The organism is Coprococcus sp. TF11-13, assembly GCF_003481085.1.
GTDB lineage: Bacteria > Bacillota > Clostridia > Lachnospirales > Lachnospiraceae > Coprococcus > Coprococcus aceti.
In genome coordinates this window covers 346029-403699 of sequence record NZ_QUKK01000001.1, presented here as the reverse complement: position 1 = coordinate 403699, position 57671 = coordinate 346029, and the positions used below count along the sequence as shown (strand labels likewise).

Here is a 57671-nt window from a genome sequence, read left to right as displayed (position 1 = left end):
GTCTTTTTTCTATTTGTGCAGAGTTCTTTTGAATAAAATTACCTGCAATATCAATCACATCCTGCGAATTGCGATATGTTCTTACTATTTTTAACATCTTCGCATATCCCATTTTTTCAGCAAACTTTGTAAATAAAGTAATATCCGATCCGCTGAATGCATAAATAGACTGCCAATCATCACCAACTGCTATAATTTTTGCATCTGTCACTTCAGAAAGTGCTTTTGTCAGATCAAATCTTTGTCTGGAAATATCCTGGTATTCATCAACTATGACGTACTTAAAATCAAGCTTTTTCTTCATTTCCTTGACTTCACGGAGCAGTCTTGCTGACTCATTGATCATGTCTTCAAAATCTACCGCATTGTTTTCCTTAAGCCATCTGTCATACTCCAAATAACAGTCATGGCAAATATCAAGGAACAATCTGCTTCTCACATTCTGAGTGGAGTGATACATCCTGTTAAAGTCATCAGCATTGTATCCATTTACTTTGAAATTAGATATGAATCTACATATTAAATTGACAAGTTTTCTGGTATAACGATTTTCTTCTCCAGCAACAAGCATCTCCATAACTTCTTTATTGGATCTTGGCTTTAGCTCAAAACCTTTTTTCTCCAATTCTTCTTTCAAATGTGAGATCAATGTTCTTCTATCGTTATATGCTGAAAATGTGTAAATGAGCGATGTTCCATGCTTTTTATGCAACAATATTTTATCGTTTACAGCCTTTTTATATCTCTCTATTTCATATTTGCTATATCTATCGTTTTCACCATTTTCTGTTATACCAAAATGTTCTATGTAAGTCATTTTATTTCCCTGATATATAACAAAATCCGGAGTATAAGGCTTGCGTGAAAACTCTATTTGATACTGATATGGTGGTTCATATTCATAATCCAGGTTATTAAGATACAAGAAATTAGCTATCTCAACTTCCTGATGAGAACGTAATATTTCATTCTGAATCGTCACAGATTTTTTCGTTCTTGCATCAATAACCTCTCTTTTAAAATCTTCCAGATCACTACGCATAGTAGAGTAGTTTGCTTTTGCTATATTATTAAAGAAACCATTCAGGTCGTCACCTTCATAGGGAGCATCAAAATAAGATGCAAAAAACATTATAAGCTTGTTCACCACACTCTCATTCTGCATGATTGATCCTCTAAAATAATCCCTGATAACAAAATATAATTTAGAGCTATCTACAATATTTAGTTTTTCATCCGGGGAATTCTTGTGAATGATCGCATTTCCAGTTGAATGAAATGTTGCAATTGGACATGGTACTCCCAAAGCATCTTGAATTTTTTCCTTAAGCTCATTTACCGCCTTATTAGTAAACGAAACAACAAGTATCTGTGATGGATCAATCCCTTTCTTATCCACAAGATACTTGACTTTAGCAGCTACCGTAGTTGTTTTTCCTGCCCCGGCACCTGCAATTACCAGACAATAATCCTCATCTGTTAAAATCACCTTTCTCTGGTCTTCATCAAGAACCACTTCAGGATCAACAGATTTAAGAATATTATCCAAATAATCCTTTTCCTCCTGCATAGCCCATGAAATATATTCTTCATTATGCTTATCAAAAGTATCATCTATATTGTTATAAATATGAATCGCCTTGCTGATATCATCGGCATCAACGTCATTCACACTACAGAAATTATAAAGCATGCCACTCTGAGCAAGAACATCGAAAAAATTAATAGTCTCATTGTATTGCTTTATAAGAGGCAAATAGTCACTCTTTGCAATATATCTCTTTTCAGCAAGCATTTTATCAATACACGCATAAAACTGCATTATCTTAACACAGTTCTCGTTACGGCTTCTATCAATACTCGGAACAGAACTTGTTTTCTCAGTATTCACTTTTACCCTTTTACGTCCAAGTATCCTATCTAACAATCCCATTAATTGATTTCCTCGTTTTTATCAGACAAAGCCTAAGCCTCTTTCTCATCTTTCTCACTATACTTCCAGTTACCAAATCCGCAATTCATCGCAGAATTATATACTGGCTTAATAATCGATTTCAATTCTCCTGCAAACTCAATAGGAGTCAGTCCTTCTCGATATAATCGATAACGAATATCATCACTATTTATATGATATTTGACACATTTATCAAATTCCTCATGCACCTTGTCATACTTCCAGATAAGTTTATATGATTTTTCATATTCCTGCTTTACAAGTTCTTTGAAATAATCCCAATCCGGCAATTTGTTACTCTTTGCGCTATTGATTTCCTTTGTTGTCGGAATCAGATTCCACATTTCATCATGCGCTACATATGCCCATGGTACAAAGTGATCGATTGAAATATTATCTTCCGTTAAACTCTTTCCTCCATATATTTCATCTACTGATTCAAGTGTCAATATTAATTTCCAGTATTTTTTCACCCTTTCAAGTTCTCTCTTCTGTGGTGGCTTTATTTTATCCACTATTCCTGGAACGTTTGGGTTTCGCCGCTGAAGATACTGAATCATTTTATATTCAAGCCAACCGCGGATAATTTCCTGGTTCTTCTGAATATAATTAGCCCAATCTTCCTGAACCCTTATTACTGTGGTCAGACCTTTTAATTCAGAGAAATAATAGATTAACCGTTTTTCCTGATTTATTCTTGAAATCAACTCATTTTCTCCAACATTCCAGTCATTACCATTCATATTACGCATAAACGGTGATTGCAAACGGTATGGTACATTATACGTCAACGTCCTTTTTTTACTGATTATCTCCTTGTCATCAGTGTTCCTTAGAAAATCAATGATTGCTGATTTCTCCTCTTTAGACTTTAACTCCGGATTCTTCATCTTGATCAAATACACAAGATTTTCAAGAGTATCCTTTGGCCCGAGATTCAGGTTATACTCTATAACCATATACCACGCATCCGCTATCATCTCATCTACTAACTCTTCATATGTAAGTTCGCACTTTCCCTCAATAACCTTTGCAACAATTGCCTTAAACCAGAAGAACTTGTAGCACTCACTTGTATTGTCAAACAACCGTCCAAGATATTCTATATTCAGTTCTTCGGAATATGGTAGTTTCATCTGATTCCTCCGTTTTTCCCCTAACTAATGTATATTTAATGTGTCTTGTATTGCAAATGGTTGCTTACCATACTTTTATTCCCTATAAGAAGCTAATTCTACATTGTCATCAACAACCATTTTCGTTTTTCGTAACTGTTCAAATCTTGCTAAGGCTTCTTGCCTTTCATCATTTGAATTATCATCTATACAAATTTCCCTCATATTCTGTCGTTTTCCATTCATTAGGCTCGCTTTTAGTAGCTTTGGTCTTACTTTTGTTCTATCGGTCTCTCCGACCTCTATAATCATTTTTACCATTATTAAATGTATATCTTCATATTCTATATTTGAATCACATTGACTAACGTAAGGTATATATCCACACTACCAAGACAAGCTATTTTTTCGCTGTTATAATTTATTTTTGCTAGCCAATATGCTATTGGCTAGAATATATTGAACAGTTGCTGGTCAGCAACTGCAAATGAAGTATATCCATTTTGGGCTACTCATAGTAGCAATGGAACTTAATATTATTGCCACTAATACACTCTGAAAGAAAGTAATTCTATTGTCGTTATAAATAATCTAGAATAAATCTGTGAAAGTCACCACATTATCCAAGATGATCTTGTCTCTGCCATTATTTTCTGCTCACGTACCATAAGTCGTGTCAAACGTTGAGAGTTCTGTTGAAATCCCACATCATAAACATAAGCGACACCAAGCATAGGTATCCGATAAATGATTACTACCAGTCATTAATCGAACACTTTATGTACGATATACGAAAAAAGTGTTCGATAGTGTTCAACAAAGTGTTCATTAGTATTCAATAAAGTGTTCGATAACCATTAGTATCGTCACTGAATTACATATTTAGTTGCCGGTCCTTTTCCAACCTTTTTAATCAAATCTTTTGCAATCATCTTATCAAGCAATTTTCTTGCACCAGTCTTCGACTTATAACCGCCAATATCCGCAGCTTCTTGAGAAGAAATGCTTCCATTACGTCTGATATACTCAAGTATTTTCTCTTCTTTCGTCACTGCAGTTGCTTCTGCTTGATTTATGTTTTCTTTTCTTATATCAGCAGCCCTCGGAATATATACAACCTGTCCAACCTCTAGCGTTAATGTTACCCTGTCATTACGCTCTGAAAAATCAAATTCCGGCTTTTTCCAGTTTTGCTCTGCCCATGCAGTCATTATCTTATCGATACCACTTCCGGCGCGCTCACCGACATTAACGAATCCAAACATCTTTAAAATATTAGGGTTTCGAGGATCGCTATTGCCTCCGGCATAAAACTCCTCTTTTGTTACCCTGATAGTACCAGGATTTGAAATGCTAAGTTCTTTACCCTTTTTAACAACAAGAATTCCTCTTCTGCCATAATAATTTGCATGTGACAACGCATTTGCCAGTGCTTCTTCCAAAGCATCATGAACATCAACTCTGTCCACTCGATACCCATCTCTTCTATTTGCAAATGGAACCGCTACCTCATCATCTATTCTGGTACGCACCTTGCAGAAGAAATCGTATATATTTCCACTCCAGTCACCTTCGTTAGAGTGTGTCCGAAACAGCCAACGAACGGCTTTATCATTGCATTCTTCACGATAGTCCAAGAAATAATTTGGAAAAATTTCAGTAATATGATAAGCCTCTCCAAAGAATAATAGTCCAGCTATCGTTGGAGACAATGTACCCTTCTTATTCTTCGCTACGGCTCTTAATTTCATAAGGAACTCATCATTTTCAAGAGCATTCCATGGATGCCCACTATGAAGCTGTTCAAAAACAATTCTATACCCCTTTATCGTATCCTGGTTGAGCACATCCAATCCAAACTCGTCCAGTACTTCCACATCACCAGATACATCTCTCTGATCTGCGAACATTGCACGGACTGCTTCTTCTGTACAAAGGAAATCGCCCTCGTAGTCTCTTTTATAAGTACCTCTCATCGGATCTGTTCCAATATAAACAGGTTTATCATGTCTGTCTGCTGCAGGAATATCAATTCTAAGTACCTTTTTATCTTCCACCTCGACTACCTGTACATGATGATTCAGTAAAATGTTCTTAGATATCTTATTTCTATCATTTAAAGTGCTCCAGAAATCTTTCTGATATTTAACAATCTGTTTCTCTGTCAATCCTTCAATAGTAAAGGAATCTCTGTGCTCCCTAATTCCAAGCAAAATAGTTCCACCATCGGTATTTGCAAAAGAAGAATATGTCTCCCATATGCTCTCAGGAAGCCCACCGATTGCTAGCTTACATTCTCTCTCATGATCTTCGCCAAGGTTCAATTTATTTAATATTTCCTGTTTCATCTAAATAAGACCTCCTGAACTTTTCTTCCCTGTAAGAAGCTAATTCTGCTTCATCATCAACAACCGATCCTTTTTTTCGCAATTGTTCAAGTCTTGTTAAAGCTTCCTGCCTTTCATCATTAGAATTATCCATACATCTTCCCCTCATATTATGTCGTTTTTCATTCATTAGTCTCATTGGTCATTATATCATATCAACTAATAAAAATGAATTATGGAACAAGTGACAAGCAGAAAAAACACAGCACCATATAGATAACTACCCCTCATCTACATAGTGCTGTGTTTTAATTTTATATTTAATATCTTCCCTGCCTATCGCCGTTTAAAAAAACACCATCTGCATTTTGAAAAAACACCAATTAATCGCCACAAAGTCATAAAATTACAAAAAATCACATCATATTACATACATTTATGTCTTTATTGATATGTAACGCATTCGGCTTAAAACCTCAGTTTTTATGCGGTCTCAGCGGCTGTTAATCCCACTTATACGGCGTGAGCTGATAAACATAGTAGTTCAACCAATTCGCATACAAAGTATTCGCGTGGCATCTCCACTTCTTCACTGGTTTCTTTTCCGGGTCGTTGTCTGGGTAATAGTTCACCGGGATCTGTGGATTAAGTCCCTTGCCGAGGTCTCTGTGGTACTCCTGGTCAAGGGTCAGCACGTCGTACTCAGGGTGTCCTGTGACAAATATGTTCTTACCGCCGTCACCGATTATGAGGTACGGGCCAGCCACGTCTGACTCGGCTACGATCTCAAGGTGCTCATTGTTTACAATGTCCTCCTTGGATACGCCCGTGTATCTTGAATGTGGCACGTAAAATACATCGTCAAAGCCACGGACAAGCGGTGTTCTCTTGTGGAAGGTGTGATGTTCGTATATGCCGGACAGCTTCTGCGGAAGATCGAACTTCTGCACACCGTATCTGTAGTAGAGTCCCGCCTGGGCGCCCCAACAGATGTGCATGGTCGATGTGACATTTGTCTCGGACCAATCCATGATCTCGCGGAGTTCATCCCAGTAGTCAACATTCTCAAATTCCATCTTTTCAACAGGTGCTCCGGTTATGATGAAACCGTCCCATTTGCGGTTCTTTACGCTGTCAAAATCCTCGTAGAATCTGTCAAGGTGTCCCTTTGTCACGTTCTTGGACTCGTAGGACATGGTTCTAAGAAGCGTGATGTTCACCTGAAGTGGGGTGTTTGACAAGCTTCGCATGAGCTGCAGCTCTGTGTCCTCCTTCAGCGGCATGAGGTTGAGTATCAGAATGTCAAGGGGTCTTATGTCCTGGCTGTGTGCCCTTCCTGTTCCCATGACAAATATGTTCTCGTCCTCCAATGTTTTCTTAACCGGCAGATCATCATCTATTCTTATCGGCATCTCTATTCATTCCTTTCCATTTACTGCTTATCCAAGCAAACATGCAGCAGCACACACCAAGTAATCTACCGCAGTTACCCTACTGTCCAATCAATTCTAAGAAATCCTCCTCAGATATGATAGGCACATCAAGACTTTTCGCCTTCTTGTTCTTGGATGATGTAGAATTCACATCGTTATTTATAAGATATGAGGTCTTGGCAGATACAGAACCTGTAACCTGACCTCCTCTGCTCTCTATCAGTTCCTTGAGCTGATTTCTGTTGTCAAAATGGGTGAGCGAACCGGTTATGACGAACACCTTGCCCGCCAGATCCTGCTCCGTATCAGAAACCTCATCCACAAACGTAAGCTCAGCCATCAACCTATCTATGATAGCACAATTCTTCTCATTTTCAAAGTATCTGACTATATCCTCTGCTATAACCTGACCGATTCCGTCTATCTCAACGTATGCTGACACATCTGCCTTCTCCATGGCATCCATATCATTTGCAAAATGCTTTGCCATGAGCTTGGCTGTCGCCTCTCCGACATTTGCAATGCCGAGACCATTGACAAGACGCCACATGTTCGTCTGTCTGGATGCGTCCACCGCAGCCACAAGCTTGTTGTACGACTTCTCGCCAAATCCCTCAAGTTCAACTATATGTTCTCTGTGAGCCGCAAGCTTATACAGATCAGGAAGCTCCTCGAGGATCTTCTCATCTATGAACTTCTCTATGGTCGCCTCTGAGAGTCCGTCTATATTCAACGCATTTCTGGACACGTAGTGTGAAAATGACTTGAGTTTCTTCGCAGGGCAGAACTGGTTTGTGCAGTACAGAGTCTCAACTCCTGACGCTGCACCGCCTTCCTCCCTCACTATCTCAGTCTCTCCTCCGCATGCAGGACACGCAGCCGGTATGATCACGTTACCGCTCATGGTTAGATTCCTTGCAATCTGCGGAATGATCATATTCGCCTTGTACACTGCAATCTCATCACCTTCGCCAAGCGCCAATGACTTAAGTATGCTGACGTTGTGTATGCTGGCACGGCTTACTGTTGTTCCCTCGAGCTCCACCGGGTCAAATACAGCGACCGGGTTGATGAGTCCAGTTCTTGATGGACTCCACTCCACATAGCGTAGATGGGTGATTGCCTCCTCATCCGCCCATTTGAACGCCATGGCATTTCGCGGGAACTTGGCTGTGGTTCCCAGGCTCCTTCCGTATGCCAAATCATCCAGCATGAGTACCAGACCATCCGATGGGAAGTCATTCTCCGTTATCTTCTCTGAAAATTCCCTCACCTTATCAGGAAGCGCCGCCGAGTCTGTCAGGTAGTGTTCTACCACGGTAAATCCCTGCTGCTCCAACCAGTCAAGCTGATATTTGAATGAATTGTGGAAGTCCACATCCTCACCGTCCACTAAATTAAAAGCGAAGAAATGTACATTTCTCTCTTTTGTTATCTTGTTATCGAGCTGTCTCACTGAGCCGCTGCACAGATTTCGCGGGTTCTTGTACTTAGATTCCGCATCCGTTATCTTCTCATTTATCGCATTGAAATCCGAGTATTTGATGACCGCCTCGCCTCTGATCGTCAGCTTGCCCTTGTACGGGATGTGATGAGGTACATTTGCAAATACCTTCGCATTGTTCGTGATGACCTCGCCTATCTCACCATTTCCACGGGTAACCGCTTTTATCATCTCTCCGTTCTCATATGTGAGAACAACTGTGAGTCCGTCCATCTTCCAGGATATTACGCCCTTCTGACCGCCAAGCCATGACACAAGAGCACCTACATCCTTTGTCTTGTCAAGAGAAAGCATTGGATGCTCGTGAGCCTCCTTCGGCAGCTCACTGACGACCTCATATCCTACCTTGACCGTCGGGCTGTTGCTCATGACCATCCCGGTCTCTTTCTCCAGGGCACTCAGCTCATCGTACAGAGCATCATATTCCAGATTGCTCATGATCTCTGTATCTTCCATATAATATTTCTTTGCAGCATCGTTGAGCTGCTTTACAAGTTCTTTAATTCTGGCTATCTTGCCATTATCGTTATTGCCACTAATGTCATTATTTTCTTTAATATTTTCACTGGTATTTCTACTAATATCTTCCATACACACCCCACAAAAAATCCTATATACACTCTCTACTACATCCCCACTATCCGTCTCAGCTCTGCCTCTTCCTCGCGGCTGAGCTCCCTTAACTCTCCAGGTCTCATATTGCCAAGCTTCACGTTGCAGACCCTGACTCTCTTCAGGTTCACTACCCTGTAGCCCAATGCATCACACATTCGTCTGATCTGCCTGTTGAGCCCCTGTGTCAGCACTATCATGAATGACCTGTCATCTATCTTTCGCACCTTACATTTCTTTGTCACTGTATCAAGTATAGGCACTCCTTCCGACATCTTCCTGATGAAGTCCTCTGTTATCTCACGGTTCACCCGCACTCTGTATTCCTTCTCATGGTTGTTCACCGACTTCTGGATGGCATTTGACAGGTCACCATCATTTGTCAGAAGGAGTAGACCCTGGGAGTCCTTGTCCAGCCTTCCCACGTACTGAAGTCTGATCGGATAATCTATGTGATCAAATATATTGTCTGGATCAGCCTTACTCGCTGTACAGGTAAGTCCTATCGGCTTATTATATGCCAGGATCACTGTCCTATCCTTCTGCTGAACCTTCCTGCCCATGAATGTCACCACATCCCCGGGCATGACCTTCTGACCCATGACTGCAGTCTCTCCGTTGATCGTAACCTTTCCATTCTCTATATGTGTATCCGCAGCGCGCCTTGAGCACACGCCCGCCTCGCTGAGATATTTGTTAAGTCTTATTCCATCCGCCATAATCTTTCCTCTATTATTATTTTCCTATATTGTTAATACATATCTCACATTCTAATTTCTGGCCAGCATACACCATGTATCAGCCAGACCAAGGCCAGTAAATTCTAACCAATATGCAGAACCATCATACCATTTATTTTTCATTTTGTGAACCATTCATCACACCATGTATAACCCACAGCAAAGATTCAGTTAAATTAATTTTGTAAAAGTCCTTGATTTTTTTTATCAATTAATGTATATTTAAGCAAACGCAAAGGTGTGTTTCTTCGGAAACGCACCTTTTTTTATTTTAGGAAAAGGAAGTGCATATTATGGATAACATCGACAGAAAAATCATTCATCTTTTACAGGGCAACGCCAGAACCCCACTCAAGTATCTGGCCAGCAAAGTCTTCCTTTCTTCGCCGGCAGTTTCAGCAAGAATAGAGAGACTTGAGAAAGCAGGAATACTGACCGGATATCACGCAAGCATCAACCATGAGGCTCTCGGATATCACATCACAGCATTTATACACATGGCTCTTGATCCAAAACAGAAGCCAACCTTCTATCCATTTGTTGAAGCATGTCCAAATGTACTGGAATGCAACTGTGTGACCGGTGCGCACTCCATGCTCATGAAGGTCTGCTTTCCTAATACCATGGATCTCGACTCATTTATCGGACAGCTCCAGAGATTTGGCAGCACAGAGACACAGATAGTATTCTCCACACCGGTTCCTACCAGAGGGGTTTTGATCGACACAGATACTGTAGACTCTTCAGAGGCTATGTAACAAAGTAGCTGTTCAGCAGAAAACGCAGGCATAAAGCCTGCGTTTTCTTTAATTATACATATTCTGGAACTTTCTAAATGTCTCATCCGTTCTAAGCAGATAATCATTGTTTTCTTTTACATGTTCATATATCGCCTGTATATCACCAGATGAGTTGATGGTGTTGATATACGAGCTCTCCTTGTCAGACAAAGCCGAATTGTTGATCTTGTAGCTTCCATCTGACTGTTTCGTCACATATAACGACCTTATATCGAGCGGTTCCGAGTTGACATCCTTTATCATCAGATTGGATAATTCGTACACGATATACGAATCTGCGGTATATCCGTTGGCTATATAACAGGTGGTCTTGTTGTACGCCGTTATATACTCCGCTGCTATCTCAATGCTCTTCATGTCGTCAAATTCCGACGGATCTGTGACCAGTCTCTGAAGTGTCGTCTGATCTGCCTTTGTTCTCGCCAAAAGATAATTGTTCACTAGCTGATTTATCTCATCAATCGTACACAGCCTGTAATTTGCTCCGTCTGGTATCTCCAGTCTCACCGTGTTATCTCTTCCGGTTATGTTCTCTGTGAACAGCTTATCGTTTATAAAAAATACATACACATAGACTCCGACAAGTATCAGAAATACCGCCCACAGCAAGGCAAGAACACCACCAGAGATCCCGCCATGTCTGGATCTTCTTCGGCCTTTCCGCGTCTTTGCCTTCTCTTCGGCAAAATAATCGTCATCGCCATACAGCTCTTCATCATCGAACATATCTCCGGTATCCGGTGCATCATCCATATCCTCAGGATCTTCTATGACATAATCCTCATACGGCCTTTTCTGTCTCGTCGGGGTCTCCTCAACCTCTGAAGCTCCGCCGGGCTCTGAGTTATCAGCCAGCTCCAAATCTTCACCGTCATCTAAGTCATCATCTGTCTCTGAATCTCCACCGATCTCTGATTTCCCATCCAACTCCGGCTCTTCATTTTCTATATTCTGTTCTTCCGCTTCCAAATTCTTTTTCTTCTTCATCACTGCATATCATCCTTTTACGAAATAAATATCAGAGTATAAAAAAGCGTACCAGGGCGGAGTCGAACCGCCCGTCATGGCTCCGGAGGCCATTGCCGTATCCGATTGGCTACTGGTACACAGTTGGTATGATACTACAAAAAACTCACTTTGGCAAATAAAAAAACGTCCCCGCACTTATATGCGGGAACGCTTTGAATTCTCTTGTGTCACTAAATAATTACATAGTTACCGAAACGAATTTTACTATGAATAAGAGTGCAATAATTGTCACTACGATATCCTGCTTCTTATACTTGCCTGTGAACAGTGTGATAAGAACATATGTGATAGCGCCAAGACCGATACCATTTGAAATAGAGTATGTCAGCGGCATCATAAGGAATGTCACGAATGCAGGAACTGCTGAACGCATATCCTCCATATCAACCTTTGCAAAGTTCTTAGCCATAAGTACACCTACGAAGATAAGTGCTGGTGCTGTTGCACATGATGGAATGATGTTGGCAACAGGGCTGAGGAACAGACATACTGCAAAGCAGAGTGCTGTAACCAAACTTGTAAGACCTGTTCTACCACCTGCAGCGATACCTGAAGCTGACTCTACAAATGTTGTACATGTTGATGTACCGAGAAGAGCTCCTGATACAGTACCTATAGAGTCACACATCATACACTCGTCAAGTTTCATTGGGTCACCCTTCTCGTCAAGCATATTAGCCTGGGAAGCTGCACCATAGAGAGTTCCGATGGTATCAAACATATCTACCAGACAGAAGCTGACAACAAGCATGATTGCTGAGAACACACCGCCGATATACTCAGCAGAGAATGCATCCTTCCATGCCTGTCCCTGGAACACTCCGAGGAATCCGACTGAACCGAAATCCTTGAATGACTGTCCGATCGATGAGAAATCAAAGTTAGGTGCCTGAAGCATCATAACATAATATAATACTGTAGATACAAGGATACCTATGATAATGTTACCCTTTACATTAAGCTTTGCAAGGATCGCAATTATTATAAATCCTACAAATGCTACTATAGGAGGTGCGATCTGTGCAATAGCCTCCTTTGTGCTGCCAGCGCTTGTGATCACACCGTGGAAATCAAAGAACTGAACAAATGTATATGGGTTGTCCTGGATAAGTGTTGCATTCTTCAGTCCGATAAGAGCTATGAACAGACCAATACCTGCCGGAATTGACTTCTTAAGGCACTCAGGCATTGCAACTGCAATGTACTTTCTGAGTCCTGTCACTGAAAGGATCAGGAATACGAGACCTGATATCAATACTATTACCAGACCTGCCTGATAACCTCTGATAACACTCACACCTGCAAATGCTGCACCAGCTACAAAGATAGTACAGAAGAATGAGTTAAGTCCCATTCCGCAGGCCTGTGCAAATGGCATGTCCGCGAGGAACGCCATGAGAAGTGTTCCCACTATTGCAACAAGAATAGATGCGATGAATACAGCATTCCATACTGTTCCAAGCTCACCAGCCATGTCTGGAACTGCCCCTGCCAGCCAGCCATTGCTGCCTTCTCCTGCAACCTGATTTGGATTGACCAGAACGATGTATGCCATGGCGAAGAATGTTGTAAGTCCTGCCATGATCTCGGTCTTGATTGTAGACCCACGCTCTGAGATTTTGAAGAATTTGTCCATGATTACTCTCCTTTTCTCGTTTTAGTATAATATAAACAAATACTTGTCCATTCTATATCACTTAATGATACTTTTTCAACTACTTTTAAATAATTTCTTAATGTTCCTTACAAAAATTAAATAACATATAAACAAATAATAAAATAGTCCGGCCGGGTATTCCCCAATCGGACTATCGTATATATGTATTACTCTGTACTATTTTACTTTTTTGACAACAAGACCTCTCACTACTTTATATCTTGAACCTGATATCTTAACTATACCGGTAACTTCTGTGGCGATCTTGCCCTTCTTCACATAGTAGTTCTTGTGATTCTTAGGACTCTTTACTATTCCCGTCTTGCCTGACTGGAATACACCCTTGTAGATATAGCATTTAGCACCTGTTGTGGTACTCTTGAAGAAGCCTGTATAACCTGACTGGATTATACCTTTCTTTACATAGTAATACTTCTTATTCTTAGTGCTTCTGACAAGTGCTGTCTTGCTCTCTGCAAATTTGCCCTTTATTATGAGACACTGCTGTCCCTTTGAATTTCTGTAGAAACCTGTGTAAGCTGTATAAATCTTGCCATTCTTTACAAGATATGTTTTTCCCGTCTTAGGGCTCTTTACAAGTCCCTTGTATCCTGTCTTTACCACGCCATTTACAACATAGTAGTTGACTCCGGCACTCTTGACAAATCCTGTGTAATTCTCCTGAACCACGCCCTTCTTATAGAAGTAGGTCTTTCCATTCTCCTTCACAAGACCATTCTTGCTTGTATCAATAGAAGGAGTTGGGTCTGGTGTTGGATCTGGATCAGGTGTTGGTATTGGATCTGGTGTTGGATCCGGGTCCGGTGTCGGATCTGGGTCTGGTGTTGGATCTGGGTCCGGTGTTGGATCTGGATCCGGTGTTGGATCTGGATTTGGATCTGGTGTCGGTGTGATATCCGCATCCTTGTAGAGATATGCGTCATCCCATGTTCCCCATGCCTTACCTGATGCGGTTGCTCTCATTCCGACAACAACCTCTGTTGTCTCTTCCACTGTAAATCTAATCTCAGGATGCTGCCATATCTTCCATCCCTGTGGAACTGCTGAAGCTGATGCAAGCTCTGTGTCTCCTGCCTTTGCATATACCTCGTATACATCATTGTCTCCATTTGCACCGCCCTGGATATATGCGCTGAACACATACTTGCCCGGCTCAAGTGTGATGGTCTGATACATGTCATATGTGAAATCTGAAGCATTGTAGTAATGTGCACAGTATGCTCCGTTTCTGTAGTCTTCCTTTGTCTTTATTGCAAGTCCCTTGCTGGTATCTGCGATCGTCCAGCCCTCATTTCCTGACTCAAATCCAGGATTTACAAGAATGTTCTCCTTTAATATTGTTACATTGCACTGAACCTCGACAGTCTCATCATTTACTGTCACAATTCCCTTTACAGTACATGTTCCTGCACCGTAGTTCTTTACCTTCTCAAGTGCTCCATCCTCCCAAGTGATGTCTGCGCTCTCTGAATTGCCATCATTGTAAGCTACTGTTGCTGCAGTCGGCAGAGCTACATTTGCAATATCTGTTATCTCGATCTCAACATCATCAACTGTTATTGAGACTACCTCTCTCTTTGTCTTTGTTCCTGTATGAACATAGGCAAATGTCTTGAGCGACTCAAGTGGGTGTCCTGTGAAGTCAAACAGTGCCTGGTTGTCAACTGCTGAACCGCCGTACCACTTGCCGGCGTCTGCTGCGTCGTACTCTCCTGCGTATGATGAAGCCCAGCCTGAACCGTACTTCTCCCATGCCTCCTTGTTGGCTGCAAGGACGTCTGCTGCATTCTCTGCAGATGAATCATACACATTTACAGGAAGCCATGCAGGCTCCCAGTAGAATACACCGATTCCTGATGAACCTGTATTCTTTACAGCCTTGATAACTGAGCTGATCTCATTTGCCTGTCCCTGAACTGATATGTCGTAGGTTGTTGAGTCATTTACGCCCTTTCTCACGGTGTTGTCATGTCCATCTCCGTCATCCAGTGTGTATGCCCATGATGTCTCTGCTACCATTACCAGCTTGCCGTATGTGTCAGCCACATTCTTGAGAACTGATGTGAGGTTGTCAAGTGTGCCATGCCATACAGGATAGTATGATGATGCAAATACATCGTAGTCTACATTGTATGTATTAAGTCTCTTTGCAAAATTTGCGTAATTGCCACTTCTCTCAGGATTGGTGAAATGGATGGCAACAAGGATATTCTTGTCAATGGCTCTCACCGCCTCGCTTCCGGCACTGAAGATCTTTGCCATGTTTTCCCAGTTCTTTGATGTCTCACCGCATATTCCGTTGGTCGTCTCATTTCCGATCTGAACCATACCCACATCAACGCCAGCATCGAGCAGAGTCTTAAGGCTCTCCGATGTGTATGACTTAACTGCAGCTACCTTCTCGTCAAGAGTAAAGTCAGCCCAAGCCTTTGGCACCTGCTGCTTACCTGGATCAGCCCAGAAATCTGAATAATGGAAATCCACAAGAAGCTTTATTCCGGCTGCTGTTGCATACTGTCCGATCTTCTTGGCTGTCTCCAAATCATTGTTACCGCCGCCGTAACCGTTTTTGTCTGCATCATATGGATCATTCCATACACGGACACGCACATAATTTATTCCACATGAAGCAAGGAACTTGAAGTATCCGATATCGTCAAGCTCATTGCCATCGAAGTCATAATACTTAACTCCACTGTTCTTCAGTGACACATAGGATGATACGTCTACACCCTCGATAAATGACTGCTTCTCTCCGTTCAGATCTGTGTATGTGAGATCACTCACGCGGTCCACATATATTCCAGCCTCCACAGGCTCAACTACATCTTCCTCGTCTGTAAGCTTGCAGAGCTTTACATTGTCTATCTTGCCCCAATATCCCTTGGCAAGACTGCCCTTGAATGAAATGCTGACATCAGTTGTATCCTCAAGAACGAACTCTTCTGTCTCATTTGTCGCCCATGCATCCCATCCGGTCGTGGCTCCGACAGCCTGTGACTTATCAGCGACAGATACTGTGAGCCCTGTATCCTGGGCATCGCCCTCGACATCATACTCCAGCTTGTATGTTCCTGCAGGAACAGCCTCTACAGTCTGTGTGATGCTGACATCAGCCGCATCAGAAGCCCAGATATTCAGATAATATGTGGAGTTTACATTACTTCCACCATTTTTTACAACAAGCTCAGCTCCCGATTCACTCTCTATAGTCCAGTTACTGCTGTCACCTGTTTCAAAATCGCCATTTGCAACCTTGAGTGTGTCCACCCAGCTCTCCGCAGCCTTCGCTGTTATCAGTGAAGCTCCAGATCCAAAGATCTGCCCTACCATAAGCGCTCCTGCAAGAACTGCACAACCAATCTGTTTTACAATTCTCTTTCTTCTCATATATGCCCTCCTAATAAGTATTATTACGCAGACGCATCCCAATGCGCTCCGCGCGGCGTCTGCATTATCACAAGGATTCCTCCTTGCAATAATAATGTTGATCAACAGTTGCGCAACCGTTTGTCCTCATGCTGATATATTAACATATTTGAGTTCTGGTTACCATGTCGCTTGTAGACAATGTTTTTGGGAATTATTTGTGTATTTTGTATATGTCAAAGCGCAACTTAAGCGCAATTTGTGTGCAATTTTGTGCGCAACAGGATAATATTATGTTATGTATTTTCAAATATGCACAATAAATCCCAACGCTTACACAAAGAAAACGCCCTGTCCATGATATGTTATGTAAACTTCATATCATGAACAGAGCGTTTTAACGTATACACACTGTATTATTCTATAATGTAACCTGGAATGTGATGTATCCATCCCCGTCACATCTTGCTGTTATCCTGCCCTTGTGAGACTCAACTATCGATTTGGCGAGAGAAAGTCCTATTCCCGAACCTCCGGTCTCCGAATTTCTTGAGCTGTCAGGTCTATAGAATCTCTCAAACAATATATCCTGAGAGCCCTCTTCCATGCCATCTGTGAGGTTTTTGAGAACAAACTTCACCTTTCTGCCATCACGCTTCAAGGATATACTTATATCCGCTGATTCAACAGCATACTTCATGGCGTTATCCACCAGTATGCTTATGAGCTGCCTGATGGAATTCTCATCTCCGACATACTTTATTCCATCTTCGATATCCGCGCTGATCTTCTTGCCTCGAACCTCTGACAGAGACGAGAAATGATCTATCACCTCATACGCCACATCAGACAGATCAAACTTTGCCTTCTCCTTCGGTTCAGGATTCTCATCCAGTCTGGAGAGAGCCACCATCTGATTTGTGAGCGCTGTCAGTCTCTTGACCTGATCCCTGGTGTTCTTCGTCCATTCACTCTCACCGTTCACCATCTCTATAACCTTGGTATTTGCATCTATGATGGTTAGGGGTGTCTTGATCTCATGGCTTGCATCGGTGATAAACCGCTTCTGCTTGGCATAACTCTCAGCCACCGGCTTGAATATCTTCTTTGACCAGAACAGCACCAGCATGAACACCGCAAGGAATCCCAGAAGTGACACTCCTACACTGTATACCAATGTATTTCTGAACGACTCCAGCTCCTGACGGCAGTCGACAAATATTATCCTGGTTCCATCCTCACAGTCCGCTACCCTGTATCTGTATATATCCGTAAATCCACTGTCTGAACCGTCCCCAAGTATCTTCAAAGCATACGACTCGGCTTCCGATTCATCAACAGCAGCTATATTGTCAAGGCTGTAGGACTCAACAGCCCCATATCTTCTCCATCATAAGCTCTGCTGATATTATCGCATTCTGATTTGCCATCAGCAGTTCCATGATCTGATATTCCTTGTTCTGCAGCTTTACGCTTCCACCAGATGAACTGAGCTCATAATTCAGGCTGTTTAACGTGCAGTCGCCATACTTCATCTCCGTGCTGACCGCCTCACTCTTTCTTCTGGTTATCGCACGTATCCTTGCCAGGAGTTCCTTTGTCTCAAATGGCTTTGCAAGATAATCGTCCGCCCCCAGATCAAGGCCGTTGATCTTGTCATCAGTCTCAGCCTTGGCCGTGAGGACTATGATCGGAATCCTCGTTGCAGCCTCACCCGGCAGCATTCTTATCCTCTCTGCAGCCTCCACACCGTCAGGCATAAGGTCGACCAGAAGCCCGGATGCCGATTCTATGTGTCCCTGCTCGTTACTCAGCTCGTTTGCGATCATCTGAACCGCAATTATATAGATTATATTTTATACAGTGCCGGATTTCAGCAGAAACAGACAATAAAAAAGCCCCACGGCCAGCTCAAAAGCCAACCGCAAGGCAATTATTCATTTATTCAGATACGGGATATGATTAAACGTTCATCTGCTTAGCAACCTCGGCTGCGAAGTCCTCGTTCTTCTTCTCCATTCCCTCTCCAACCTCGAAACGAACGAAGCTGGCGATCTTGAGATCCTTGTTAACTGACTCAAGGTACTTGGCAACTGTCTGCTTGCCATCCTCAGCCTTAACGTATACCTGATCAAGAAGGCTGATCTCCTTAACCTGCTTTGAGATACGTCCCTCAACAAGACCATTGAAGATCTTATCTGCAACGATAACATCCTTATCAGCGATAGCAAGCTCTGCAAGCTGTGCCTTTGCCTCCTTTGAAAGGAAGTTGAATAAGAAGTTCATGTTGCTCTTCTTCTCTTCGTAGATAGCTACATCCTCTGCGCTCCATACGCCGTCAACAGCCTTTGCGATAAGCTTGTTAAGGATTGGTTTTGGAAGTGTATCAGGTGCATTAAGTGCACTGTCAACTGTGATCTCCTTAAGCTTAGCCATAGCGTCTGCTGAGATATCAGCTCTGCTGATGTACTGTGGGTTCATAGCTGCGATCTGCATAGCTACGTTCTTGAGTGCTTCCTTAGCAGCGTCATCGCTTGCGCCGTTACCAGCTACGATAACACCGATTCTTCCATTGCCGTGTAAGTAGTCAACTACTACATCGCCTGAAAGCTTCTGGAATCTACGGAATGATAACTTCTCTCCGATTGTTGCTGTCTTGTCAACAAGGGCTTCCTTAAGACCATTCTCTCCGAGAAGTGCCTCAACATCCTCGCCATCCTTGCCACCAACAAGTGATGAAGCAAGTGCCTGATCAGCGATCTGCTGAACAAATGTCTGGAATATCTCGTTCTTAGCAACGAAGTCTGTCTCTGAGTTAACCTCTACAACAACACCTGTTGTACCATTAACTGCTGCACGGCAGATACCCTCTGCTGCGATTCTGCTTGCCTTCTTCTCAGCCTTAACTGCACCGCTCTTACGAAGTACATCTACTGCTGCTTCCATATTACCATCAGTCTCTGCAAGTGCCTTCTTGCAATCCATCATACCGGCACCTGTGAGCTCTCTTAACTCTTTAACCTGAGCTGCTGTGATTGCCATCTTATTTTACCTCCAAATTTGAATATTGACATATCATAATAATGGTTATGTCGTTTTATTAAAGCTTTTTCAGCCTGTATATGTCTCTTTAAAAGTCACGGGATAATACTTTTTATATTACCCCGTTACCTTTTATAATCATTTATTAATTATAATCAATGATGATCAATATCAACTACAGATTACTCCTCTGCAGCCTCCTCAGCCTCTGCCTCATCTACTGAATCAGCATCAACACCCTGCTGAGCCTCGATAACAGCGTCTGCCATCTTTGAAACGATAAGCTTTACAGCTCTGATAGCGTCGTCGTTACCAGGGATTACATAATCAAGCTCCTCTGGATCACAGTTTGTATCAGCGATACCAACAAGCTTAATTCCAAGTGACTGAGCCTCCTGGATACATATTCTCTCCTTCTTAGGATCAACAACGAAGATCATGTCTGGGATTCTCTTCATGTTCTTGATACCGCCAAGATTCTTCTCGAGCTTCTCCATCTCCTTCTTGATCTGGATAACTTCCTTCTTAGGAAGAACGTCAAATGTACCGTCCTGCTCCATCTCCTCGTACTTCTTAAGAGTAGCGATTCTTGTCTGGATTGTCTTGAAGTTTGTAAGCATACCTCCAAGCCATCTCTCATTTACATAGTACATACCGCAACGCTCTGCCTCGCTCTTGATTGAGTCCTGAGCCTGCTTCTTTGTACCAACGAAAAGGATTGTTCCACCGTTTGCAACACAATCACCGATTGCATTGTAAGCATCGTCAACCATTCCTACTGACTTCTGAAGATCGATGATGTAGATACCATTACGCTCTGTGTAGATGTATGGCTTCATCTTAGGGTTCCATCTTCTTGTCTGGTGTCCGAAATGTACACCTGCCTCTAATAACTGCTTCATTGAAATAACGCTCATTTTTTCTACCTCCATGGTTAAAATCTTCTGCCGGCATCAACTCTTTGGACCACCCGAGCACAGGCACCACGCCAACTATCAACCAGCATGTATATTTGTTATGCGCACTCACGCAATCGACATTGTAACACAAAAAAAAAGTGCATTCAAGCACTTTTTTCTGAAAATATATGTTTTATAAGAAGTATTCTGTCTGCCGGTCCGTGTTCTATTTTGCTCTTGTCCTGATGCTGTTTATTATATATGAAACACTGGCTACAACAAACAGAAGATAACCGACCGCAAGCTCACCCCAGAATGAACTCATAGTATCTGCAGCATCCAGCACATCATACATACTCTTATAACAGTCAAAGAAGCTCACATCATATCCATAATCACTAAATTCCTGATATAATTCCATGCTGACACTCAGTCTCTCTGAAATGTATATCATTCCTATACACAACACTACGCAGATTATTATGCCCTTCAGGTCAAGTTTCTTTCCAAACTTGTTGTACCCCATCATGGCACATATGACCATAACCGCTCCTGATATGCCTGCGATATAACCAAGCTTATACACAACAAGCCAGAGCACAACTCCGACCAGTGATCCAAGAAACGCTCCTACCAGTCCTGCCAGAACATTTGATCCGGAACTCTTTGCTTTTTTCCCCTGTGGATTCATAGTCTCCTGATCGTAGCCCTGGCCATATGGCTGACTCTGTCCATACATCTGGTTCTGTCCATACTGTGGATTCTGACCATACATCTGGTTCTGGCCATACTGATGATTCTGACCGTACTGCTGTCTCGGATAATAGTTGTCCGTCTGTGAGGCAGCTCCACAATCCGGTTCAGCCGGATTGTTATACCGGTACATAGGACTGGTCTCACTGTGAGTTATTCCAAATTCATTCGGTACATACTGCAAGGCTGCCGGATTTGGCGCAAACGGATCCATACTACTACTACCACTACCCGCACTGAAACGCTGTCCCGGATATCCCATCTCCTCATTATTCATATTGTCTCCCATAATTGATTACTCCTCCCTTTTCTCGTATCTTTACTGATTACCTAATAGTATCCATACTATTCCGCCGTTTGTCTCATTTCCGGTAAATGTGTATGTTCCAGGTACAAGACTCTCAGAATATCCCGATCTGAGAAGCCAGTCGTAATACTCATCTGCATCCCTGATGCCTATCTGTCCAAGCAACTGGCATATCTCGTATGCTGATGTGCCGGCCCCAAATGTGATCTCTCCGCCGCCATTGTCATACTTGATGGCACTCGCTTTCACAGCCTCTGTCGCCGCCTCGGTAGTCTTATTTGTGCTGCTTCCTGAACCGGTCTGCGAATTCTTATCCTCTGTATAGCCGTTGTCCTTGGCAGATGGAACTCTCTCTGTCTTATCAGAAAGGCCTCCGTTGTTATCTGTTGTGCCGGTTCCATTTGACTTGTCGGAGCTTCCGGTCGTACCACTGTTGCTTCCACTGCCGCTCTCTGCATCGCTCTTGCCATTTTCTGACTTGCCTGTCTCTGTTGTAGTCTTATCGGCATTGGCATTCTTTTCCGTGGTTACTTTCTCTGTCGTTGTCTTTTCTGTCGTCTTATCCTCGGTCTTCTTCTCTGTTGTCGTCTCTGTGGAAGAATCCTCTGTGCTCTTATCCTGCTGCTGACTTACGACCGCCGTCTTGCCCTGACCTGAATCAGTTTTTCCGGCATTTCCAAAATTAAACGCAACAGTCATGGTAAGTGCTCCTATCACCAGCCCTGTACCAAGGCCTCTGAAATAACTTTTTTTATACATAGCTTACCTCCCGGACTGATTACTGTTTGTCAGCCTCATTGATCTTGTCTATCATAACCTTAGCCTCCCCAACTCCTATTCCAAGTTTGTTTGCGATCTCCATGATGCTGAGTCCCTTCTTGTGCAGGTCTGCAACCTGTGACTCTACATCTGTGCCTTCATCCCATATATCAACAACCTTGTTCTGAGCGGCTTTCTTCTTTTTTCTCTTCTTTGAACGATTGTTTCTAGATCTGGCAGCATTGTTATTCTCAGCGATTGCTGCGGCTGCCTTCTCAGGATTTTCAGCCTCTACCACTGTAAATGCACTGTCTGTTACCGGTGCATCCTCCACACTGACTGCTTTCTCGGCAGCCTCTGCATCTGCAGCAGCCTCAGTGCTGCTCTCTGACTCGGTATTCTCTTTCTGCGCTTCACCCTCGGATGTCTCCGACTTATCATTGTCAGCGATACCGTCTGTCCTTACGTCATCTTCTGCTTCAGCATCAGCTTTAGTCTCAGCTCCATCTGCTGTCTCTGTCTTATCTGCTGCCTGAGAATCATTTTCTGACTGAGCTTTCTCTGCATCCGGCTCAGTCTTCTCTGATCCGTTATCTGCCTCCGCAGGCTCTGACTCGGAAGTCTCTACAGTCTCAGGCTCATCGTATGTCACAGGCTCTTTCTCGCTGGTGTCATCCGGATCATATGCCTCGTATGCATCCTTAAGGCTCTGGTTGATGTAATCTATCATCTGCTTCTTGGCCTTCTCTGACAACTGTTTCTCACAAGCCTCAAGCTCTGTCTGCATCTTCTTCTTTGCAGCCTCTATACCCTCCTCGTATGCCTTGACTGCATCATCTATCTTCTTCTGGGTATCAGCCTGGGCTGTCTCATTTGCCTTGACTGTGCCGGCTCTGAACTCATCCAGCTCCTTCCTTGTGCTGTCCATGAGCTCACTCATTTCCTTCTTTGAACTCTCTCTCATCTCAGCAAGCTCTTTTTTCGATGACTCCCTGACCTCATCAAGGCCCTTTTTCATGTCTGATTTCACAGCTTCGCCCTGTTTCTTCAGCTCATTCTTCTTCTTCTCTACAAGGCTGTTACAATACTCATCAAGCTTCTTCTCCAGATTCTCCCTGCTCTCATCCATCACAGAATTCTCTGTATTCTCTTTTGGACTGTCAGTGAGGAAAAAGCTTACTATCACTATCGCTACACCTACTATCAATGTCACTATTGCCGGTATCATATACGTCTCTCCTTTTCGATGTATTTATAATTCTGTTCTCAGGCATTCTTCAGTTCATCAAACACCACATCATTCAGCACTTTTATGTACGTGCCCTTCATTCCCGATGATCTCGCCTCGATAACACCTGCGCTCTCAAACTTTCTGAGTGCGTTCACTATAACCGATCTTGTTATGCCTACCCTGTCTGCGACCTTGCTTGCCACCAGTATTCCCTCTTCGCCGTCAAGCTCGGAAAAAATGTGTTTGATCGCCTGCAGCTCTGAAAACGACAGAGTGTTGATTGCTGATCTCACTATGGCCAGCTTGCGGTTTTCCTCAGCATTCTCCTCATTGAGCGCCCGCATCATCTCAAGTCCCACAACGGTGGTTCCATATTCGCCAAGAATGATGTCATCTATATCGTACTCAGTCTGAAGTCTGTACAGAAACAGAGTTCCAAGTCTCTCTCCTGCTATATCAATAGGAAGGAGCAGACCATGATACTTGTCTATATCCTTTCCATCAAATCCAAGTGTCGTCAGATTAACATTCTCCTTAGTGGACAGGACGAGAAGAAGACGCTCGTTGAGCATGTTGTCTATGAGACTTCCTACCTTACCCTCAATGAGCTCATGGATCTCCGGAATATCCTCTCTGTTCTTGAGTCCGAGTATCTTGCCCTTCTTGCTTATTACCATCACGTTTGAAGCAAGAATGTCGCTGAGCACATCACAAATGTCATTAAAAACAACCTTATGTGAATTGTTATTGTGCAATAACTTGTTGATTTTTCGTGTTTTATCTAACAATTGTACACTCATAAGTTATCCTCCATTTTTTTATGTAACAAAAAGTATCTTTTGCTCGAAATATTATGACTATTTGTGATTCTACCACAACAAGATTGACATAACAACCATATTTTATGTAAAGTTGTCCTAAAAACAAAGATTTAAGAAAGTGTTGATTTTACTGGATTTTTCAGCCACAACATATAGTGGTCAGTCTTTTTTTCGACACAATTTTAATAATTATGACAACCATACACTTCTTTTAATTTTTCTACAATTCAACAAAAAAACAGACAAATTCACTAATTGTCTCCAATTAGGAATCTGTCTGTCACATATCTTATATCTTAATTATTTATCAGCAGTCTCCGCCGCCTTGTTGTTGCAGGTATAACCACACTCCTGATCTGAGCATACCAGCTTATTGCCCTTTACTATCATGTACTTTCCACATTCAGGACATTTCTCATTGCTTGGCATTGCCCATGACATGAAATCACACTCAGGTGCATTGATACATCCATAGTATCTTCTGCCCTTTCTCGTCGTCTTGATGACCACGTCTCCGCCACACTTAGGACAGGTAACACCTATCTTCTCGTAGAACGGCTTTGTAAATCTGCACTCAGGGAATCCAGGACACGCCAGGAATTTGCCGTGAGGACCATACTTGATGACCATGTTTCGTCCGCACACGTCACACACTTCCTCGGACACCTCATCCTCTATCTTGATGGACTCAAGTTCTGCCTCCGCCTTCTTCACCGCCTCGTCGAGATCCGGATAGAAATTGCGGACAACCACTTTCCAGTCCACAGTTCCCTCTCCTATCTTATCGAGAAGGGACTCCATGTTAGCCGTGAAATTCACATCTATGATAACCGGGAACGCCTGCTCCATGCTCTGGTTAACCGCATCACCTATGGCTGTCACATATAACTTCTTCTGTTCCTTCGTTATATATCTTCTCGCAAGTATGGTCGATATGGTTGGAGCATAGGTACTTGGTCTTCCAATTCCAAGCTCCTCCAATGTCTTGACAAGCAATGCCTCTGTATATCTTGCAGGCGGCTGTGTAAAATGCTGTTTCTCCTCAAAGCCGTCAAGCTCCAGCACATCGCCCTCAGCAAGATTGTTGATTCCCGCAACTGTCTCTCCTCTGTCATTGTCCAGATTGTATACAGCAAGGAATCCGTCAAATGCTATCTTTGATGCAGATGTCTGGAATGTCGCATCGCCGCAGCTTACCTTTACACTCTTGACAGAATATACCGCCCCCGCCATCTGGCTTGCAAGGAAACGATTATATATGAGCTGATACAGTCTGAACTGATCCCTTGAGAGCTGTTCCTTTACCATGACCGGTGACAGAGTCACATCTGTAGGTCTGATAGCCTCATGAGCATCCTGTATCTTCTTGTCTGTCTTGGCGCGTCCATTTGAATCGCCAATATATATATCACCGAAATTGTCCGTTATATATTTGTCAGCAGCAGCAACTGCTTCCTCTGATATTCTAGTGGAATCTGTTCTCAGGTATGTTATGAGACCTATCGTTCCACGGCCCTTGATATCAACGCCCTCATAGAGCTGCTGTGCGATTCTCATCGTCTTGGATGTCGCAAAATTGAGCTTCGATGAAGCCTCCTGCTGCAGCGTACTTGTTGTAAATGGCAGCGGTGCCTTCTTGTTTCTCTCACTCTCTTTTATGGACTTTACAATGTACTCTCCATCTTGAAGACCGCTGAGTATCTCATCGAGTGCCGCTCTGCCTGATATCTCTTCCTTATTCTTACCATCTCCGGTAAACTTGAACGTGATAGGCTTCTTGAGCTTGCCGCCAGTCAGATTCGCGTCCAGTGTCCAGTATTCCTGCGGGATAAAATCATTTATCTCCTTCTCCCTGTCACACACGAGCTTGAGTGCAACAGACTGTACACGTCCGGCAGAAAGACCTCTCTTGATCTTTGCCCAGAGAACCGGGCTGATCTTGTAACCAACAAGTCTGTCGAGCACTCGTCTCGCCTGCTGGGCATCCACAAGGTTCATGTCTATGTCCCTTGCCTGCTTTATAGAATTCTTTACCGCATTCTTTGTGATCTCATTGAACGTAATTCTCTTGTAATCCTTATTCTCCAGCTTAAGTGCTTTCATCAAATGATAGGATATAGCCTCTCCCTCACGGTCCGGGTCAGTTGCGAGATAGATCTTGTCGGCCTTCTTAACCGCTTTTCTCAGAGCGGCAAGGATATCACCTTTACCCCTTATAGTGATATATTTGGGCTCGAAATCATTATCGACGTCTATTCCCATCTGACTCTTTGGCAGATCTCTCACATGGCCATTCGAAGCAATCACCTCATAGTTTGATCCAAGAAACTTTTTTATTGTCTTAGCTTTAGCCGGAGACTCAACAATAACAAGATTTTTTGCCATAGCTATCTGTCCTTTCTGTAGGTTTCCTGTAATTCTTATCATCCCAGAGCATCTTCCGGCAGTGTTCATTTTCATGGTCAGGCTCTGACATAATAATTTCTTACCAACTGTTTTATCAATCTTTTCTGTTCTAATTCATACAATATCTGAGTCACCTCAGACACTGAAATCCCAGTCTCGAAGCATATATCATCTATATGCCTTGATTCCAAACGTACACAACTATACACTTTTTTCTCTGCAGGCGCAAGTAAATTTTTGTTAAACGCCTTTGATTCAGCTCGGTTTATGCCCATTTCATCAAGTATATCCTCCACCTGTGTGACACACACCGCCCCCATTCTGATAAGTCCGTTACAGCCTCTGCTGCCCGAATCCGTGATCCTCCCGGGAACAGCATACACTTCCCGCCCCTGCTCCAGCGCCTGGTCCGCAGTGATCAGAGAACCGCTTTTTTCCCTCGCCTCAACGACGAGCACACCGGACGAAAGTCCACTGATTATCCTGTTCCTGTACGGGAATCTGAAAGCATCCGGTCTTATGTCAAGCCCACATTCCGACAGCACTACTCCGCCGCCATTTCTTATGTCGTGATATATATCATAGTTCTCCCTCGGATACGGAACATTTATACCACTTCCGAGCACAGCCACAGTCTTTCCTCCGGCCTTCATGGCAGCTCTGTGCGCAGCACCATCTATTCCCAGTGCCATTCCACTGACTATAGTAACCCCTGATGCTGCAAGCTCCCCCGACAGCCTGTCGGCAGCTTCCCTTCCGTACACAGAGGCCTTTCTTGCCCCTACCACCGCAACCGCAGGGTCCAGGTCCGCCAGCACATCCACATCCCCTGCTGCAAACAGAAGCATAGGGGGGTCCGGTATATCATACAGCTTCCCGGGATACAGCTTATGTCCCGGATAAATATATGTAATGTCATTTCTTCGAAGCTCCTCTGCATATGCCGCAACTTTCCCGGCATCCCTGTGTTCAAGGAATCCGTCAGCCTGAGCCTGTGTGAGTTCATCCCGAAGCTGTTCCTCAGAAGTGTTCCACAGTCCTCTTATACCTCCGTATTTCATGGCAACGTTCATCTTCACAGTGTGAGTCATTCTGCTTATCATCCCAAACCAGAGATAAAGTAATTCCTCCGTCATGTCACACACCTCCCTGAATGTCCGCATTTCTGAAGAACACCGCTTCTCTCAGGTGTTTTATCCCGACCTCAGGATCTCCATCGAGATCCGCAATAGTCCTGGCTATCTTGAGTACCCTGTATGCTCCTCTCGCAGTCATATCCATATCAGCAAAACAGTCCTCCATGAAATTCTTTGCCTCGCCGTCAAGCACTACATATTTACTGCATAATGCCGAATCCATCTGGGAATTGAACCGTATATTTTCACCGCTGAACCTTTCACTCTGTATCCTCTGGGCTCTCAGCACACTCTCCCTCATTTCTGCTGAATTCTTCCCTGTCCGGCCACCAAATAACTGTCTGCAGTCCACCTTCCTAACATCCACATTTATATCTATCCTGTCAAGCAGAGGCTTGCTTATCCTGGCATTATAATTTCTGATCTGCCTGACCGTGCATGTACACCTGTTCATATCCGGGTACTGTCCGCAGGGGCATGGATTTCTCGCCGCAACCAGCATGAAGTCCGCAGGAAATCTGTATATTCCACCAAGCCTTGATATACTGACCTCACCGTCCTCAAGGGGCTGTCTCATGACCTCGAGCACGTTCCGGTTAAACTCCGGCAGCTCATCGAGAAACAGCACACCACCGTGTGCAAGACTGATCTCTCCTGGTCTCGGATTATGCCCGCCGCCGGACAGGGCATGCAGGGATATCGTATGATGAGGTGCCCGGAATGGACGGCGGTTTATTATATGACAGGATTCATCCAGAAGTCCCGCCACACTGTACACCTTCGTTATCTCTATACTCTCCTCAAGGCTGAGTCTCGGAAGTATCGTCGGGATACGTCTGGCTATCATGGATTTGCCTGCCCCGGCGGAGCCTGTCATGAGTATGTTGTGCATTCCCGCCGCGGCTATCTCCACTCCACGTTTAAGGGATTCATGCCCCATTACCTCAGAGAAATCCACTTCAGCTTCATCCCCTGACGTATCTAGCATGGCTTCTACATCAACATATTCAGGATCTATGGTCTGTATACCACTCAAGTGATCGACCAGCTCTCCTATACTTGTGACCGGTATAACAGTCATCCCACGTATAATGGCGGCCTCCCTGGAATTCCCCGCCGGCACTATACAGCTCCTCACACCTTCGCTGTACGCAGAGTGAACTATGGACAGCACACCGCTCACCATATTCACATGTCCGTCAAGCCCCAGCTCTCCAAGAATAAGTATGTTCTTTATATTGTCTGTTGGAATAACGCCCATGGACGCCAGCATACCCGCTGCGATGGGCAGATCGAAGGCAGTGCCTTCCTTTCTGATATCCGCCGGAAAGAGATTGATCGTTATTCTCTTCGGAGGAATGTTGAAACCGGAATTGCGCAGTGCAGTCCGGACCCGTTCTCCTGCTTCCTTCACGCAGGAGGACAGGTATCCGACCATATTCATAACGGGAAGCCCATCGTGTATATCCGTCTCCACTGATATGAGCGTCCCGTCGATTCCCTGTACAAGTCCACTTAATACTTTACTATACATAAGCAAGTGCTCCTTCCCGCTCTGCCGAGCAGCCTCTCCATCGGAGCACATATTACACTAAAAAGGATATCCCATAATCAAACACAAGTCAAACTCCATTTTGTATACCTGTTTGGAATATCATATCCTTGACTTTTTCCTTTTTCTGCTGCCCTTAATCAGCTTCACCGAAGCCACCTTAAGCAACACAAATGATGCTGCGAGATTCACACACACTGAGATCACGGCCATATGATCCACCACGAAATTCGTGTATTTACCGTATCCCGTCATGGTTTCCACCACAGATTCATCCTCGAGCAATCTGACGAAATTTTCTGCTATCCATATGGCAGGATTGACTGCATAGCACACTGCCTTTCCCATCATATAAGCAGCATAACTGCTTCTTGAACCGTCCGACATATACATCATGGATTCAAAAACTTTTCCTATCGCATATGATAAAAACACAACAGCCGCTATAGTCACTATGGTTGATATGGCCGCCGACACAGAAGTTCTCTTCACGCAGGAGTAAAATATTCCGATACTACCAACGTATATATCTATAAAGAGAACCATTCCAAGGTATTTGAACAGTTCGTCCCAGCCCATTCCTCCAACTATGAATGCAACCGCCATAAACGGAAGAGTTGCTATGACATACATTGCCGTGGTGGCAACTGCCGACAGGAGCTTTCCGGCAACTATCGATATAGGTCTTACCGGAGTCGTCAGCATGATCTCAAGCGTCTGTCTCTCCCTCTCACCGGATATCGAGGTGGATGTGATTATCGGAACTATGAGTCCTATTATGCACAGCTCACACACCGCAAGCACAGGAAACATCTGTGCAATATTTGAATAATATACCTGATATGCTGAGCCTCTGCTCGTCATGAAGAGCATTCCGACAACCAGCGCAAACAGGCAGTTGATGACTGTTATCGTCACGACCATTCTGGCACTTCTCGCATTTACCAGAATATCCTTCTTCAATATGGGATTAATAATTGTTCTTCGCGCCACGATTCTCACCTCCCGTAATCTTAAGGAACAGGGATTCCAGATCTTCCTTCTCCCTGAAAAACTGATGAACGTGCACACCGTTGTCCACAAGACTTCTGAGAAGCTCGGCGTCAGACTCCCTCGTGCCTGAATAATAGACAAGAATTTCTCCATCTTGTATACTTATGCGATCCACATTGAATCTTTCCTTCACAATGACAGATATCCTGTTGGCTGAGGCCTCCGCATCAAGTCCCAACATATATCCCTTTATCCTTACAGGAGGCATGTTCTTATCACCATTTACAATCTCATCCACGCTTCCGCTGGCCACTATCTTTCCGTGGTCTATGACACCTATACTCGTACACATCTCTGAAAGCTCCGGCAGAATATGCGAGCTTATCACGATGGTCTTGCCCATCTCCTTCAGATCACGCAGTATATTCTTCATATCATGTCTTGACCTTGGATCCAGACCCGAACTCGGCTCATCGAGCACCAGAAGCTCGGGATCATGTATGAGCGCTCTTGCTACACAAAGTCTCTGCTTCATACCTCTTGAAAGGCTGTCGACGAACTCGTCCTTTTTATCCTGAATGGCGACAAGCTCCAGATATTTATCTGCGACCTTCTCCACTTCCCGCTTGCTCATGCCGTACATGGAGCCATAAAAATCCATGTACTCCATGACCTTCAGATTGTCGTACACACCGAAAAAGTCAGGAACATATCCTATCTTCCGTTTCACATCCGCAGGTCTGCCAAGTGCGTCTACACCGTCTATGGTGACCTTTCCCGATGTGGCTTTAAGGAGTCCGCACATGATCCTCATGGTTGTCGTCTTACCGGCACCATTTGGTCCGACAAATCCGAATATCTCGCCCTTATCAATATGAAGGTTCATATGATCGAGCGCAACAAACTTTCCATATCTCTTGGTGAGTTCTTCTATATCAACCATTACCGGACACCTCCCCTCGCACTGATATGTGGAAGGTAACTGTCCACATAATAATCTCCCTGCTGAGGAGATATAAATCTCATAGCCAGGCATCCGTCCGACATATATTTGTCAAGTTCCTGCCCCTTTATGATCGTCTGTCCATCGGCAAATACCGTGTCATATTCGCCGGTCTCTCTGTTGAGCATCTGCACTACGACCTTGTTCTTGCCGCTTCCCGCCTGGGTCTTATCGTATATCAGTTCCGTTATATCATCATTCTTGCCAAATCTGATGTTAACGTCCACGGTTTCAGAATACATTAACAGATCGTCATCACCATAATCTGATCCGCCGATTCCATTCTCATCCCTGTCATAAATGCTGTAATAATAAACTCCATCCACATCCTCATATTTAAGGGTATCTATGTCGTATACCATATAGCTGCCATAATTTTCCGTATCGGCATCACTCATCATATCCGGATCCCGCTGTATGGTTCCCCACACAGCCACAACGCCGTCATCTGCAGCGAGTCTACTGTACTGGGCAAGCCGGAGCTGCATGTAATAATTTCCGGACCATTCCGTCGACGATTCATCATCTCCGAAATAATCCTCACCATACTTCTTCGTGTAATATGATCTCATTCCGTCAAGTATGGAGCCGCCGTCAAATTTGTGGGTATTCTTCCTGCTTATCCGTATGGTATCTCCCGCTCTCAGGACATCAGCAACGTAATAATATCCCTCGGACATGACCACAAGATTCTCCACATCGTACGAGGTGTCATTTGTCAATGTTCCCTCAAAGCCATCTGTATATAATGTCAAATTCTTCCGAATCCTTCCAATATCGTTGCTTCCAGCAAAGCTTGCATTAGCTGATATAGTGCCAAATGAACGATTGCTGTAATAATTCAGTGTAACGCCATCTTTTCCATCATTTTTTACCGCATTGAGATTGTCATAAAAGCTGGATTCCATGGAATTATCCACCTCGATGTTGGAATATTTGCTGTTGATGTCTATCTTGTATTGTCCAGATTTTCCGCCTATTATATATGAATATGCGTTCTCCCGCTTGGTATCACCGCTTATATCCGCAGCCACAAATGTAAGTCCGATAGGCTTTGTAACTCTGTACTTGAGGCTTACCATATATATGGCACCTGTACCGATAATTGCACATACCGGGATAACTCCCCATATGAGCTCCTTCTTTTTGAGCCTGCTGAGGACGATGTACGCCACAGGACCACACACAATGATATATATGATCAGCACGAGCATAATGACAACAGGTGACGGGGTGCTTCTCTTGTTGGCTGCATTTGCCACATCATATCCATAATATGTGCCACCATAATACCAGCCTCCATCGATCCAGTTATGTGTCATATCCGTAAAGCCTGCCTCCAGAGCAGCCTGCGCCTGGGCAGTCTTATCCTTCTCATCAGTCTGTGCAAGTGAATATGGGAGCACCACGATCCTGCCATATCCCATATTCAGATAGGACCCATCTGAGCCGTCCAGCTCATGAACCTTCTGTGTGTCATTCACAGCGGATACAAAATCGCCGTCAAAGCTGCTGAGTTCATTTTCATCTGACGACTTGGCCAGTATCATAGCTCCACCACTGTACACCCATTGTTTTATGGCAGCACTCTGCTTCTCTGACAATCCCGACAGATCATAATCATCCACCAACAGGTACTCTATAGCCTCCAGTCCCTCCTCGGACTCAGGAATGTCTGAGGGTGATAATGCAACAGTCTCTACCTTTGCATTATCATACACATTGTCCATGGAGACATCCTCTATATAAGACATGGCATCCTGTCTGTCACTAATCACTCCCACTGCGGCTACCATATCATTGCCCTCTATACTCAGTGAATCCCGCTCTGAGTACACCAGCTCTCCGTCACTGTCCTTGATCTCAACCTTTGCTATACCGGAGCCCATATTATCGACACAGAATTCCAGCTCTGTATTTTCTCCTGCCTTTAATTCCACATCTCTGGCATATGTCATATTCTTCGTGCCAAAGCCTTCGGAATAGCTCGTCTGTACAGACACATTTCCCGCAAAATCTGTGTCACACACAATATCCAGCCTGATAACACTGCCTCTGTCATTTACCGCATATCCATTGAGTCCATACTTTAGCTGTATATCAAAATCAGGGTTATTTTCAATTATCCTCTGTTCAACCCGTCCATATGCACTATCTGTGTTCGTTTCCGCCATAGCTGGACAGATCATACCTCCAAGCAGCATAAGTGCAACCGCACCGCCACACGCAAGTTTCGCCGATCTGATCATAAGTCTTTCCTTCCAATTTGACTTTATTTTTTACACTAAACTTATAATAAATTCTGCCGGTAAATAACGCAACTTACACTTTCGTAAGGACACGTCAAAGCTCTTCCGGCATTCTCCGGCCGCGCAAAAAAAGCTCCCCGGATACATCAAATATCATGTATTCAGGGAGCTGCTCAACTCTTAACTGAAATATACTACCTCTTCATCAGGCGCACTTGTGAGCGTGACCTTCTCTGCTGTGAGAACAGGTCCTTCACCTTCAAAATCTGGGTAATACTCGTAGCCTATCTTGGCTGTGACATCAACCCACTGTCTGTCCACAAGATTCTTAGCACCCTGATAATAGCACTTGAATCCGACAAACTGGATATCCTCAACACAGCATGTCATGGCGAATCTTCCAGGAACAAATGCATTGCTGCCGTACTGCTTAGGTCTAAACACCATGGCCTTGAAGTGGATCTTCTTGCCGTCGTATCTCTCTTTCATGTCAGATGCATCCACATACCAGATACCGAAATCGTCATCCGGCAGTTCTATCACATCTGCGCTCACATCGTATGGCAGATCCTCAGGTTCATTTGTCTCAGGTGCAATGGAGCCATCTTTCATCTCAAAGATGATCTGTGCTCTTCTGTTCACCGCCTTGATGGATCTTCTCCACTCAGGAATCTTGGAATTCTCATCACATCTGTTGAAGATGACCATATCCGCACTGTTGAACTGCTCAACCATGGTTGCCTTCATGTTCTGTGAGTACACATCGTATGTCTCCGCATTCACAAATGAGATAACCTGGACAACCGTCCATCCCTTTGGAACCCTTATCTCAAATATCTTATCGAGCTTCCACATACCATTGTACTCGATCATGACCTGTTCCGGATTGTATTTGTCCTGAAGGTCAAGGAGATGGTCTGTGGTGAGCTGATCTTCCTCTATGAACTCTGTATATATATTAGCCTTCTTCAGAGCCTCAAGATCATACTCCTCCTCTCCGTCCTCACAGACGAGAAGAAGTGTCTTGGCTCCACCTGTAAAGCCTCTGTCCATCAGGGTCTCCTTGGCAAATGTTGTCTTACCGCTCTCAAGGAATCCCATGAACACATATACAGGTATCTCTTTATTCTGACGTCCCATCATATTAACTCCTTATCATAGAACAACCTGCTTAAACCTCGAACAGTTCTGCAAGGTCGTCCTCCTTAAGCTTGCTTCCTATTACGCAAAGCTTACCAGTGATGTCAGCCTTGCCCTTTCTGATCTCGAACTCGCCTGGTACAAGATCAAAGTACAGCCACTCACCTGCATCGCTAGGAACGATACCCTTTGCTCTGAGGATGACACCGTACTTCTCTGTGTCAGCCAGAGTGTCAAGGATCTCTCTGAGCTTGTCCTCATTGTACTTGTGAGGAGTCTCCTTGCCCCAGCTTGTAAATACCTCATCTGCGTGATGATGGTGGTGATCATGGTCATGGCAGCCACATGTACACTCATCGCCATGGTCGTGATCATGATGATGATCGTGGTCATCGTGATCGTGGTGATGCTCGTGCTCATCGTGGTCGTGATGATGCTCATGGTCGTCATCATGGTCGTGATGATGGTCATGGTCGTGACAGCCACATGTGCACTCATCGCCGTGGTCGTGGTCATGATCATGTCCCTTCTTAGCCTCATCCATCATTGTCTCCTCAAGAGACTTGTAGTTCTGCATAGCCTCTCTGATGGCTGCTCCATCGATCTCATCCCATGGAGTTGTGATGATGGTTGCATGATCGTTCTTCTCTCTGATCATGGCTACAGCCTTCTCGATCTTATCCTGTGTGGTTGTCTGTGTTCTGCTCAGGATGATAGTGTTGGCACTCTCGATCTGGTTATTGAAGAACTCACCGAAGTTCTTCATATATATCTTAACCTTTGACACATCGGCAACTGTTGTGTAGCTGTCGAGCTCAACATCAAGATTGCCTGATACATCCTTTACTGCCTTGATAACATCAGACAGCTTACCAACTCCTGACGGCTCAATGATGATCCTGTCAGGCGTGTAATCTGTGATAACCTGCTTGAGTGCAGTACCAAAATCTCCGACCAGTGAACAACAGATACAACCTGAGTTCATCTCTGTGATCTGAACGCCGGCATCCTTCAGGAAACCGCCATCGATTCCTATCTCACCAAACTCGTTCTCTATGAGAACCAGCTTCTCGCCCTTAAATGCCTGCTCAATAAGTTTCTTGATCAACGTTGTCTTACCGGCCCCAAGGAAGCCTGAGATAATATCAATCTTTGTCATATCAATCACTCCTTAAACAAATTTATATTAAGACTGTGCAATAAATACACGGTCTTTGATACCTACATCCACATGATTATACTCGATTGCCTTTATTTTTGCAAGAAATCAAGCATTTTATGTGTGTTAATGAACTATTGTCTCATGTGCACATCCACCTGATTGAACGGAATCTCTATGCCGTTCTCATCAAATGCCTTCTTGAGCTTCCACATGGCATCCCACTTGGCATCGAAAAACTTCTCTATCGTCGCATAGAACTTCACATACATATTGATACCGCTGTCAGCAAATTCATCTATATAGAAGAGAACCTGCTCATCCTTAAGGAAACCGTCAACATCCTTTATGGTCTCAAGTGTGACTCTCTTGACCTTCTCCATATCGGAGTCATACGCAACGGAAAATGGTATCTCCACTCTCCTCATATCGTGCTCAGTCACATTCACAAGGGATGTATTGGATATGTTACCATTCGGTATGACGACTGATTTGTTGTCGAGGGTTATAAGTCTTGTATAGAATATATCTATGGACACTACTGTTCCCTCACAGTGGGTATTGTTCTCCACTATATAATCTCCGACCCTGAATGGCTTCAGTATGAGTATCAGCAGCCCGCCCGCAAGATTTGACAGACTTCCCTGGAGTGCAAGTCCAAGGGTAACGCCTGCTGTACCGAGTATGGTTATGAATGATGTGATCTGAAATCCCACGATACTCGCCGCAGTGAGCACGATCAAAACATTCATGACGATCCTGACCGCCGATATGAAAAATCCTGCAACACTCGGATCAAGCTTTGATCTCTCGAAGCTCTTCCTGAGTATCTTGAGCAGAAGTTTCACCAGCTTGAAGCAGACAACCATGAATATGACCGCCACTACTATACTGCCCAGCTTGGACATGCACCAGTCTGTAAGCTTCTGGATATATTGTCCTATGATGCTCACCTGATCCGTTGCCTCCTTCACAGCATCCCCGACCACACTCTCTGTGGTCGCAGTATCAGCCGCCATGTTATACAGATCACCAATCAATAGCATAAATGTCTATTCCTCCTATTTTACATGGGCAAACACTGCAAATGACAGTGCAGGAGCACTCACTTCTATCACGCCATCCGCAGCAGTCTCATATCCTTTGTTATTGTTGCCCTCGCCTCCATATTTCAGGTTATCACTTGAGAAGATCTCTCTGTACTTTCCATCCGTCTCAACCGGAAGCTTATATCCTGTCACATTTTTAAGTCCGAAGTTGCAGACAATATACACATCATCTGCGACATCCAAACCATGTCTTACAAATGATATTACCTGTCCCTTCTCCTGTATATCAAGTGCACTGCCGGCAAGGTCCCTGCCATCACCGCACAGAGCATTCTTTGTATCGTATAATTTGTTGAGTTCCTTTATATATTTCTGAAAATAGCTGTTTGCATCGAACTCAAGAACCGACCAGTCGATCTGGGTTCTTCCGTCAAACCCGGCAAATCCGCCTAATTCCTGTCCCATAAACGTCAGCTTTCTTCCCGGTAGTGACATGGTGAGACCAAACAGAAGTCTGAGATCAGCATACTTGTCCTCATAGCCACCCGACATCTTGGATGCGTAACTTCCACGCTCATATGCAACCTCATCATGGCTGAGCGCCCATACGGTATCATCCTTCTCATCAAATGGTATACCACATGTATAATCCGTAAAGCTTCCTCTGTTCACAGGAGGTATCATCATGAAATCTGTCACTCTGGACACAGCCTCATTATTCCACCTGAGATCTGTCATAACATCATCACCTGCAGTACCGAGGTTTGTTCTCAGCGCTCTGATAAGCTCCTCATCCTCCAGCCTTACTCCGTCCAGATGATATGTATCTATCCAATATGCGATACAATCCACATCCCTCACAGATACCATATCCATGATAACGCCTATTCCCTTGCTGTGGAAATGATCGACCATGGCCATGAACTCCGTAGGTGATCCAAATCTCGATGTCGGAGCGAACATTCCCACGGTATCATAACCCCAGCCATTGTCATCTCTATATTCCATAAGTGGCATAAACTGTATGTAGTTGTATCCCATATTCTTCACGTACATGGCAGCCTCTTTGCCAAATTCGAGATAGTTAAGAGGATATCCATCTGAGTTTCTCTTCCATGTCGGCATGTGGACCTCATATATATTTACCGGGGCAGATACACTGCCTCTCTTCTTCATATATGAAGAGTCTGACCAGCTATACTCAAGCTTTGCAAGTACCGACGCATTTCCCGGTGCCACCTCATAAACCTCAGCGTAAGGGTCTGCAAATATATCTGTATTTCCATCTCTGTATAATGCCTCGAATTTGTATCTGGTATTCATGAGATCGCCCGGAATGAACAGCTCAAACATATCAGTGTAGTCAATCCTTCTCATAGGATTCACGCGTCCATCCCATCCGTTGAAATCTCCGACCACACTGACCCTGGTTGCCCCCGGCATATTCATGCAGAACGATACACCCTGTACACCATCGAGCGTGATCTGTCTTGCTCCAAACAGATCCTTTACATGGAAATCCGACAATATTCCATCGTCTCCATTTACCACCTTCATGACATTGACCGGATCCACGCTGTATCCGAATGAATACGGATCATAGAATTCAGCCGCCTGCTCGCCTTCTGTTATGAGCTTATATGCAAATGCCCCGCTATCCTCGATCTTCACTGTAAAAAATCCCTGTGAACCTATCTCGGTCATAGGATATTTAAATATCGGCTCGCCCGTTTCTTCATTTATCCTGAGAACAAACGCAGCCGTAGCCCTCGGAAGGTATGCATTTACATAGCAGTCATTAAGACACTGGTGCATACCAAGAATATGATGAGGGTTGCCATGCGTACCCCTTGTTATCGCTGCAACCTCATCTGATTTCAATACAAATATCTCCATAAAACCCCTTCTCCTAATGTTAGTCTATCTTGTGTATAAATATTCCGCTTCTGAGCTTTGGCTCAAACCACGTTGACTTTGGAGGCATGAGAAGTCCCGCATCTGCAATGTCGAACAGTTCAGTGATGGATGTCGGATACATCGAGAATGCAACCGCCATTCCTCCATCCACCAGACGCTCAAGCTCTGCAAGTCCTCTGATTCCACCTACGAACATGATCCTCTGATCAGTTCTCGGATCCTGTATTCCAAGTATCGGTGCAAGCACATTGTCCTGAAGTACCGATACGTCAAGTCTGCCCACGACATCATCCGGAACAATACCTTCTCTGACATCCAGTCTGTACCAGCTTCCATCCATGTACATTCCCACCTGTCCTTTGACCTGTGGTTCCACCGGAACATCACTGGCTGTCACATCAAATATCTTTGAAACCTCATCCATGAATTCCTGCTTGTCATGTCCGTTGAGATCCTTTACCACTCTGTTGTACGGCATGATCATAAGCTGGTCATGAGGGAAAAGTACAGAGAGGAAATAATTGAATTCCTCATCCCCGGTATATCCCGGATTCTTCTCTCTCATATGGATTCCCGCCTTGACGGCCGATGCCGCCCTGTGGTGTCCATCCGCTATATAGATATCGTCCACTCCTTCAAATGCAGCTCTGATGGTGTCTATATCTTCCTGGCCATCTATTATCCATACGTTGTGAGTGATCCCGTCAGGTGATGTGAAGCCGTACAACTTATCACCCTTCTTCACTCTATCGATGATCTCGTCAACCTTATCTATCGCTCTGTACGCAAGGAATATAGGTCCCGTCTGCGCTCCGCATGCCTCGACATGCTTTATTCTGTCTATCTCCTTGTCCTCTCTGGTATTCTCATGCTTCTTGATGACTCCATTCATATAGTCATCTATAGAAGAACATGCCACGAGTCCTGTCTGATGCCGGCCATCCATGATAAGCTCATAAATATAATAGACTGGTCTGCGCTCCATGATATATGTTCCATCATCTATCATGCCCTGAAGCAGCTGACCAGCCTTATCATATACACATGGAGCATATGTATCCACATCTGGTCCAAAGGATGTCTCTGCTCTGTCCACTTTCAAAAATGATAATGGTTCGCGCTTGACCTCTATCTCTGCTTCCTGACGGTTATACACATCGTATGGCAAGGCAGCTACTCTGCCTGCAACATCTGGTCTCGGTCTATAGGCTCTAAAACTTCTGATTGTTGCCATATTCTCTACTCCTGTCATAAATATTTTATTGTATGTGCCAATTAACCTCTTACAGCCTTGACAACCTTCTTGATCGAATCCTCATATTCCTCCTCTGATGAGTTCTCGAAAATGAAGAGATCCTTGATGTTTGTAGGCGGATTGAAGTTCTGGCTGTTGATGTACTCATCCCAGTGCTCAAGCTTCCATGTATCCCTGTCTGAAGCTCTCTTGATCATTCTCTCATGACATACATCTTTTCTTGTATTTACCCAGATAACGAAGAGCTCTGCATCTTTCTCTGCAAGCTTAGCGCGAAGATTGTCAAGATACTCATCATCTCTGATCTCCTCTGTAAACGGAGCATTGATGAGAACTGTATCATTGTAATCCAATGCCTCAAATGCAAGATCCAGCACACAGTAATACTCGTAATCTCTGATCTCCTTCTGGAAGAAATCTGATGAACGGTTGTACTCCTGTCCGGCAACCACAAATATCTGCTTTGAAAGCACGATAAGTGTATCCTTGTCAAGGTATACACAATTGTGAAGTGCCTTTGCAACCTGCTTTGAAATAAATGTCTTTCCACATGCTGGTGGTGATGTAACTAAAATAAGCTTCTTCATATCTATAAATGCCTCCATGTAAATGAAATCAATTTTTCTAATAGTTTATCACAATTGCTATTTGCTTACAACATTTTTTAACGTTAAATAAAAATAAAGAACAGCAAAGAACAATATACGTAAAAAACCGTCAGACCTGTTTTGCAGGCCTGACGATTAAGATCATATATTCCAACTATATGTTGTTATATTTTATTTTACTATGATTGTACACTTTGCGTACTTACCACTGCCATCCTTAGCCTTACATTTAATTACCACACGGCCCTTCTTCTTACCTACTACTGTTCCACTTGTTGTTACGGTAGCTATCTTCTTATTTGAAGAAACCCAGATAACTGCCTTGTTGTTTGCAGTTGCAGGACCTACTGTTGCCCTGAGTGTTATCTTTCCCTTTCTCTTTATGGTTGCTGTCTTCTTGTTTAACTTGATCGAAGAAACCATAATAACTGAATTGATTGTACACTTGGCAGTAATATTGCTTCCGTCCTTTGATTTACATGTGATAACTGCCGAACCCTTTCCAACAGCCTTGACAACTCCTGTTGACGAAACTGTTGCAACCTTGGTGTTCGATGATGACCATGTAACCGCCTTATTGTTTGCCGCTGCAGGACCTACAGTTGCCTTGAGTGTGAATGTAGCACCCTTCTTGATAGTCTTGTTTGTTGCATTGAGCTTGATGGATGTTACAGGCTGTGAAACCGTAACAGTACACTTTGCAAGCTTGCCGCTTCCATCCTTAGCCTTACATGTGATAACTGCTGTTCCCTTTGATACTGCTTTGATCGTACCATTGTTTACTGTTGCTACCTTGCTGTTAGAAGTTGTCCACTCAACATTTCTGTTATTTGCGTTAGCAGGAGCTACAGTCGATGTTATTCTGCCCTGTTTACCCACAAACAGATTCAGTTTTGTCTGATTAAGTTTTATTCCTGTAACCGGCTGGTTAACTGTAAGTCTGAGAGCTGCCTTGGCCTTTCTTCCTTCAATGCCTTCGACAGCCTCGCATGTGATAGTCGCTGTACCTCGGGATTTTGCTGTTACCTCTCCATTCTGATCTACAGATGCTACTGCTTCACTCGAGCTTGTCCACTTCAGCTCTGTTTTTGAAGCATCCTCCGGATTGAGAGTCACATTCGGGGTAAACTTATCACCTACATTCACAGTCTTAGTGCTCTCACCCAATACTATTGATGATATCTGCTGGACTACTGTAACTTCACATGTTTTTGATACTCCACTTCCATCTCTTGCAGTACATGTTATTGTTGTTGTTCCGGCTTTAACACCTGTTATTGTTCCGTTTGATACTGTTGCAACACCCGGATCACTTGACTGCCATATAACATTTCTGTCATTTGCATCTTCTGGAAGTACGGTCTGCTTAACAGTTCCTCGTTCACCCACATACAGAGTGAGCTTCTCCTTGTCAAGTGTTATAGCACTTACATACTTCTTTACTGTAAGAGTGAATGATGTTGTTTTCTCACTTCCATCAACTGCTGTAGCTGTGATAACTGTGGTTCCTCTGTCGAGGGCTGTTATCAAACCATCCTTGTCAATGCTTGCAACACTCTCGTCTGATGATGCCCAGATGACTTCCTGATTCGATGCAGTTGCAGGAGATGCAGTAATTGTAACCTGCATCGTGTCACCTGCATATATGGTTGTCTTATCTCTGTTTATTCTAAGGCTTGTAACTCTCTGCTTTACTGTAATGTTGCAATCCACATACTCATCATCTGAAATTGAAAATCTGATAACAGCAGTTCCTGCTGATCTGGCAGTAACTGTAGCCTTTGTCTTATCTGTTGAACTATATGACACCGAAGCAACGTTTGTATCTGACGATGTCCACTTCAAATTCTTGTAAATACTTGCATCATCCGCATCGATAACAGCCTCAAGTGATACTGTTCTGCTTTCCGTATCTGCTCCGAGCAGCAATTCTGCACTGTTCATATTGAGAGTCAAACCTTTTACAGGCGGCTGTACAGTCACATGACACTTGCCGTACACCTGCTCAGTATCAACAGATGTACATATGATATCAGCTTCTCCCGGATTGACTGCCTTCACATTTCCCTCGGCATCGACCGTAGCAATGCTCTCATTTGATGATGACCATACAACGCTCTGCTCCACTGCAGTATTTGGAGAAACCGTAGCAACGAGATTACTGCTTCCACCTGCAATGATCGTCATTCTAGACTGTGAAAGTGTCACGCTGTTTACTCTCTGTTCAACATTTACCTGAATTACTGTCTCTACATCAGGATTATCAGTTGATGTAAAATGAAGGAATGCGATTCCTGCACCTCTTGTTGTTATAGTCTTACTTGATGTATTAAACGACAAAACCTTATTGTTTTCTTTGCCATCCGCATCAGTCACCTTACAAGTGAATCCTGATATCTCTTTGGACGCAAGACCATCCTCGGTAACACACTTTACATCCAGCTTCTTAGAGCCATTTCTTGGATATGTTCCACAGTCCATGTTGATGACTGCGCCATTCTCGTATGTTATCTGGTTGCCTGCATCATCCTTCTCGTTCTGATCTACAAGATAAAGTCCGGTAACAGGCTTGTGACACTCCATATTCACATATCCTATAGCACGATCATTCAGCAGAATGTTAATCTGAGCTGTTCCCGCCGAAACACAGGTCAGTTCTCCTGTCTCCCTGTCTATCTGTGCAACTCTTTCATTTGACGAACTCCATGTTATGTTCTTGTGTGGATTCTTTTCGTCATCCGTAGCTGTAAGTGTAGTCGTATCACCAACTCTGAAGCTGAGTGTAGAACTGTCTGACTTTACAACATTTCCATCAGTTGTATACCATACTGTGACCTTGAGCGGGTTAAGAATGTTGAGTGTGAACTTGACCTTCCCCATTCCTGCTCCTGTATAGTAATTGTATGTAATCTTCTCCGCATCCGGCTCCGCTGTAAATATATATCCATCAAGCTGTCCTCCGGTCACGGATGACGCCTCATTGCTGGCATCTATGCCCTGTATTCCTGCGTATCCTGTAGTATTCTTGTTTCGTTTATGAATTTCAACCCCATTATCATCTGTTAAAGGCTTGCCGTTGTTATCTACAGCAACAGGAAGTTCATAGTCATACCACGCCTTATGCAAACCATAGTCTTTTGAAAAATCGCTAAAATCATAATCATAGTTCGTAGTATCAAGTGTTATATCCCTGCTATTCCCACTGCAACTGAACACACCATCATCGCCATAAAGTTTAGGACACACTGATATATCTATGGCCACAAGATTGTTGTTGTCAATCTCAAGTTCTTTCAGGTCAGGATGACCATCAAGCTTTATACCCTGGATATTATTGTCTGAAATATAAAGCTTCTCCAATAAACTGTTTGATACTATATCAAGCTCTGCAAGAGAATTTGATGATGCGTCAAGATTAACCAGATTGGTGAGAGTAGATACATCAAGCTTATTTATGCCAGTATCCTTGACATAAAGCTCTCTAAGTGCTGTATTCGCAGTAAAATCCACCGCACCCAGAACATTGCTGCTGACATCAAGGTAGCTAAGACTTGTGTTCTTTGACACATCTATTGATGTAAGTCTCGTGTTAGAACAATCAAGTGTTGTAAGCGCCGGGGTATTGTCTATGTTCAGCTCAGCCACATAGCTATTTGAACAATCAAGCGAACCAAGGACTATATCACCGGATACGTCAAGCTTGGTAATTGACGAACGAACAACAACTCCACTGTCGCTCTTTGCTCCAGCACAATAAAGATTCTTAAGCTTCTCATGACCTGACACATCAAGGACAGGCAGTGAACGCATGCTGTCACAATAAAGTGTTGTAAGCTCCATGTTTGAGCCAAGATCAAGTGTTGATATGGTGGTTCCACTTACGCCAAGCACCTTAAGCCCCTTCATATTGCTGACATCTATCGATGAAAGGTTTGTTGAATTGGCATTGAGCAGTACAAGATTATTGTAATCAGCCAGAGATGTAAGGCTTGTGATCTTGTTTCCACTTATATCAAGATATGTAAGTTTCTCTGCACTTACCGGCAATGTAAGACTGTCTATTCTGTTACTTGAGACATCTATATATTCAAGATTCTCAAGATTCTCTATATCAAGATTCCTTATAGACTGCTCATTACAATCCAGCTTTGACAGATTGGTGAACAATTCTACGCCATTCAAACTTGATATAGCAGGAGAACACTTCGAAACATCTATAGATGTTACATTCGAGATCTCCGCATCTGACAGATAACCATTACTGTCTGTATCGAAATTACTCGACACATAGCTTCTAAACGACGAATCCGTAAACGTGTCAGCTATGGATACGCCATCATCCGCTGCATAAACCGGGCCAACACTGGCCAGTGACTGGACAATCATCGCTGCACTCACAGCCGCTGCCAGCCATCTCTTCCCTTTTCTCATAAAATACCTCCCTTAGTAATTCATGGTTTATTTACAATTAATCTAATTTTAGTATACCTGTTTGTGCAATGTCAACATAATGTTATCAATAATACTGCATAATATAACGCCATGCAAAACAAAAAAATTGCCGGAACATGTTCAATTCATAGCAGCAACATTATCCCGGCAAATCTTTATGATATTGTTAGCACAGACACTTCAAATATCCATATAATTTATTACTTCTTTGTGATATATCCCTTAGCCTTCAGAAGCTCTGCACAGAGAACTGCACCACCTGCAGCACCTCTTACAGTGTTGTGTGAAAGGCCAACGAACTTCCAGTCATATACTGAATCCTCACGGAGACGTCCAACGCTGATACCCATACCTTTCTCGAAGTCAACGTCCAGAGCAACCTGTGGTCTGTTGTCCTCCTCAAGGTACTGGATAAACTGCTTTGGTGCACTTGGAAGACCAAGCTCCTGAGGCGCGCCCTTGAAGCTTGTCATAGCCTCAATAAGCTGCTCCTTTGTAGGGTTCTTTCTGAACTTTACGAATACAGTTGCTGTATGTCCGTTGAGAACTGGGACTCTGATACACTGGCTTGTGATAGTGATTCCCTCTGCAGGAACGATCACACCATTCTCCTTGTCTACCTTACCCCAGATTCTGAGTGGCTCCTTCTCTGACTTCTCTTCCTCACCACCGATATATGGGATGATGTTGCCAAGCATCTCAGGCCAATCCTTGAATGTCTTACCTGCTCCTGAGATTGCCTGATATGTGCTTACGATAACCTCGTATGGCTCAAATGGCATCCATGCTGTAAGTACAGGTGCGTAACTCTGGATTGAGCAGTTAGGCTTAACTGCAACAAATCCTCTCTCTGTTCCAAGTCTCTTCTTCTGGAACTCGATAACCTCTGCATGGTCTGCATTGATCTCTGGAACCATCATAGGAACATCAGGAGTCCATCTGTGAGCTGAGTTGTTTGAAACTACAGGAGTCTCTGTCTTGGCATAAGCCTCCTCTATAGCCTTGATCTCATCCTTTGTCATATCTACTGCTGAGAATACAAAATCAACTGTGGCAGCAACCTTCTCTACCTCATTGACATTGTATACTACAAGCTTCTTAACTGCCTCTGGCATCGGTGTATCCATCTTCCATCTGTCACCAACTGCCTCTTCGTATGTCTTGCCTGCGCTTCTTGGGCTGGCTGCAACTGTAACGACCTCGAACCAAGGATGGTTCTCAAGAAGTGAGATAAATCTCTGACCTACCATACCTGTTGCGCCAAGGATACCTACCTTTAACTTGTCACTCATTTTTCTTCTCTCCTATTTATCTTTTATTACTTTATGACTCTTACCTTAACAACTCCCTCGATTGCTGAGAGTTCTGCGATGTCGTCTGCTGTTGGCTCTACACCGATATCAAGGATAGAATATGCGTAATCGCCCTTTGCCTTGCTGATCATTCCTGATACATTGCCGCCCTTCTTGGAGAATACTCCTGTGAACTGGGTGAGCATGTTAGGGATGTTCTTGTGGCAGATAGTAACTCTGGCTACATCACTGCACTGTCCCATGTTTACGTTTGGATAGTTTACAGAGTTCTTGATGTTTCCATCGTTGATGTATGCCTTGATCTCCTTACAAGCCATAACTGCACAATTGTCCTCTGACTCTGCTGTTGAAGCTCCAAGATGTGGGAATGCTACCACGTTCTTGTAACCTGCTATAGCTGGGTTAGGGAAGTCTGTCATATACTTTGCAACCTTGCCTGAGTCGAGTGCCGCCTTCATATCCTCATCGTTGACCAGTACATCTCTTGCGAAGTTGAGGATCTTCACGCCGTCCTTCATCAGTGCAAATGCATCTGCATTGATCATTCCCTTTGTGCTGTCAAGAGCTGGAACATGAACTGTTATATAATCACAGTCTCTGTAGATATCCTCTACATTTGTGATGTGCTTTACATCCTTTGAAAGTCCCCATGCTGCATCTACTGACACATATGGATCATATCCGTATACCTGCATGCCGAGCTTAAGCGCAACATTTGCAACCTTTGCTCCAATGGCACCAAGTCCGATTACACCGAGCTTCTTGCCAAGGATCTCATTGCCTGCGTAGTTCTTCTTCTGCTTCTCCACCATCTTGGCGATATCTGCCTCAGCGGCATTGTCCTTGACCCAGTTGTAACCGCCAACGAGATCTCTTGAAGCCATGAGGAGTGCTGCTACTACAAGCTCCTTAACACCATTTGCATTTGCTCCTGGTGTGTTAAATACTACGATACCCTTCTCAGCGCACTTATCAAGTGGAATGTTGTTGACACCTGCACCTGCACGGGCTACTGCCAGAAGGTTGTCTGACAGCTCAAGATCATGCATGGATGCACTTCTGACCAGAACTGCATCTGCATCTGCGAAATTGTCTGTTACTTCATATGTATCAGGTAAAAGCTCCATACCGCACTTGGCGATAGGGTTTAAGCAATTAATCTTTACTGACATGTCTTTTTCTCCCTTTTCTGTTACTATATATTACTTGTTCTCTGCCTCGAACTTCTTCATGAACTCTACAAGCTTCTCAACACCCTCGATAGGCATTGCGTTGTAGATAGATGCTCTCATACCACCTACTGTTCTGTGACCCTTGAGGTTGACAAATCCAGCCTCTGTAGCCTCCTTGACGAACTTTGCATCAAGGTCTGCGTCACCAGTTACAAATGGTACGTTCATGAGTGAACGGTCTTTCTTTACTACAGTTCCCTTGAAGAGCTCTGAGCTGTCGAGGAAATCATAGAGAATCTTGGCCTTTTTCTCGTTGTGAGCCTTCATAGCCTCAAGGCCGCCCATCTCCTTAACCCACTTGAATACCTTGCCACAGATATAGATGCCGTAGCATGGAGGTGTGTTGTAGAGTGAGTCTGCATCTGCCTGAGTCTTGTACTTGAGCATGGTTGGTGTAAATGGCATTACGTCATCTCTGATAAGATCCTCACGGATGATAGCCACTACTACGCCTGCAGGACCAACGTTCTTCTGAACTCCGAAGTAGATCATACCGTAATCCTCAACATTTACAGGCTGTGAGAGAATGTCTGATGACATATCTGCAACAAGTATCTTGCCCTTTGTGTTAGGAAGTGTGTGGTATGTTGTTCCATATATAGTGTTGTTATGACAAATGTATACATAATCAGCATCGTCATCTATTGGAAGATCTGAACAATCTGGGATATATGAGAAAGTCTTGTCTGCTGATGATGCAACTGCAACTGCCTTTCCATATTTCTTTGCTTCTTCGTATGCTTTCTTTGCCCACTGACCTGTGATGATGTAGTCAGCTACGCCATTCTTCATGAGATTCATTGGAATTGCTGCGAACTGCTGAGAAGCTCCTCCCTGAAGGAAAAGCACCTTGTAGTTGTCAGGTATGTTCATGAGATCTCTGAGATCCTTCTCTGCCTCTTTGATGATATTGTCGAAGGCCTTAGATCGATGGCTCATCTCCATTACGCTCATGCCTGTTCCCTTGTAATCAAGCATTTCTTCTGCTGCCTCTTTTAATACCACCTCAGGAAGAACTGAAGGGCCTGCTGAAAAGTTGTACACTCTTGCCATTTTTGTTATCTCTCCTTCTTTTTAGTTGTGACGATGATTTTTCCTTCCTGACGAACAGATTGTCAATACTTGTATTCCTTTCTGGGGACGCTCTCGCTCGTTTCGGTCTGCAGCGGTACTAAGGCTCACTTTGTATCGCCAAGTACCGGCGACCTCAAATGCCCTGCGAAAGGAATACAGCAATTTCCAATCTTGTTCTTCGCTCAAGGCAAAATCATCTGTTGTGACTTAATTAAATGTGTGCGAGATATTTTACTTAACAAAAATGTCCTTCGTTCCCATTTATGTGAAAATTCTGACTTATATTTGTTCTTTTGGTGTATCCCGCTTGCGATTGTCAAGTTTTTTGTCTTAAAATCTTATATTTTCAAGTGAATAAACTTGTTTGTCGCTTATATCCCTGTACTATAGCACTCTTTTCGCCTGTCGGCAAGTGGGGATTATATATAAAGGCACCATATTTATGTATGTATGCACACAAATATGGTGTCTTTTCATCTTGTGCCGGCGTATATATTACATATCGTCCTCTGAGAAACAGGTGTCGATGGCTGCTCCCGGAGCTACCATTGGCCATACCTTGTCGTCTCCCGCTATTGTTACATCTATTACCACAGGTCTGCCTGCTGTCAGGGCTGTCTTCATTGCTGCCTCGAACTCATCAAGGGTGTTGGCTCTGATTCCCATGGCACCAAGTCCCTCTGCTACCTTGACGAAATCTACCGAATCGTCAAGCACGGTGTTGGAATATCTGTGGTCATAGAACAGTGTCTGCCACTGTCTTACCATTCCAAGTACGTGGTTGTTCAGGACTACCTGGATGATAGGCACGTTGTATCTCGCAGCTGTTGCTATCTCGTTCAGATTCATTCTGAAGCATCCGTCACCGGCTATGTTGATGACTGTCTTATCAGGTCTGCCGTACTTTGCTCCGATAGCTGCGCCAACACCGTAACCCATGGTTCCAAGTCCGCCTGATGACAGGAATGTCCTAGGCTCCTTGAATGTATAGTTCTGGGCTGCCCACATCTGATGCTGTCCGACATCTGTTGTGATGATCGCATCACCCTCTGTAAGCTCGTAGATTTTCTTGATAGCTGCAGGTCCGTTCAGTGTGTCAAAGCTGTACACGTCAGGATTCTGCTTCTTGAGGTCTTCGATCTCAGACATCCATGTCTTGTTGGACTGGGCGGCAAGCTTGCTGTTGAGGAGCTTCAGGACCTCCTTTGCGTCGCCGACTATGCTGGCATTTGTAGGGATGTTCTTGTCTATCTCAGCTGCATCTATATCTATATGTATGATCTTTGCATTTGGCGCGAACTTGGATGCATTTCCGATAACTCGGTCTGAGAATCTGGCACCAACAACGATCACAAGATCTGCCCTTGACACACCGAGGTTGGACACCTTTGTTCCGTGCATACCGATCATGCCTGTATATCTCTCGCTTCTTCCGTCAAATGCGCCCTTGCCCATAAGTGTATCGCACACTGGTGCATCCACCTTATCTGCAAATTCTGCAAGCTCTGCTGATGCGTCAGAGATGATACATCCACCACCTGCCATGATAAATGGTCTTCTTGAAACCTTGATCATCTCAAGGACTTTGTTCACATCCTCCTCGCGGATGGTGTCTGTCTTTCTCTCGATGACCTCCGGTGTCTCTGGTATATACTCTGTCTCCGCTGCGGTTACATCCTTTGTTATATCCACAAGCACCGGGCCAGGTCTGCCGCTCTTTGCGATCTTGAACGCACGTCTGATGGTCGGTGCAAGATCATCTATGTGCTTCACGATAAAGCTGTGCTTGGTGATAGGCATAACGACACCTGCAATGTCTACCTCCTGGAAGCTGTCCTTACCGAGCATATTTACACCTACATTTGCTGTTATTGCCACAACAGGAATGGAATCCATGTATGCTGTAGCTATACCTGTTACAAGGTTGGTGGCACCCGGACCTGATGTGGCCATACATACTCCGACCTTGCCTGTAGCTCTGGCATATCCATCTGCCGCATGGGCAGCCCCCTGCTCATGTGATGTGAGCACATGGTTGATCTCATCCTGGTGCTTGTAGAGGGCATCATATACGTTGAGGATAGTTCCTCCCGGATAACCGAACACGGTGTCAACGCCCTGTTCTTTAAGGCACTCTATAACAATTTCAGAACCTGATATCTTTGACATCTTACTTTCTCCTTTTCCCTTAATTGTGATCAATTAATTCTTTGGCACCTCAAGAACAGCACCTCTGTTGCCTGATGTAACCATAGCTGCGTATCTTGCAAGATAGCCTGTTGTAACCTTTGGCTGTCTTGGCTTCCATGCAGCCTTTCTCTTTGCAAGCTCCTCGTCTGAGACATCGAGCTTGATGCTGAGGTTGTTGATATCGATCTCGATCATATCGCCTTCCTCAACAAGAGCTATAGGTCCGCCCACAGCAGCTTCAGGTGATACATGTCCGATGGACGCTCCACGGCTTGCTCCTGAGAATCTTCCGTCTGTGATAAGGGCAACTGATGAGCCAAGTCCCATACCAGCGATGGCTGATGTAGGGTTGAGCATCTCTCTCATACCAGGGCCTCCCTTTGGTCCCTCGTATCTGATGACTACCACGTCACCCTCTACGATCTTGCCGCCCTTGATAGCTGCGATTGCGTCCTCCTCACAGTCAAATACCCTTGCAGGGCCCTTGTGAGCCAGCATCTCAGGCACAACTGCTGAACGCTTTACTACAGAGCCGTCTGGTGCAAGGTTACCCTTGAGTACAGCCAGACCACCTGTAACTGTATATGGATTGTCCATAGGTCTGATGACCTCAGGATTCTTGTTTACACTATTGGCAACAGCCTCACCTATTGTCTTGCCTGTAACTGTCATGCAGTCCTTGTTGATGAGTCCTGCATCTGCAAGCTGCTTGATAACCGCATACACACCACCGGCCTCATTGAGATCCTCCATGTATGTGTGGCCTGCAGGAGCAAGGTGACACAGGTTAGGTGTCTTTGCGCTGATCTCATTTGCAAATGAGATATCAAAGTCGAAACCGATCTCATGTGCGATGGCTGGAAGGTGGAGCATAGAGTTGGTTGAACATCCAAGTGCCATATCAACTGTAAGAGCGTTGATGATTGACTCCTTTGTGATGATGTCTCTAGGCTTGATGCCCTTTCTGTACATATCCATAACTGCCATTCCTGCATGCTTTGCAAGCTTAAGTCTCTCTGAATATACTGCAGGGATTGTTCCATTTCCAGGAAGTCCCATTCCAAGAGCCTCTGTCAGACAGTTCATAGAGTTTGCTGTGTACATACCTGAACATGATCCGCATGTAGGACATGTCTTGCACTCATACTCGTATACATCCTCCTCAGTCATGGTTCCGGCTGCGTATGAACCTACAGCCTCGAACATGCTTGAAAGACTTGTCTTATTTCCCTTTACGTGTCCGGCAAGCATAGGGCCGCCAGATACAAATACTGTTGGAACATTTACTCTGGCTGCTGCCATGAGAAGTCCTGGAACGTTCTTGTCACAGTTAGGGATCATGACGAGCGCGTCAAACTGATGTGCTATAGCCATAGCCTCTGTTGAGTCTGCGATCAGATCTCTTGTAACCAGTGAATACTTCATTCCGATGTGTCCCATTGCTATACCATCACACACAGCGATCGCCGGGAACATAACAGGTGTACCACCTGCCATGGCAACTCCCATCTTTACTGCCTGTGCTATCTTGTCCAGGTTCATGTGACCTGGAACTATCTCATTGTATGAACATACAATACCTACTAAAGGTCTCTCCATCTCTTCCTTTGTCATGCCCAGTGCGTTGAACAGAGATCTGTGTGGTGCCTGCTGCATTCCAACCCTAACATTATCACTCTTCATCTTATTCTCCTCCAATAATGGTCCTTTCTATATTCTCTCGCAGATAAGATCACCCATCTCGGAACAGCTTACGAGCTGTGTTCCCTCTGAGTGGATATCTATTGTTCTGTATCCGTCCTTGAGAACCGTCTTTACAGCGTTCTCAACTGCATCTGCCTCTTTGTCAAGGTCAAATGTGTATCTGAGCATCATTGCCGCAGACAGGATGGTTGCTATCGGATTCGCCTTGTTCTGGCCTGCTATGTCAGGTGCCGATCCGCCTGATGGCTCATACATACCGAACTTTGTCTCGTTAAGTGATGCAGATGAAAGCATTCCTATAGAACCTGAGATCATGGATGCCTCGTCTGAGAGGATGTCTCCGAACATGTTCTCTGTGAGAACCACATCGAACTGTGCAGGATCCTTCACAAGCTGCATTGCGCAGTTGTCTACGAGCATGTGCTCAAGCTCAACTTCTGGATAATCCTTTGCCACTTCCTCAACGACCTTTCTCCAGAGTCTTGATGAGTCAAGGACATTGGCCTTGTCAACGGATGTGACTTTCTTTCTTCTCTTCATAGCTATGTCAAATGCCTTGATGGCTATTCTTCTGATCTCGTTCTCGTTGTATGTGAGGGTATCAACGGCTGTCATAACTCCGTCAACCTCCTCTGTGTGTCTCTCGCCGAAGTAGAGACCACCGGTGAGCTCTCTCATCATCATCATATCAAATCCGCGCTCTGCGATCTCAGCCTTAAGTGGACATGCCTCCTTCAGCTCATCATAGAGATTGGCTGGACGAAGGTTTGCGAAGAGGCCAAGCTCTTTTCTGATCTTCAGAAGTCCTGCCTCCGGGCGGAGATTTGGAGGGAGCTTATACCATGGTGATGTGGATGTATTTCCTCCGATAGAACCGAGGAGAACTGCATCCTTTGACTTTGCAACTGCCACAGCCTCGTCTGTGAGCGGTACGCCTGTTGCATCTATTGAACATCCACCCATGAGTATCTGCTCATAGTCAAATGTGTGTCCAAACTTTTTACCTACTGTATCGAGAACCTTCATAGCCTCTGTGACTACCTCAGGGCCGATACCGTCGCCTTTTATTACGGCTAAATTACACTGCATTTTTGTCTCCTTCCTGTTTTGCCTTTCATGATATATCTTCACTCTGGCCAAACATGCTCATACTCTATTTATTTTTATTATTGATATAGTTGATTAGTCCCTCGCTCTTGATGATCTCCTGCATGAACGGAGGGAATGCCTGTCCCTTAAATTCTGTTCCCTGGGTTCTGTCATAGATCATACCGCTGTCGAAATCGATTTCCACGTCATCGCCTGCCTGGATAGCCTCTGCTGCCTCAGGGCACTCGATGATCGGAAGTCCGATATTGATGGCATTCCTATAGAAGATTCTGGCAAATGTCTCTGCGATTACGCAGCTTATTCCTGAAGCCTTGATGGCTATAGGTGCATGCTCTCTTGAAGATCCACAGCCGAAGTTCTTTCTTGCTACCATGATATCGCCCGGCTTTACGCGCTTTACGAAATCCTTATCTATATCCTCCATACAGCTCTTTGCGAGCTCTGCAGGGTCTGATGAATTCAGGTATCTTGCAGGGATGATTACATCTGTATCTACGTTGTCACCGTATTTGTGTACTGTTCCATGTGCTTTCATAGTCTATCTCCTTTATCTCTTTTATAATCCAAGTTCGTCAGGACTGCTGATCTTACCTGTGATAGCTGAAGCTGCTGCAACAGCAGGACTGGCAAGATACACCTCTGAGTCTACGTGACCCATACGTCCTACGAAGTTACGATTGGTTGTTGATACAGCTCTCTCTCCTGCTGCCATAACGCCCATATGTCCTCCAAGACATGGTCCGCATGTAGGAGTTGAAACCACTGCTCCGGCCTTGACAAATATAGTCATGAGGCCTTCCTCAATACACTGAAGGTAGATATCCTGTGTTCCAGGGATGACGATAACTCTGACACCGTCAGCAACCTTTCTTCCCTTGATGATATCTGCCGCAATTCTCATATCTGATATACGTCCATTTGTACATGAACCGATGACTACCTGATCGATCTTGATATCTCCGACCTCATCGATAGTCTTTGTATTCTCTGGGAGATGAGGGAAAGCAACTGTCGGCTTAAGCTGTGACAGGTCGATGGTGTACTCTGCATCGTATACAGCGTCCTCGTCTGCCTCATACTTTGTATATGACTTTGTGCTGTGCTCCTTCATGTACTCCTCTGTAAGCTCATCGACAGGGAAGATACCATTCTTGGCACCTGCCTCGATGGCCATGTTCGCAATTGTAAATCTATCGTCCATTGTGAGGTTCTTGATTCCCTCTCCAACAAACTCCATAGACTTATAAAGCGCACCGTCAACACCGATCATACCGATGATGTGAAGGATGACGTCCTTACCACTGATCCACTTTGCCTTCTCTCCAACGATGTTGAACTTGATGGCTGATGGAACCTTGAACCAGGCCTTGCCTGTCACCATTCCTGCTGCCATATCTGTACTTCCGACACCTGTTGAGAATGCACCGAGTGCTCCGTATGTACATGTATGTGAGTCTGCTCCGATACATGTCTCACCAGCCACGATAAGTCCTTTCTCCGGAAGGAGCGCATGCTCGATACCCATTGCTCCGACATCGAAATAGTTCTCGATCTCATTTGCCGCTGAGAACTGTCTTACACACTTACAGTGCTCTGCACTCTTGATATCCTTGTTAGGTGTGAAGTGATCCATGACAAGTGCTATCTTCTTCTTGTCAAATACTTCCTTCTTGTTGAACTTCTCCATCTCGTGAATTGCGACCGGAGTTGTTACGTCATTTCCTAATACTAAATCCAAATCTGCCTCGATAAGCTGTCCTGCTTCAACTGATGGCAGTCCTGCATGAGCAGCTAAAATCTTCTGAGTCATGGTCATACCCATATTTATAGTCCTCCTATCATTTGTTTCTAAATACAAATTCTTACTCTTGATAATATCACTCATCTAGGTATAATTACAATATATAAAAAGAATAGTTATTATAACCTGGAGGAATATCATGATAAGTAATCTGAACAATTACGTTATTTTTCATACAGTTGCCAAAGCCGGCAACATCAGCAAGGCCGCAAATCAGCTCTACATCAGTCAGCCCGCGATAAGCAAGGCTATTTCCAAACTTGAAGAAGAACTCGTCACTGCGCTTTTTAACAGAAGTTCCAGAGGGGTAACTCTGACTGAAGAGGGACAGGTTCTCTATGAATATGTTGAGAGGGCATTTGACTCTCTGAATATGGGTGAGGAAAATCTGAAGAATTACAAGGAGCTTGGAATCGGTCACATAAGAATCGGAGTCAGCACATCGCTGTGCAAGCACATCCTTCTGGATTACCTGAAGGACTTTATAAAGGAGAATCCGAACATCAAGTTCAGCATCGACTGCCACTCAACATTGAATACCATCAAGCTTCTTAAGAATGACGACATAGACATAGGTCTGATTTGCAACACAGAGCTTCCAAAGGGGATAGTCTACTCTCCTGTCAAGGAGATACATGACGTATTTGTGGCAAGCCCTGAATATCTGGATAATTTCTACGAGCGCGCAAATGGCAGAGATCAATACAGCTTTGCCGATGAGCTTTCAGGCAATATCAAGGGTAACATTATACCGCTGCTAAACTCAGGCTTAGCCTCTGCCACACACGGCGATGCAACAGATCAAGGTGCGGATAAAAAAAGCAGAGATAACGGACATTCATCCGGCGTCTCTGCTTCTACCACTATTCATAACTCAAGCAACTCAGGTATGTCCAATATATCAACAGTCAACATCCTTGAAGGCTCCAACCTCATGGTTCTGGAGGAGGCAAATGTAACCCGTACCCACGTGGACGAGTATCTCCGCTCACAGGGCATAAGCTGCAGCCAGGTACTTGAGATCAACAACATGGATCTCCTCATCGACTTCGCCGCCATCGGCATGGGCGTTGCCAGCGTGGTACGTGAATTCGCACATGAACAGCTCTCATCCGGTGTTATAACCGAACTTCCGCTTGACACTCCTATTCCGAGCAGGAGTGTCGGCTTCGCTTACTCAGGAATGAAGAATCAGAGCACGGCTATGAAGAAATTTATGGAGTGGGTAGGGGTGTGATTACATGCTTCTGTTTACTGTCCCACCTCAGCATAAATAGCATGATGCATATTCCAAACAGCGAAACCAGTGCGCCAGCCATAAGCCCAGGTGTTCTGTATGCAATTTCTATATCGTGACTGCCCGCATATATCCGGACACCCATATTGCCTCTACCAAGGCGAATTTTTTCTGCCGGTTCTCCATCCACATATATCTTAAACCCATCATTATATGGATATGCGATATACAGGATACCTGGATTTTTCACATCCACACTTCCATAGAAAGTATTTTTTACAAATCCTGTGCACTCAAGCGGACTATCAAGTATCTTCTCTTCTGCTTTCTCAAATTCATCTGCATTGTAATTGTATACCTTTACAAATCGCTCTCCGACACTTCCTGTTTTAGAGCTGGTCGCACCTCCTATAGTTATCCTGACATGTTGTCCTTTCTTTACGAGGCCGACATGTGACAGCTGTTCTGTAACATATGACCCATTCGATACCCTGAGATCTCCGTCCACGATCATCTCCACATAGTGATCGCGGCTATCCTTACTGTAGACATACATATCCATATCAGATTCAGCATCAAACTCATACCGGGTCATCGGCACAAATGCATTTGACGTTCTGTATATGCAATAACCCACTGATTCCTTAAGTGTGTCCTGATTGAGATAAGAAGTACTCCAATCCGATATATCAATCTCTGTAAATACATCTGACGACAG

43 protein-coding genes and 1 tRNA gene (2 of these 44 cut by a window edge) are annotated in these 57671 nt (G+C 44.1%); 2 read left to right on the top strand and 42 right to left on the bottom strand.

Annotated features, from left to right (window positions below; genetic code table 11):
* The 8 genes from DXD11_RS01740 to DXD11_RS01710 all read right to left on the bottom strand — a co-directional run.
* On the bottom strand, window positions 1-1933 hold the 5' portion of the coding sequence (locus tag DXD11_RS01740) for a UvrD-helicase domain-containing protein (RefSeq protein WP_118757648.1). 1439 nt of this gene lie to the left of the window's left edge; 1933 of the gene's 3372 nt are visible here — the first part of the coding sequence; the start codon lies at window positions 1931-1933; its stop codon lies beyond the left edge, outside the window.
* A gap of 32 nt (window positions 1934-1965) precedes the next feature.
* Window positions 1966-3090, bottom strand: coding sequence for an HNH endonuclease domain-containing protein (locus DXD11_RS01735; RefSeq protein ID WP_199688718.1), 1125 nt, complete (start codon window positions 3088-3090; stop codon window positions 1966-1968).
* A gap of 75 nt (window positions 3091-3165) precedes the next feature.
* Entirely contained in the window at window positions 3166-3390 is a 225-nt protein-coding gene (locus DXD11_RS01730; protein ID WP_118757647.1) for a hypothetical protein, read from the bottom strand.
* Between the two features lie 545 nt (window positions 3391-3935).
* Window positions 3936-5417: an RNA-binding domain-containing protein gene (locus tag DXD11_RS01725; RefSeq protein WP_117548790.1), complete on the bottom strand. Its 1482-nt coding sequence runs from the start codon at window positions 5415-5417 to the stop codon at window positions 3936-3938.
* Window positions 5395-5550 (bottom strand): hypothetical protein, encoded by a 156-nt coding sequence (locus DXD11_RS14165; protein ID WP_158547569.1) that lies wholly within the window; start codon window positions 5548-5550, stop codon window positions 5395-5397. Before DXD11_RS14165 ends, DXD11_RS01725 begins: the two co-directional genes overlap by 23 nt.
* A 349-nt stretch (window positions 5551-5899) precedes the next feature.
* Complete coding sequence (gene metA / locus DXD11_RS01720) at window positions 5900-6808, bottom strand: homoserine O-acetyltransferase MetA (protein ID WP_118757646.1); 909 nt, start codon at window positions 6806-6808, stop codon at window positions 5900-5902.
* 79 nt (window positions 6809-6887) lie between these two features.
* Window positions 6888-8924, bottom strand: a complete 2037-nt coding sequence (gene ligA, locus DXD11_RS01715; protein ID WP_118757645.1) for an NAD-dependent DNA ligase LigA — start codon at window positions 8922-8924, stop codon at window positions 6888-6890.
* Window positions 8925-8959: 35 nt separating this feature from the next.
* Entirely contained in the window at window positions 8960-9664 is a 705-nt protein-coding gene (locus DXD11_RS01710; RefSeq protein ID WP_022216102.1) for a pseudouridine synthase, read from the bottom strand.
* A gap of 314 nt (window positions 9665-9978) precedes the next feature.
* Between DXD11_RS01710 and DXD11_RS01705 the strand changes: the two genes are divergently transcribed.
* On the top strand, window positions 9979-10443 hold the full coding sequence (locus DXD11_RS01705) for an Lrp/AsnC family transcriptional regulator (protein ID WP_117548788.1): 465 nt from the start codon (window positions 9979-9981) through the stop codon (window positions 10441-10443).
* Window positions 10444-10491: 48 nt separating this feature from the next.
* On the opposite strand, the gene DXD11_RS01700 is transcribed toward DXD11_RS01705, so the two are convergent.
* From DXD11_RS01700 to leuC, 33 genes are all read right to left on the bottom strand, one after another.
* Window positions 10492-11472, bottom strand: coding sequence for a hypothetical protein (locus DXD11_RS01700; RefSeq protein ID WP_117548787.1), 981 nt, complete (start codon window positions 11470-11472; stop codon window positions 10492-10494).
* Window positions 11473-11519: 47 nt separating this feature from the next.
* Window positions 11520-11591: transfer RNA gene (locus tag DXD11_RS01695), tRNA-Arg, on the bottom strand.
* 101 nt (window positions 11592-11692) lie between these two features.
* Entirely contained in the window at window positions 11693-13150 is a 1458-nt protein-coding gene (locus DXD11_RS01690; RefSeq protein WP_117548786.1) for an NCS2 family permease, read from the bottom strand.
* 198 nt (window positions 13151-13348) lie between these two features.
* A complete protein-coding gene (locus DXD11_RS14655; RefSeq protein ID WP_118757644.1) occupies window positions 13349-16582 on the bottom strand; it encodes a glycosyl hydrolase 53 family protein in 3234 nt (1077 codons plus the stop codon).
* 400 nt (window positions 16583-16982) lie between these two features.
* A complete protein-coding gene (locus DXD11_RS01680) occupies window positions 16983-17870 on the bottom strand; it encodes a sensor histidine kinase (protein ID WP_118757643.1) in 888 nt (295 codons plus the stop codon).
* A 58-nt stretch (window positions 17871-17928) separates the two neighbouring features.
* The gene (locus tag DXD11_RS01675) at window positions 17929-18390 is read right to left on the bottom strand and encodes a response regulator transcription factor (protein ID WP_118757642.1); all 462 of its coding nucleotides are present in this window, start codon (window positions 18388-18390) and stop codon (window positions 17929-17931) included.
* A gap of 133 nt (window positions 18391-18523) precedes the next feature.
* On the bottom strand, window positions 18524-19603 hold the full coding sequence (gene tsf / locus DXD11_RS01670; RefSeq protein WP_022216097.1) for a translation elongation factor Ts: 1080 nt from the start codon (window positions 19601-19603) through the stop codon (window positions 18524-18526).
* 182 nt (window positions 19604-19785) lie between these two features.
* Window positions 19786-20520: a 30S ribosomal protein S2 gene (rpsB, locus tag DXD11_RS01665; RefSeq protein ID WP_015533520.1), complete on the bottom strand. Its 735-nt coding sequence runs from the start codon at window positions 20518-20520 to the stop codon at window positions 19786-19788.
* Between the two features lie 208 nt (window positions 20521-20728).
* Complete coding sequence (locus DXD11_RS01660) at window positions 20729-21544, bottom strand: hypothetical protein (protein WP_117548783.1); 816 nt, start codon at window positions 21542-21544, stop codon at window positions 20729-20731.
* Between the two features lie 30 nt (window positions 21545-21574).
* Window positions 21575-22321 carry a hypothetical protein gene (locus tag DXD11_RS01655; RefSeq protein WP_118757641.1) on the bottom strand — a complete coding sequence of 249 codons (747 nt, stop codon included), beginning with the start codon at window positions 22319-22321 and terminating at the stop codon, window positions 21575-21577.
* A gap of 19 nt (window positions 22322-22340) precedes the next feature.
* Complete coding sequence (locus DXD11_RS01650) at window positions 22341-23549, bottom strand: DUF6115 domain-containing protein (protein ID WP_118757640.1); 1209 nt, start codon at window positions 23547-23549, stop codon at window positions 22341-22343.
* Window positions 23550-23587: 38 nt separating this feature from the next.
* Entirely contained in the window at window positions 23588-24352 is a 765-nt protein-coding gene (codY, locus tag DXD11_RS01645; protein ID WP_022216094.1) for a GTP-sensing pleiotropic transcriptional regulator CodY, read from the bottom strand.
* Window positions 24353-24673: 321 nt separating this feature from the next.
* Window positions 24674-26758: a type I DNA topoisomerase gene (gene topA, locus DXD11_RS01640; RefSeq protein WP_118757865.1), complete on the bottom strand. Its 2085-nt coding sequence runs from the start codon at window positions 26756-26758 to the stop codon at window positions 24674-24676.
* A gap of 77 nt (window positions 26759-26835) precedes the next feature.
* Window positions 26836-27915, bottom strand: coding sequence for a DNA-processing protein DprA (gene dprA, locus DXD11_RS01635; protein WP_118757639.1), 1080 nt, complete (start codon window positions 27913-27915; stop codon window positions 26836-26838).
* A gap of 1 nt (window position 27916) precedes the next feature.
* Window positions 27917-29449 (bottom strand): YifB family Mg chelatase-like AAA ATPase, encoded by a 1533-nt coding sequence (locus tag DXD11_RS01630; RefSeq protein WP_118757638.1) that lies wholly within the window; start codon window positions 29447-29449, stop codon window positions 27917-27919.
* A gap of 120 nt (window positions 29450-29569) precedes the next feature.
* Window positions 29570-30460 (bottom strand): ABC transporter permease, encoded by an 891-nt coding sequence (locus DXD11_RS01625; protein ID WP_118016663.1) that lies wholly within the window; start codon window positions 30458-30460, stop codon window positions 29570-29572.
* Entirely contained in the window at window positions 30438-31403 is a 966-nt protein-coding gene (locus DXD11_RS01620; protein ID WP_117548777.1) for an ABC transporter ATP-binding protein, read from the bottom strand. Before DXD11_RS01620 ends, DXD11_RS01625 begins: the two co-directional genes overlap by 23 nt.
* Window positions 31403-33712: a hypothetical protein gene (locus tag DXD11_RS01615; RefSeq protein WP_118757637.1), complete on the bottom strand. Its 2310-nt coding sequence runs from the start codon at window positions 33710-33712 to the stop codon at window positions 31403-31405. The genes DXD11_RS01620 and DXD11_RS01615 overlap by 1 nt, the downstream gene beginning before the upstream one ends.
* Window positions 33713-33892: 180 nt before the next feature.
* Window positions 33893-34855 (bottom strand): TIGR03943 family putative permease subunit, encoded by a 963-nt coding sequence (locus DXD11_RS01610; RefSeq protein WP_022216087.1) that lies wholly within the window; start codon window positions 34853-34855, stop codon window positions 33893-33895.
* Between the two features lie 28 nt (window positions 34856-34883).
* The gene (locus DXD11_RS01605; RefSeq protein ID WP_117548775.1) at window positions 34884-36011 is read right to left on the bottom strand and encodes a CobW family GTP-binding protein; all 1128 of its coding nucleotides are present in this window, start codon (window positions 36009-36011) and stop codon (window positions 34884-34886) included.
* Between the two features lie 134 nt (window positions 36012-36145).
* Window positions 36146-37057, bottom strand: coding sequence for a mechanosensitive ion channel family protein (locus DXD11_RS01600; RefSeq protein ID WP_118757636.1), 912 nt, complete (start codon window positions 37055-37057; stop codon window positions 36146-36148).
* A gap of 15 nt (window positions 37058-37072) precedes the next feature.
* Entirely contained in the window at window positions 37073-38956 is a 1884-nt protein-coding gene (locus DXD11_RS01595; protein WP_118016665.1) for a GlgB N-terminal domain-containing protein, read from the bottom strand.
* 19 nt (window positions 38957-38975) lie between these two features.
* A complete protein-coding gene (locus DXD11_RS01590; protein WP_055223949.1) occupies window positions 38976-40211 on the bottom strand; it encodes a DUF1015 domain-containing protein in 1236 nt (411 codons plus the stop codon).
* 41 nt (window positions 40212-40252) lie between these two features.
* Window positions 40253-40819, bottom strand: coding sequence for an AAA family ATPase (locus DXD11_RS01585; protein ID WP_015533536.1), 567 nt, complete (start codon window positions 40817-40819; stop codon window positions 40253-40255).
* A 192-nt stretch (window positions 40820-41011) separates the two neighbouring features.
* Window positions 41012-45271, bottom strand: coding sequence for an Ig-like domain-containing protein (locus tag DXD11_RS01580; RefSeq protein WP_118757635.1), 4260 nt, complete (start codon window positions 45269-45271; stop codon window positions 41012-41014).
* 221 nt (window positions 45272-45492) lie between these two features.
* Window positions 45493-46584: an aspartate-semialdehyde dehydrogenase gene (asd, locus tag DXD11_RS01575; RefSeq protein WP_015533537.1), complete on the bottom strand. Its 1092-nt coding sequence runs from the start codon at window positions 46582-46584 to the stop codon at window positions 45493-45495.
* A 26-nt stretch (window positions 46585-46610) separates the two neighbouring features.
* Entirely contained in the window at window positions 46611-47777 is a 1167-nt protein-coding gene (locus DXD11_RS01570) for a phosphoglycerate dehydrogenase (RefSeq protein ID WP_015533538.1), read from the bottom strand.
* 30 nt (window positions 47778-47807) lie between these two features.
* Complete coding sequence (gene serC / locus DXD11_RS01565; protein ID WP_118757634.1) at window positions 47808-48890, bottom strand: 3-phosphoserine/phosphohydroxythreonine transaminase; 1083 nt, start codon at window positions 48888-48890, stop codon at window positions 47808-47810.
* Window positions 48891-49406: 516 nt separating this feature from the next.
* Window positions 49407-51080 (bottom strand): biosynthetic-type acetolactate synthase large subunit, encoded by a 1674-nt coding sequence (gene ilvB / locus DXD11_RS01560; protein WP_022216081.1) that lies wholly within the window; start codon window positions 51078-51080, stop codon window positions 49407-49409.
* A gap of 33 nt (window positions 51081-51113) precedes the next feature.
* Window positions 51114-52784, bottom strand: coding sequence for a dihydroxy-acid dehydratase (gene ilvD / locus DXD11_RS01555; protein WP_015533540.1), 1671 nt, complete (start codon window positions 52782-52784; stop codon window positions 51114-51116).
* A 27-nt stretch (window positions 52785-52811) separates the two neighbouring features.
* Window positions 52812-53894: a 3-isopropylmalate dehydrogenase gene (gene leuB / locus DXD11_RS01550; RefSeq protein ID WP_117874751.1), complete on the bottom strand. Its 1083-nt coding sequence runs from the start codon at window positions 53892-53894 to the stop codon at window positions 52812-52814.
* A 64-nt stretch (window positions 53895-53958) separates the two neighbouring features.
* Window positions 53959-54450 carry a 3-isopropylmalate dehydratase small subunit gene (leuD, locus tag DXD11_RS01545; RefSeq protein ID WP_022216080.1) on the bottom strand — a complete coding sequence of 164 codons (492 nt, stop codon included), beginning with the start codon at window positions 54448-54450 and terminating at the stop codon, window positions 53959-53961.
* Between the two features lie 21 nt (window positions 54451-54471).
* Window positions 54472-55737 (bottom strand): 3-isopropylmalate dehydratase large subunit, encoded by a 1266-nt coding sequence (gene leuC, locus DXD11_RS01540; RefSeq protein WP_022216079.1) that lies wholly within the window; start codon window positions 55735-55737, stop codon window positions 54472-54474.
* A gap of 118 nt (window positions 55738-55855) precedes the next feature.
* On the opposite strand from leuC, the gene DXD11_RS01535 reads away from it, so the two are divergent.
* On the top strand, window positions 55856-56953 hold the full coding sequence (locus tag DXD11_RS01535; RefSeq protein WP_118016671.1) for a LysR family transcriptional regulator: 1098 nt from the start codon (window positions 55856-55858) through the stop codon (window positions 56951-56953).
* Here DXD11_RS01535 and DXD11_RS01530 read toward each other — a convergent pair.
* Window positions 56931-57671, bottom strand: the final stretch of a protein-coding gene (locus DXD11_RS01530) for a YfhO family protein (RefSeq protein WP_117548767.1). The gene runs 1875 nt beyond the window's last position; only the last 741 of its 2616 coding nucleotides appear in the window; its start codon lies off the right edge, out of view; it ends in the stop codon at window positions 56931-56933. The two genes, DXD11_RS01535 and DXD11_RS01530, sit on opposite strands and share 23 nt — an antisense overlap.

Bases quoted from the DNA above. Each gene is read 5' to 3' on its own strand.
- metA (WP_118757646.1), bottom strand. From the start codon at position 6,808: ATGCCGATAAGAATAGATGATGATCTGCCGGTTAAGAAAACATTGGAG.
- asd (WP_015533537.1), bottom strand. From the start codon at position 46,584: ATGAGTGACAAGTTAAAGGTAGGTATCCTTGGCGCAACAGGTATGGTA.
- tsf (WP_022216097.1), bottom strand. From the start codon at position 19,603: ATGGCAATCACAGCAGCTCAGGTTAAAGAGTTAAGAGAGCTCACAGGT.
- ligA (WP_118757645.1), bottom strand. From the start codon at position 8,924: ATGGAAGATATTAGTAGAAATACCAGTGAAAATATTAAAGAAAATAAT.
- DXD11_RS01700 (WP_117548787.1), bottom strand. From the start codon at position 11,472: ATGAAGAAGAAAAAGAATTTGGAAGCGGAAGAACAGAATATAGAAAAT.
- leuD (WP_022216080.1), bottom strand. From the start codon at position 54,450: ATGAAAGCACATGGAACAGTACACAAATACGGTGACAACGTAGATACA.
- DXD11_RS01655 (WP_118757641.1), bottom strand. From the start codon at position 22,321: ATGTATAAAAAAAGTTATTTCAGAGGCCTTGGTACAGGGCTGGTGATA.
- ilvD (WP_015533540.1), bottom strand. From the start codon at position 52,784: ATGAAGAGTGATAATGTTAGGGTTGGAATGCAGCAGGCACCACACAGA.
- topA (WP_118757865.1), bottom strand. From the start codon at position 26,758: ATGGCAAAAAATCTTGTTATTGTTGAGTCTCCGGCTAAAGCTAAGACA.
- DXD11_RS01590 (WP_055223949.1), bottom strand. From the start codon at position 40,211: ATGGCAACAATCAGAAGTTTTAGAGCCTATAGACCGAGACCAGATGTT.
- DXD11_RS01620 (WP_117548777.1), bottom strand. From the start codon at position 31,403: ATGGTTGATATAGAAGAACTCACCAAGAGATATGGAAAGTTTGTTGCG.
- leuC (WP_022216079.1), bottom strand. From the start codon at position 55,737: ATGGGTATGACCATGACTCAGAAGATTTTAGCTGCTCATGCAGGACTG.
- DXD11_RS01570 (WP_015533538.1), bottom strand. From the start codon at position 47,777: ATGTCAGTAAAGATTAATTGCTTAAACCCTATCGCCAAGTGCGGTATG.
- DXD11_RS01605 (WP_117548775.1), bottom strand. From the start codon at position 36,011: ATGACAAAGATTGATATTATCTCAGGCTTCCTTGGGGCCGGTAAGACA.
- dprA (WP_118757639.1), bottom strand. From the start codon at position 27,915: ATGACGGAGGAATTACTTTATCTCTGGTTTGGGATGATAAGCAGAATG.
- DXD11_RS01660 (WP_117548783.1), bottom strand. From the start codon at position 21,544: ATGGGAGACAATATGAATAATGAGGAGATGGGATATCCGGGACAGCGT.
- DXD11_RS01535 (WP_118016671.1), top strand. From the start codon at position 55,856: ATGATAAGTAATCTGAACAATTACGTTATTTTTCATACAGTTGCCAAA.
- DXD11_RS14165 (WP_158547569.1), bottom strand. From the start codon at position 5,550: ATGGATAATTCTAATGATGAAAGGCAGGAAGCTTTAACAAGACTTGAA.
- DXD11_RS01610 (WP_022216087.1), bottom strand. From the start codon at position 34,855: ATGATGGGACGTCAGAATAAAGAGATACCTGTATATGTGTTCATGGGA.
- DXD11_RS01595 (WP_118016665.1), bottom strand. From the start codon at position 38,956: ATGGAGATATTTGTATTGAAATCAGATGAGGTTGCAGCGATAACAAGG.
- DXD11_RS01600 (WP_118757636.1), bottom strand. From the start codon at position 37,057: ATGCTATTGATTGGTGATCTGTATAACATGGCGGCTGATACTGCGACC.
- DXD11_RS01730 (WP_118757647.1), bottom strand. From the start codon at position 3,390: ATGGTAAAAATGATTATAGAGGTCGGAGAGACCGATAGAACAAAAGTA.
- ilvB (WP_022216081.1), bottom strand. From the start codon at position 51,080: ATGTCAAAGATATCAGGTTCTGAAATTGTTATAGAGTGCCTTAAAGAA.
- codY (WP_022216094.1), bottom strand. From the start codon at position 24,352: ATGAGTGTACAATTGTTAGATAAAACACGAAAAATCAACAAGTTATTG.
- serC (WP_118757634.1), bottom strand. From the start codon at position 48,890: ATGGCAAGAGTGTACAACTTTTCAGCAGGCCCTTCAGTTCTTCCTGAG.
- rpsB (WP_015533520.1), bottom strand. From the start codon at position 20,520: ATGAGCGTTATTTCAATGAAGCAGTTATTAGAGGCAGGTGTACATTTC.
- DXD11_RS01675 (WP_118757642.1), bottom strand. From the start codon at position 18,390: ATGATCGCAAACGAGCTGAGTAACGAGCAGGGACACATAGAATCGGCA.
- DXD11_RS01690 (WP_117548786.1), bottom strand. From the start codon at position 13,150: ATGGACAAATTCTTCAAAATCTCAGAGCGTGGGTCTACAATCAAGACC.
- DXD11_RS01615 (WP_118757637.1), bottom strand. From the start codon at position 33,712: ATGATCAGATCGGCGAAACTTGCGTGTGGCGGTGCGGTTGCACTTATG.
- DXD11_RS01585 (WP_015533536.1), bottom strand. From the start codon at position 40,819: ATGAAGAAGCTTATTTTAGTTACATCACCACCAGCATGTGGAAAGACA.
- leuB (WP_117874751.1), bottom strand. From the start codon at position 53,894: ATGCAGTGTAATTTAGCCGTAATAAAAGGCGACGGTATCGGCCCTGAG.
- DXD11_RS01580 (WP_118757635.1), bottom strand. From the start codon at position 45,271: ATGAGAAAAGGGAAGAGATGGCTGGCAGCGGCTGTGAGTGCAGCGATG.
- DXD11_RS01650 (WP_118757640.1), bottom strand. From the start codon at position 23,549: ATGATACCGGCAATAGTGACATTGATAGTAGGTGTAGCGATAGTGATA.
- DXD11_RS01735 (WP_199688718.1), bottom strand. From the start codon at position 3,090: ATGAAACTACCATATTCCGAAGAACTGAATATAGAATATCTTGGACGG.
- DXD11_RS01630 (WP_118757638.1), bottom strand. From the start codon at position 29,449: ATGTATAGTAAAGTATTAAGTGGACTTGTACAGGGAATCGACGGGACG.
- DXD11_RS01710 (WP_022216102.1), bottom strand. From the start codon at position 9,664: ATGGCGGATGGAATAAGACTTAACAAATATCTCAGCGAGGCGGGCGTG.
- DXD11_RS01705 (WP_117548788.1), top strand. From the start codon at position 9,979: ATGGATAACATCGACAGAAAAATCATTCATCTTTTACAGGGCAACGCC.
- DXD11_RS01725 (WP_117548790.1), bottom strand. From the start codon at position 5,417: ATGAAACAGGAAATATTAAATAAATTGAACCTTGGCGAAGATCATGAG.
- DXD11_RS14655 (WP_118757644.1), bottom strand. From the start codon at position 16,582: ATGAGAAGAAAGAGAATTGTAAAACAGATTGGTTGTGCAGTTCTTGCA.